This is a genomic window from Coprococcus aceti, from assembly GCF_025567285.1.
Lineage (GTDB): Bacteria > Bacillota > Clostridia > Lachnospirales > Lachnospiraceae > Coprococcus > Coprococcus aceti.
On record NZ_JAOQJT010000011.1, the window covers coordinates 1 to 57671 of the forward strand.

Annotated in this window: 55 protein-coding genes, 1 riboswitch and 1 other annotated feature (1 of these 57 running past the window's edge); of the genes, 5 read left to right on the forward strand and 50 right to left on the reverse strand. The window is 41.0% G+C overall.

Annotated features, from left to right (window positions below; genetic code table 11):
- Positions 1-446: 446 nt before the first annotated feature.
- The 18 genes from OCV54_RS12625 to OCV54_RS12710 form a co-directional block, all read right to left on the reverse strand.
- Complete coding sequence (locus OCV54_RS12625) at positions 447-1418, reverse strand: Gfo/Idh/MocA family protein (protein WP_055224366.1); 972 nt, start codon at positions 1416-1418, stop codon at positions 447-449.
- Entirely contained in the window at positions 1415-1780 is a 366-nt protein-coding gene (locus OCV54_RS12630) for a MurR/RpiR family transcriptional regulator (protein ID WP_308936790.1), read from the reverse strand. The genes OCV54_RS12625 and OCV54_RS12630 overlap by 4 nt, the downstream gene beginning before the upstream one ends.
- A 277-nt stretch (positions 1781-2057) precedes the next feature.
- On the reverse strand, positions 2058-3431 hold the full coding sequence (locus OCV54_RS12635; RefSeq protein ID WP_022216321.1) for an NAD(P)/FAD-dependent oxidoreductase: 1374 nt from the start codon (positions 3429-3431) through the stop codon (positions 2058-2060).
- 90 nt (positions 3432-3521) lie between these two features.
- Positions 3522-3620: riboswitch (purine riboswitch) on the reverse strand.
- A gap of 157 nt (positions 3621-3777) precedes the next feature.
- Positions 3778-4347 carry a helix-turn-helix domain-containing protein gene (locus OCV54_RS12640; protein ID WP_055224368.1) on the reverse strand — a complete coding sequence of 190 codons (570 nt, stop codon included), beginning with the start codon at positions 4345-4347 and terminating at the stop codon, positions 3778-3780.
- 542 nt (positions 4348-4889) lie between these two features.
- Positions 4890-5471, reverse strand: a complete 582-nt coding sequence (locus tag OCV54_RS12645) for a hypothetical protein (protein WP_055224372.1) — start codon at positions 5469-5471, stop codon at positions 4890-4892.
- Positions 5465-5800, reverse strand: a complete 336-nt coding sequence (locus OCV54_RS12650) for a hypothetical protein (protein ID WP_055224374.1) — start codon at positions 5798-5800, stop codon at positions 5465-5467. The genes OCV54_RS12645 and OCV54_RS12650 overlap by 7 nt, the downstream gene beginning before the upstream one ends.
- A gap of 1 nt (position 5801) precedes the next feature.
- Positions 5802-6533: a hypothetical protein gene (locus OCV54_RS12655; RefSeq protein WP_055224376.1), complete on the reverse strand. Its 732-nt coding sequence runs from the start codon at positions 6531-6533 to the stop codon at positions 5802-5804.
- Positions 6534-6720: 187 nt separating this feature from the next.
- Positions 6721-7251, reverse strand: coding sequence for a hypothetical protein (locus OCV54_RS12660; RefSeq protein ID WP_055224378.1), 531 nt, complete (start codon positions 7249-7251; stop codon positions 6721-6723).
- Positions 7252-7342: 91 nt separating this feature from the next.
- A complete protein-coding gene (locus OCV54_RS12665) occupies positions 7343-8377 on the reverse strand; it encodes a hypothetical protein (RefSeq protein WP_055224380.1) in 1035 nt (344 codons plus the stop codon).
- A gap of 41 nt (positions 8378-8418) precedes the next feature.
- Positions 8419-12435 (reverse strand): Eco57I restriction-modification methylase domain-containing protein, encoded by a 4017-nt coding sequence (locus OCV54_RS12670; RefSeq protein WP_055224382.1) that lies wholly within the window; start codon positions 12433-12435, stop codon positions 8419-8421.
- A gap of 11 nt (positions 12436-12446) precedes the next feature.
- The gene (locus OCV54_RS12675; RefSeq protein ID WP_055224384.1) at positions 12447-13379 is read right to left on the reverse strand and encodes a hypothetical protein; all 933 of its coding nucleotides are present in this window, start codon (positions 13377-13379) and stop codon (positions 12447-12449) included.
- A gap of 118 nt (positions 13380-13497) precedes the next feature.
- Entirely contained in the window at positions 13498-13875 is a 378-nt protein-coding gene (locus tag OCV54_RS12680; protein ID WP_262563476.1) for a TnpV protein, read from the reverse strand.
- Entirely contained in the window at positions 13835-15187 is a 1353-nt protein-coding gene (locus tag OCV54_RS12685; protein ID WP_055224389.1) for a plasmid recombination protein, read from the reverse strand. The genes OCV54_RS12680 and OCV54_RS12685 overlap by 41 nt, the downstream gene beginning before the upstream one ends.
- Positions 15188-15402: 215 nt before the next feature.
- Positions 15403-15636, reverse strand: coding sequence for a DUF5348 domain-containing protein (locus OCV54_RS12690; RefSeq protein WP_055224391.1), 234 nt, complete (start codon positions 15634-15636; stop codon positions 15403-15405).
- Positions 15636-16475: an ATP-binding protein gene (locus OCV54_RS12695; RefSeq protein WP_242859661.1), complete on the reverse strand. Its 840-nt coding sequence runs from the start codon at positions 16473-16475 to the stop codon at positions 15636-15638. Before OCV54_RS12695 ends, OCV54_RS12690 begins: the two co-directional genes overlap by 1 nt.
- Entirely contained in the window at positions 16384-16947 is a 564-nt protein-coding gene (locus tag OCV54_RS12700; RefSeq protein WP_055224395.1) for a helix-turn-helix domain-containing protein, read from the reverse strand. Before OCV54_RS12700 ends, OCV54_RS12695 begins: the two co-directional genes overlap by 92 nt.
- A 1-nt stretch (position 16948) precedes the next feature.
- Positions 16949-18037, reverse strand: coding sequence for a site-specific integrase (locus OCV54_RS12705; protein ID WP_055224397.1), 1089 nt, complete (start codon positions 18035-18037; stop codon positions 16949-16951).
- Entirely contained in the window at positions 18024-18242 is a 219-nt protein-coding gene (locus OCV54_RS12710) for a helix-turn-helix domain-containing protein (protein WP_055224399.1), read from the reverse strand. The genes OCV54_RS12705 and OCV54_RS12710 overlap by 14 nt, the downstream gene beginning before the upstream one ends.
- Positions 18243-18395: 153 nt before the next feature.
- On the opposite strand from OCV54_RS12710, the gene OCV54_RS12715 reads away from it, so the two are divergent.
- Positions 18396-18908 (forward strand): helix-turn-helix domain-containing protein, encoded by a 513-nt coding sequence (locus tag OCV54_RS12715; protein WP_055224401.1) that lies wholly within the window; start codon positions 18396-18398, stop codon positions 18906-18908.
- Between the two features lie 326 nt (positions 18909-19234).
- Here the strand turns inward: OCV54_RS12715 and OCV54_RS12720 are convergent, their stop codons facing one another.
- The 5 genes from OCV54_RS12720 to dcm are packed head-to-tail and all read right to left on the reverse strand — an operon-like array spanning position 19235 to position 24745.
- The gene (locus tag OCV54_RS12720) at positions 19235-19543 is read right to left on the reverse strand and encodes a hypothetical protein (protein ID WP_009461548.1); all 309 of its coding nucleotides are present in this window, start codon (positions 19541-19543) and stop codon (positions 19235-19237) included.
- Entirely contained in the window at positions 19518-21656 is a 2139-nt protein-coding gene (locus OCV54_RS12725) for a histidinol-phosphatase (RefSeq protein WP_055224404.1), read from the reverse strand. Before OCV54_RS12725 ends, OCV54_RS12720 begins: the two co-directional genes overlap by 26 nt.
- Before the next feature lie 32 nt (positions 21657-21688).
- A complete protein-coding gene (locus OCV54_RS12730; protein ID WP_009461552.1) occupies positions 21689-22606 on the reverse strand; it encodes a DUF6602 domain-containing protein in 918 nt (305 codons plus the stop codon).
- Positions 22607-22633: 27 nt separating this feature from the next.
- Positions 22634-23512: an Eco47II family restriction endonuclease gene (locus tag OCV54_RS12735; protein ID WP_009461554.1), complete on the reverse strand. Its 879-nt coding sequence runs from the start codon at positions 23510-23512 to the stop codon at positions 22634-22636.
- Entirely contained in the window at positions 23513-24745 is a 1233-nt protein-coding gene (gene dcm / locus OCV54_RS12740) for a DNA cytosine methyltransferase (RefSeq protein WP_055224406.1), read from the reverse strand.
- A gap of 181 nt (positions 24746-24926) precedes the next feature.
- Here dcm and OCV54_RS12745 point away from each other — a divergent pair, with 181 nt between their 5' ends.
- On the forward strand, positions 24927-25385 hold the full coding sequence (locus OCV54_RS12745; RefSeq protein ID WP_055224408.1) for a very short patch repair endonuclease: 459 nt from the start codon (positions 24927-24929) through the stop codon (positions 25383-25385).
- 49 nt (positions 25386-25434) lie between these two features.
- Here OCV54_RS12745 and OCV54_RS12750 read toward each other — a convergent pair whose 3' ends face one another.
- The 8 genes from OCV54_RS12750 to OCV54_RS12785 all read right to left on the reverse strand — a co-directional run bounded on the left by OCV54_RS12750 (position 25435) and on the right by OCV54_RS12785 (position 31409).
- A complete protein-coding gene (locus OCV54_RS12750; RefSeq protein WP_055224410.1) occupies positions 25435-25809 on the reverse strand; it encodes a TnpV protein in 375 nt (124 codons plus the stop codon).
- Positions 25810-25813: 4 nt separating this feature from the next.
- Entirely contained in the window at positions 25814-27229 is a 1416-nt protein-coding gene (locus OCV54_RS12755; RefSeq protein ID WP_278319905.1) for a plasmid recombination protein, read from the reverse strand.
- Positions 27230-27472: 243 nt separating this feature from the next.
- On the reverse strand, positions 27473-27700 hold the full coding sequence (locus tag OCV54_RS12760; protein WP_055224414.1) for a DUF5348 domain-containing protein: 228 nt from the start codon (positions 27698-27700) through the stop codon (positions 27473-27475).
- A 117-nt stretch (positions 27701-27817) separates the two neighbouring features.
- On the reverse strand, positions 27818-29155 hold the full coding sequence (locus tag OCV54_RS12765) for a virulence-associated E family protein (protein WP_055224416.1): 1338 nt from the start codon (positions 29153-29155) through the stop codon (positions 27818-27820).
- A complete protein-coding gene (locus tag OCV54_RS12770) occupies positions 29100-29774 on the reverse strand; it encodes a CHC2 zinc finger domain-containing protein (RefSeq protein WP_021740490.1) in 675 nt (224 codons plus the stop codon). Before OCV54_RS12770 ends, OCV54_RS12765 begins: the two co-directional genes overlap by 56 nt.
- A 187-nt stretch (positions 29775-29961) precedes the next feature.
- Positions 29962-30132 (reverse strand): hypothetical protein, encoded by a 171-nt coding sequence (locus OCV54_RS12775; RefSeq protein WP_172678750.1) that lies wholly within the window; start codon positions 30130-30132, stop codon positions 29962-29964.
- Positions 30133-30151: 19 nt separating this feature from the next.
- Complete coding sequence (locus OCV54_RS12780) at positions 30152-31204, reverse strand: site-specific integrase (protein ID WP_055224419.1); 1053 nt, start codon at positions 31202-31204, stop codon at positions 30152-30154.
- Between the two features lie 13 nt (positions 31205-31217).
- Positions 31218-31409, reverse strand: coding sequence for a helix-turn-helix domain-containing protein (locus OCV54_RS12785; RefSeq protein ID WP_009243123.1), 192 nt, complete (start codon positions 31407-31409; stop codon positions 31218-31220).
- A 202-nt stretch (positions 31410-31611) separates the two neighbouring features.
- Between OCV54_RS12785 and OCV54_RS12790 the strand changes: the two genes are divergently transcribed.
- On the forward strand, positions 31612-32145 hold the full coding sequence (locus OCV54_RS12790; RefSeq protein ID WP_055224421.1) for a helix-turn-helix domain-containing protein: 534 nt from the start codon (positions 31612-31614) through the stop codon (positions 32143-32145).
- Between the two features lie 266 nt (positions 32146-32411).
- On the opposite strand, the gene tuf is transcribed toward OCV54_RS12790, so the two are convergent.
- From tuf to OCV54_RS12850, 12 genes are all read right to left on the reverse strand, one after another.
- The gene (gene tuf, locus OCV54_RS12795) at positions 32412-33599 is read right to left on the reverse strand and encodes an elongation factor Tu (RefSeq protein ID WP_004850603.1); all 1188 of its coding nucleotides are present in this window, start codon (positions 33597-33599) and stop codon (positions 32412-32414) included.
- Between the two features lie 201 nt (positions 33600-33800).
- Positions 33801-35918: an elongation factor G gene (fusA, locus tag OCV54_RS12800; protein WP_071849530.1), complete on the reverse strand. Its 2118-nt coding sequence runs from the start codon at positions 35916-35918 to the stop codon at positions 33801-33803.
- A gap of 92 nt (positions 35919-36010) precedes the next feature.
- Entirely contained in the window at positions 36011-36481 is a 471-nt protein-coding gene (rpsG, locus tag OCV54_RS12805; protein WP_004850607.1) for a 30S ribosomal protein S7, read from the reverse strand.
- A 166-nt stretch (positions 36482-36647) separates the two neighbouring features.
- The gene (gene rpsL / locus OCV54_RS12810) at positions 36648-37067 is read right to left on the reverse strand and encodes a 30S ribosomal protein S12 (RefSeq protein ID WP_004850608.1); all 420 of its coding nucleotides are present in this window, start codon (positions 37065-37067) and stop codon (positions 36648-36650) included.
- A gap of 93 nt (positions 37068-37160) precedes the next feature.
- Complete coding sequence (locus OCV54_RS12815; RefSeq protein WP_022216323.1) at positions 37161-37703, reverse strand: hypothetical protein; 543 nt, start codon at positions 37701-37703, stop codon at positions 37161-37163.
- A gap of 179 nt (positions 37704-37882) precedes the next feature.
- Positions 37883-41605 carry a DNA-directed RNA polymerase subunit beta' gene (gene rpoC, locus OCV54_RS12820; RefSeq protein WP_015534192.1) on the reverse strand — a complete coding sequence of 1241 codons (3723 nt, stop codon included), beginning with the start codon at positions 41603-41605 and terminating at the stop codon, positions 37883-37885.
- A gap of 17 nt (positions 41606-41622) precedes the next feature.
- Positions 41623-45525, reverse strand: coding sequence for a DNA-directed RNA polymerase subunit beta (rpoB, locus tag OCV54_RS12825; RefSeq protein ID WP_055224423.1), 3903 nt, complete (start codon positions 45523-45525; stop codon positions 41623-41625).
- A 287-nt stretch (positions 45526-45812) separates the two neighbouring features.
- Complete coding sequence (gene rplL / locus OCV54_RS12830; RefSeq protein WP_015534196.1) at positions 45813-46181, reverse strand: 50S ribosomal protein L7/L12; 369 nt, start codon at positions 46179-46181, stop codon at positions 45813-45815.
- A gap of 166 nt (positions 46182-46347) precedes the next feature.
- On the reverse strand, positions 46348-46836 hold the full coding sequence (gene rplJ / locus OCV54_RS12835) for a 50S ribosomal protein L10 (RefSeq protein ID WP_015534197.1): 489 nt from the start codon (positions 46834-46836) through the stop codon (positions 46348-46350).
- A gap of 36 nt (positions 46837-46872) precedes the next feature.
- Positions 46873-47010: a sequence feature (ribosomal protein L10 leader region), on the reverse strand.
- Positions 47011-47088: 78 nt separating this feature from the next.
- The gene (locus tag OCV54_RS12840) at positions 47089-47628 is read right to left on the reverse strand and encodes an N-acetylmuramoyl-L-alanine amidase family protein (RefSeq protein ID WP_055224424.1); all 540 of its coding nucleotides are present in this window, start codon (positions 47626-47628) and stop codon (positions 47089-47091) included.
- An 82-nt stretch (positions 47629-47710) separates the two neighbouring features.
- On the reverse strand, positions 47711-48676 hold the full coding sequence (locus OCV54_RS12845; protein ID WP_022216759.1) for a glycoside hydrolase family 25 protein: 966 nt from the start codon (positions 48674-48676) through the stop codon (positions 47711-47713).
- A gap of 55 nt (positions 48677-48731) precedes the next feature.
- A complete protein-coding gene (locus OCV54_RS12850; RefSeq protein WP_015534200.1) occupies positions 48732-50480 on the reverse strand; it encodes an alpha/beta hydrolase fold domain-containing protein in 1749 nt (582 codons plus the stop codon).
- 163 nt (positions 50481-50643) lie between these two features.
- Between OCV54_RS12850 and panD the strand changes: the two genes are divergently transcribed.
- Positions 50644-51030, forward strand: coding sequence for an aspartate 1-decarboxylase (gene panD / locus OCV54_RS12855; RefSeq protein ID WP_055224426.1), 387 nt, complete (start codon positions 50644-50646; stop codon positions 51028-51030).
- Positions 51031-51108: 78 nt separating this feature from the next.
- On the opposite strand, the gene OCV54_RS12860 is transcribed toward panD, so the two are convergent.
- The 6 genes from OCV54_RS12860 to OCV54_RS12885 form a co-directional block, all read right to left on the reverse strand.
- Entirely contained in the window at positions 51109-51855 is a 747-nt protein-coding gene (locus OCV54_RS12860; protein WP_055224427.1) for an HAD family hydrolase, read from the reverse strand.
- Positions 51856-51883: 28 nt separating this feature from the next.
- Positions 51884-52420, reverse strand: coding sequence for a TIGR01440 family protein (locus tag OCV54_RS12865; RefSeq protein WP_117550523.1), 537 nt, complete (start codon positions 52418-52420; stop codon positions 51884-51886).
- A gap of 289 nt (positions 52421-52709) precedes the next feature.
- Positions 52710-53240, reverse strand: coding sequence for a GNAT family N-acetyltransferase (locus OCV54_RS12870; protein WP_055147780.1), 531 nt, complete (start codon positions 53238-53240; stop codon positions 52710-52712).
- A gap of 26 nt (positions 53241-53266) precedes the next feature.
- Positions 53267-54202: a DUF4097 family beta strand repeat-containing protein gene (locus OCV54_RS12875; protein ID WP_055224429.1), complete on the reverse strand. Its 936-nt coding sequence runs from the start codon at positions 54200-54202 to the stop codon at positions 53267-53269.
- A 132-nt stretch (positions 54203-54334) separates the two neighbouring features.
- Positions 54335-54472: a hypothetical protein gene (locus tag OCV54_RS12880; protein WP_015534204.1), complete on the reverse strand. Its 138-nt coding sequence runs from the start codon at positions 54470-54472 to the stop codon at positions 54335-54337.
- Positions 54473-54662: 190 nt separating this feature from the next.
- Positions 54663-55139 carry a methylglyoxal synthase gene (locus OCV54_RS12885; protein ID WP_015534205.1) on the reverse strand — a complete coding sequence of 159 codons (477 nt, stop codon included), beginning with the start codon at positions 55137-55139 and terminating at the stop codon, positions 54663-54665.
- A 287-nt stretch (positions 55140-55426) separates the two neighbouring features.
- On the opposite strand from OCV54_RS12885, the gene OCV54_RS12890 reads away from it, so the two are divergent.
- Positions 55427-56899 carry a DUF1846 domain-containing protein gene (locus OCV54_RS12890; RefSeq protein WP_015534206.1) on the forward strand — a complete coding sequence of 491 codons (1473 nt, stop codon included), beginning with the start codon at positions 55427-55429 and terminating at the stop codon, positions 56897-56899.
- 147 nt (positions 56900-57046) lie between these two features.
- Here the strand turns inward: OCV54_RS12890 and OCV54_RS12895 are convergent, their stop codons facing one another.
- Positions 57047-57671: the 3' portion of a YoaK family protein gene (locus tag OCV54_RS12895; protein WP_055224431.1), read on the reverse strand. It continues 47 nt past the right edge of the window; only the last 625 of its 672 coding nucleotides appear in the window; the start codon falls outside the window, past its right edge; the stop codon is at positions 57047-57049.

Consider the following 57671-nt stretch of genomic DNA (forward strand, 5'->3'; position numbering starts at 1 on the left):
GATCTTTGATATCATCTCTGATCCGACGTTCTTGAAATTCTTTTTTGGAATTTCAGGGTTGTCATGTTGTTAATTTTTCAAGGTTCTTTATGTTTTCGCCTCTCAGCGACAACTTCTATATGTTATCACATCTGAAGTTCTTTGTCAACAACTTTTTTATCTTTTTTCAAGACCTTTTCGGTTGCTGATGTCCGACCTCTTCGGCAACAACTTCTAAATATTACCACACCGAAGTGTGTATGTCAACAACTTTTTTCAGGTAATTTATAATCATGTCTCAGTGACATATCATGTTGTATACCTATAAAAGCTGTCGTCTGCTGCCTGCTCATGCGACAGCTTTTATAAGATACCACCACTGCAATCTTATGTCAAGGACTTTTTTTATTTATCTGACAATTGTGTGCAATTGTTCTAAACAGCCTCCCCTACATATGACAATCTACCTATTCTTCCTCTGGATATGTAAATCGCCATGATCTTCTGAACTCTGTCATCATATCCATGACATCCTTTGTATATTCCAGATACATATCTCCATCACCGGATATCGCACTCTCCATGTCCTGAAGCTCATACGCAAGGGCATCCGCATTTTCTCCGGCTGCAACAGTCTCAGTTTTGCCTGTATCTGTGTATGTGACTTTCGCCTCCCACGCTCTTGGATACTCCATCACCTCTATATATCCGTTTTCACATGATACCATTCCACGTTTCGGCTGCTTCGAGTGAAGGGACAGCATAACGGTTGCCATCTGTCCTTCCTTATTCATAAGCAAAAGTCCTGCCTGCTCATCCACTCCAGTAGGCGCAGGCTTAACCTCTGAAAGAAGCTTGTCTGGCTTTGAGTCCATGAACCACCTTATAAATGACAGGGCATACACACCTATATCCAGCATTGCCCCTCCCGCAAGGTTTCTGTTGAAGAATCGATTGTTCATATCATAGTCTTTGAAGCTTCCAAAGTTCATGGTTATGAGATTGACTTTGCCAAGTGCACCCGAGCCCAGTAGCTCCTTAAGTTTTCTGTAAATAGGCATATGATAAATAGTCATCGCCTCTCCTATGATCACATTGTGCTGCTCCGCCAGTTCCAGCATCTCTTCAAGCTCATCGCTGTTCAATGTTATAGATTTTTCCACAAGTATATGTTTTCCATTCTCTATCGCTCTTCTCATAAACTGTATGTGTGTATTGTGCGGAGTCGTTATATATATCACGTCCACTTCCGGATCCGTGAACATCTCATTGTAGTCTGAATAAACCTTACCTATGCCATACTTCTCAGCAAATGCCACCGCTTTGTCATACGTCCTGTTACCAACCGCATAAATGTTCCTGCCATTCTTTTTGAGTGCCACTGCCATCTCATTTGCAATAACTCCTGTTCCGAGAACTGCCCATTTGATATCTTTCATGTCTGTTTCCTCCATATATAATTATGTATTTGGATTGTATATACACTTTTATTCGACAGTATTCCTCTCAGAGAACCTTCCATACCATCCACAGATATATGTCCAGATATCTCTCCGTCATCCTTGGCATCCACGAGTTCTCTCGCCAGCGATATCTTGAGATGGTGAAATCCCTTCAGCTCTATTCGTTTGCAGAATCTCGACACCGAGGCCTCGCTGACACCGCACTCCTTTGCCAGCTCCCCGACTGTCATATCCACAACCTTCTTGGGATTCCTAACGATATAATCGCCTATTTTCTTTTCTGTATCAAAGAATGAATCCATAGATGCGCATATCTGATTTATAACTGATCCCTCTATATTTTCCTATTTTCTTTCTTCTTTCGAAAATAATCCATCATATAGTGTCTTCTATACAATGCCACTAATAGTTTTCTTAGTTAAATTTGTTTTCATATTTGTTGCAGACTTTAAATCTATTTTCATGCCATTTACAACTCTACCATTCTTCTCCCATCCAGTCAAACAAATGTATTTTCACTTGAAACTCATTTATCAAATAAAAACAGAGTATCTGGAACCCCTATCACGATACTCTGTTTTGAATGACTTTCTTCTATATAAATATCTATTCGTTTTATTCGCCATGTGCAATATTTCTTGCTACGTATACACCGCTTGCAGATGCGTGTGAAAGGGAGTGTGTTATTCCGCTGCCATCTCCTATGATATACAGCCCCTTGTATCTTGTCTCAAGCTTATCATCTACTTCAACCTCCATGTTGTAGAATTTGACCTCAACTCCATACAACAGTGTATCTTCATTTGCCGTTCCTGGGGCTATCTTATCAAGAGCGTAGATCATCTCGATTATTCCATCCAGAATTCTCTTTGGAAGGACAAGGCTCAGATCTCCCGGTGTGGCATTGAGCGTAGGTGTGATGAACGCTTCCTCTATCCTGCTCTGGGTGGAGCGCTGTCCCCTTATGAGGTCGCCAAATCTCTGCACTATTACTCCGCCGCCCAGCATGTTGCTGAGTCTCGCTATGCTCTCGCCGTATCCGTTGGAGTCCTTGAACGGCTCTGAGAAATGCTTTGCCACAAGGAGCGCAAAGTTTGTATTATCCGTCTGTTTTGCAGGATCCTCATAACTGTGGCCATTTACCGTTATGATTCCATTAGTATTCTCAGTAACCACGGCACCCCTTGGGTTCATGCAGAAAGTTCGCACCTTGTCTCCATACTTCTCCGTTCTGTATACTATCTTGCTCTCATAGAGCTCATCCGTCAAATGTGCAAATATAGCTGCAGGGAGCTCTACTCTGACTCCTATATCTACTCTGTTAGATTTTGTGGGCACATTAAGATCCTTGCACACTGTCTCCATCCATTTACTTCCGCTTCTTCCAACGGATATGATACATTTGTCACAAGCAAATGTACCCTTCTTGCAGCATACACTATATGTTCCATCGTCCATCTTTTCCACCGTTTGTATAGGAGTGTCAAAATAGAAATCCACCTTGTCCTGAAGATATGCATACAGATTCTCTAGAACTATATAGTTGATGTCCGTGCCAAGATGTCTGACCGAAGCATCAAGCAGATGAAGCCTGTTCTGCAGACACACTGTCTTGAATCTTGTGCCGGCAGTGGAATAAAGCTTCGTACCCTCTCCGCCGTACTCCATATTGATATCATCCACATACTTCATGAGGTCTATGGCCTCGTTCTTGCCGATGTACTCATACAGACTTCCGCCAAAGTCATTTGTAATATTGTACTTTCCATCGGAAAATGCACCTGCACCGCCAAATCCACTCATGATCGAACAGCTATCACATCCCACGCAGCTCTTGATCTTTGTGCCGTCTATCGGACATTTTCTTCTCTTAAGCTCATGTCCAGCCTCAAACACTGCAACCTTGAGATCCGGAGCCTGCTTTGTCAGCTCATATGCAGAAAATATTCCTCCTGGTCCTGCTCCAATAATTATCACGTCATACCTCATACGCGCACCCTCCAAAATCATTTTATATTTTTTGTAAAACCCTATCCATACTCTGTATCCACACACATATTTTTACACAAAAATATAGTTGACCACGGCAATCCATGTCGTAGTCAACTATTATCGGTAGCTGGTAGATACGCCCAACCATATTATGGGCTTATACATATATAATTGTAATTCTTTCGTCATAAAAAATGATTGCACTATTCATATTTACTATATCTCACGTAAAATATCTGTGCTCATGTGGATGCCACAAACTGATCGTCCACATTGCATCCTTAAAAATTATAGCATATTACATTTAGTTTGCGCAAGCTCAACCGTCGCAATGCTCATTATATCATAACGATGCTATGATTGCCGCGATGAATGTTCCAAGCAGGAATAATATGCTTATTACCAAAAGCACTTTCATAAGCGTTCTTTTCCGCTTCCTCATGTTTTCTAAAACTCCGGTTGAATAGAACACCGCAACCAGCAACGCACCTATAGCAACTCCCATAAGCGTCCCCATCAAATAATCATAGACTGGAAGATTGTTATCTCTGCTGATCACCATCATCGTCAGTCCTGCAATGAGCGAAACCAATCCCACTATGCTGATTATACGCAATCTCATCAGCAATGTATTCTTCTCATTTTCTGCATAATCCGCTACAAGCTGCAATCGCTCTTTCTCTTCCTTATTCACGTCCTCACCCTTTCTTTCTCCATCAATGATATCCCTGATATCAACATCATAGAAATCTGCCAGCTCCACCAAAATACTGAGATCCGGCATATTGCTGCCTGTCTCCCACCTTGACACACTGCGGCTTGTTACTCCAAACCACTCTGCAAGTTGTTCCTGGGTAAACTGTTTTTCCTTTCTCAGTTCTCTTAGGAATGAACCGAACTTTTTCTGATCCATATCTGTTGCCTCCTTTCTATTGAACATCAGCCCATTTTAAGTTGCCTTCGGCAAGGGCTGATGCTACATGTCAAGCTTTTGCTAAAAACTTGACACATTCATTGACAGAATAGTGTTTTTCGGGTGTTTTTTACAGGACATGATGCGGGAATTGGCTATTTTCAGCTAAATATGAGGTCAAAACCCATTTTCAAGCAGAAAAAAAGACCTCCGAGGGCGAACCCTCGAAGGTCTGAAAATCCTTTATTTATGCGGTTTATCAAAGATTACTCGATGATAGATGCAACTCTTCCTGAACCTACAGTTCTACCACCCTCACGGATTTGGTTATACCGTTTTCTTGGTCTTTAACAGTGTTTTATATGTAATATATGGCTTATTTTGCGTGATATGGTATGTCATTTTTGTGGTTGGCGGAGTTTTTGTTGCCAAAATGTTGCCAAGAAGATTCCACATGATATCTGGCAACCGATTCATAACCTCAAACCTGTTTTTAACAACTAAATTCTGAATATACACATAAACTAAGAAACCTATACTTCTTATATAGCTTTCGACAAACATTTTCTAAAGCCTAAAGTATCAGGATCTTCTTTTCTCATCAAATATACAGACAATTTTATAATAAAAAAGTAATAACCAATCTGATTTAAAGAGGCGATCCTTTTAATTTTTCCGTTTTCGATTCCCCCGCAAATCAGTTTCTTGTTATATGATGTCATCATATTAAAGCATACATATCTTTTACTCATAACATTATCTGGTATATACATAAAATCAAACACCATATTCTTTTTCAATTCGACCAAATTTCCAGTAAATGAATCAATCGGAAAAACCGGAACCATTAATATCTTATCCTTTTTATCTATATGACATGATGTAGATATTACCATAGCATCTGCAGTAAATATCATTTGTCTTCCATCCTCTTCAAAATATGTAAATGGCACTTTTGAAATGATATCTCCTTGCGATAACTCAGGTAATAATGTTGATGTAAGATAATTAATTTGATGTCCGTCTTTCTCGAATTGTGAAATAGCATCTTTTGCTCCATCTCTAAAGTCAGGAGAGACCGATGGTAAAACGCTATCTACAAAATCAATAAATTCTCTTAACATAAAGAAAAGAAATCTATTCCTGTAGGTTTCGAAATAGATTGAATATATTGATCCACACCTTCAAGTTCTTCTTTTGTAGCGTCTCTCATTCCTCCAAAAGATTCTTCTGCCATTCTTTCAAGTCGTGTGCGTTCTTTATCAATATATATATTGTTTTGACTATATCCAACTATGCTGCTATTTTCGCTATTTCCAGGAGCGTCCACAAACAACTCATAATTAGGGACTTCATAGTTTCCAGATACGACTATGCTACTATTTCCAGCGAACGAAAAGGCTAAACCTATTACTGCAGCTGTTGCGCTTAGATTTTTGACAACATTTCCCATACTAATACGCTCCTTCCTCTAAAAGTCCTTTCAATTTGCTTTCCATTACAATCGTCATTTCCGTAATAATAGAATCTAACTTACTACTATCCGTTTTATAATCATTGCAAGTATTATATCCATATCTATCATTTATATCAATCACCGCGCCTATAGATTCTGCCTCTTGATTATCTACTGATAAACTTCCAGCAGCATCAGTTTCTATTCCATTTTTGAACAATCTCGCATTCTGCAACATAATATTAACAAAAATATTATGTTTTTCAACAAATGTATATCTTATATTTAAATCATAAATAGAGGAATAATCATTATTTTTCAATAAATTTCGTGCTAAAATTTGTGTTCCATCTCTCATGTACTCATCTAATAGAACTTCCGTTATAACGCCAATATACTGATATTCATTATTGGTTAGAATATTCAAAAAAGAAAAAACAATTTTCATTTTCTGCTGAATATACTGCTCACACTTCTTCCAATCTTTTTCAAATCCATCATTATAATTTATTTGCAATGTAGCAGCTATCGGCGATATGTTTAATTGCGAATGTTCGTTTAATGACTTTATAATAATTCTTGGTATTTCTAATGGAGCATCATCTGGTATAGGTAAAACTGTCGCCTCATTAAAATGATCTTTCAAAATATCCTCATTTATAAAATAATTTTTCTTAAGATTATCTACTCTCTTATACTTTATCGAAATATAAGTATTTTTAATTAGCATATCCATCCTCCGTATGCATATCTCATTTTGCATATAATAATTCCATACTATTTTTCAAATTTATATTACCATATATATTTTTTCAGGTCTAGCCTATAGTCATTTTTTTATATTCTATTTATCTACCAATTACTCCATAATATACAAATATTATTACTGTTTTTTCACCATTTTAAATATAATTACATTATAATTTAATTTTCGAACCTATAAGCCCTATAACTTTCCTTGCTATATATTCTGGGGACTTACTACTAGTATCTATCCTAATTGCATCCATGTAATTATCTTTCAAAAATTTGTCACAAATGCATATATTATCAAGTGAAAATTGCTTCATTCTCTCCTTATCATTAAGTATTCTATCTTCTGTAACGGTATCATCTGCTGTCAAAATAACATGCACTATATTGCACTTTTCAGACACGTAATCGAGGAGTTCTTCCTTACACACCTTATTTGATATATTCATCGGAATAATCACAGTCTTATCATACGGTAATTCTTCTATTTCTCCCCTAAATTTATATATGAACCACTTGTTTCTGTTTATAGGAAATCCCGCCAATATAAGTTTAGGGCATCTCTCTATATATTTATTAAACTCTATATCAGGATCGATGCATTCAATTTTTCCACATGTAATTTTTTGAACCATGTTTGCTACAGTTGTTTTCCCTACACCATAAACTCCATTCATAAAAATAACATTACTCATACATTCCCTTCCTCGTATTATCTTTTTCCGTTTGATTCTGTATCGATCACATTTTATGATATATGTCCACTCAGAAAATTTAACCTACCAATCAATACATCAAGTCAAAGTTCTGTTCACAAACCTTTAAGCCATTTTGTTCTGCTAGCTTATATACAATCGTTTTTTCCTCATCAGAAGCACAATTATGCAGCATGATCAAATCAACTACATTATTAAAATCTAATCTATTGTCCAAAATTAACTCAAAACAATTTTTATTTCCAATTTTTACAAATTTGTCTTCAATCTCCTTATAAACACTATTTAAACGAACACTTTCTCTATGTAATAACTCCATACTCATATTTACAATATCATCTTCTGTACATATGCCTAACATTGAATAGTAATAATCTGATGCCAACGAACGTAAGCTAGTATTATCATTTAAATACATTCTTAATTTTATCCTAGTTTCATGTTCGTAACTGTAAGAACTTTTCTTTAAGAATGCTCCATAGTCGAATATATTTTTTGCAAGTTTTTCAATATTATCACTAGTAACGATCATTTTTGTTATAAAATCCGAAAAATCACTTACATATATCATAGGCATCACATCTGCATATAAATAATTCACATTTCTAAGCACACACTTACCATCATTGAGCACTGAAATATTCTTAAAAAAATTATTTTTGTATTTTATTATAATATTCCGTCCATATTTTTGATGGTATTCCTCAATCATTTTTTTATCATTATATGTATTCGCAATACAGAGACAATATGTATTTTGTTGAAGCATAGATGCCGCTGCTAAGAAATTACAATATCGAATCATCCCCATTTCGTAAGTATAATATTCTCCAAATTTTATTTTGTTGTTTTTCAATATCAGTTTATATGCTTCTCTTATAGAATTTTCCTGTAACATCCAATCCTCAAAATAATTTTCAGTATCATCCCCAGTATCAGATAATTTCCAATCTATAGGATTTGTAAAATACATTTTTTTGCTTGATAACAATGATTTATACTCTTCCATGCCAACATATCGATAATAAGGTCTATCTAAGAATTGATCATTATGTTTATAATATACTTGCATTATATTTCGCATCATATCCTTGGCATTTTTCAAGTTTTATTTTCCTCCTACATAAACACTCATACTGAAAATTTTTACAATTCCATCGGCCTCATCGTTGTTTCAATCATATTTATCTCATCCTCAGACAAATCAAAATATTTATACAAGTCTTCATCCGTCCAGTGTTTTGTAAAATCCATAACAGGTACAAATATAAAATTGCTCTGAGATACATTTACACCTGAATACGTAGTCCTTAACATATACCTTGTAAATTTGCACGTAAGGTAATCTCTTAAATTCTCTGCCTCTGATCTTGTATCAAAAAATCCAACATTCAGATATGAAAATGTATCAACCTCATTTTTGTTTAAAATCTCAGGAGTAGAAATAGATCGATATCCATTTTCTGGTTTTATTCCCACCTCACCACCTTGTGGTATCATTCTTGATATTTTTACCTTATATTTATCAATGAGATCTACATTCTTTTTTATCTTATCCCTTTCTATGTAACTTCTCCCCTGTGAATTAAATGTTGCACTATGAATAAGTACTAAATCATCCTTACCCGCATTCTCATGACCATGCTCATGAGTTGGTAATCCAAATGTATCTAACGCTGATACTGTCGTATTCATAAAATGTTCGCATTTATTCTTAACTTTTTCTATTATCGAGATTGCTCTATTATTTCTAACAAATACATCAAACTGTTTCAAAGAACGCTCTATCGAAATCCTGTTCTCGCCTAGAACATTGCATACCAAGCACTCCCCTTCTGTATCTCTATCCCACAAAAAATAACACAAGCCACCTGGTATAACTACCGTCGGAAAACAATCTTTTGAATTATAATAATCATACAATTTACAAAGTCTATTATCTCCAAACATATCTTCCCTGAAGGACGCCAAGCCAATTCCTCCGTTATACCATCTTGCAGGTATAATCATTGAAATGTACTCTGGTTCTATTTTTTTCGCCTGCTCAACAAACAAATTGAAAATTGGCTTTGCCTGTTTTGAAAACTTTGCAGTATCCACACCTCCTCCTGTCTCCAACTGATATGGAGGATTTCCTACAATGGCATCAAATTTCATCTGTTCATTTCCTTTCTTCCAATAACTTTCACTTGTCACTTTTCCTATAAACAACTGTGGCTTATTTGCCATTGTGTTAATCAAATCATCAAAATAATGCGCATTTATCTTCTGAGCATAATACCCCACCAATGTACGTCTCGTTATCGTCTTTGCCATCGGTGTCTTACATATAACATAGATATTGTCCCTGACTGTCTCAAACCAGATATCTCTTTGCTTTTCCAAAGTAAGCTCTTTCTTATCTACAGCCTGGCACTTTGCCCTGAATACACTGTATGTAACATACAAAGGATACAAACCGGTCTTTGAATTTATCTCCAATATCCTTGTATCCGGCTTAAAGAAGATATCGTGCGTTACTTTTCCCTGATCAACAAATCTCGGTTCGTCAAGAGTGCCATCATCCGGGTGATTCTCCTCATAAAAATCCCAGCCGCCGATACAATCACTCATGTGCATGTTTACGACTCTCCAAGGTGTAAGCACTGTCTCCTTGTCAGGATTCTTGAAATACTTGAAAAGACCAGCTATCTTTTTTACTCGTTCCGTTGGATTAAGCGTGTCTGCCTCTTTTGCAACATTTCTTATTCTGCGCCCGGCAGCTACGAATACATCCTCATCATAATACTTCTGAAACTCTCGGAACTTATCCTTTGTCACTCCTGCCGGCATGAACTCATCCCATGAGGAATCATCAACCATGTCTACGAACTTATCCAATGAAATCTCTTCCTCATAAGGTATATCTGCGCCGTAAATAAGCAGTGGCATTCTGATTGATATACCACGTAAGATAGAGATTGCATCATTGCGCAGCTTCTTTAACGCCTTGAGTTCCTCCAATCTTGCTTTTTCTTCATCAGTAAGATCCTTTTTAGGCTTCTTTTTTGATTTCTCAAGCTCTTCATACTCTTCTTTTGTGAGTCCCTGCTCGTTTAATGTGATATCATTTGACTTTGGTGCTGCCTTTGAAGTTCCGATGATACCTTTCAATTCATCAAACTTCTTAATATCCACTTCATCCAGCATAAATAAATCATCACTGTACAAATTACTGTCATCAAAACCATTTCTTACGACTTTATCAGCATAGGCACGCTTTAACTGCTGCAACAATTTATTTGCACTGTACTCTTTCATTTCAGATCCGGATATTGCTATTACCGGGCAATAATTCAGGAACTTGCCGAGCACCTTCTTATCATCCGAATTATGTTTGCCTGCTTTTGATGATATAGATACAGCCTCCGATACCATTTTCAGCGTCCTGTCAGGAGCGAAGTCAAATACATAACTCGTTTCTTTTATCTTTCCATTTATATTACATGGCGACTGTACTCTGAATATTGTCTGAAGATAATTTGCCGCAGATGTAGAATATGAGCCTGCAAGCATAAACACACCTGTCCATTCTCTTATTGTTACACCTGTTGTAAGCTTTCCACAGGACAATGTGATCGTGTAATTATCCTCACCGGCATTTTTTATTGCTGTCTTAACCTTGCTCAATGCTTCTTCGGATTTCTCATCCTCATCACCATTACCAGCAACATTTACAATCTCAAATATTCCATTGCCGAACAAGGTGCGATCCATCATCAGCTTTTTTAAAGCTCTAGCTTCCTTTACACCCGGAACGATCCACAGTGTATGTTTGAACACTTTTCTATATTCTTCCGTTGAGTATGGGTACATACTTTTCTGGTTTGGATTTGTCAGCATATTAAGGAAACTAAGAACATCATCCTCATGCACAAAATCACCTATCTTGGCATTTGTCGGCATATTTGCATGATCAACTTCATAATCTCCTGTCCATGTTCTGAAGAACTCATGGAAATTAAACGCTTTGTCCTCATAGGCTATGTATTTGTTGTGCGTTAGCTGTCCCAGATCATATGTGTATATACGGAGCTCCGGCAGCTCTTCATAAGGATTTGAATCACCGAAATGATTTTTATCCCACTCTGACTTACACTCCTGTTCCATCATATAATCCCATGTATATATAGAATCTTCTTCATATCCATCCAGTATATTAAACGGAGTACCTGATAAAGCCAGCAATTTTGTTCCTTTATCTTCCTTCAGCACCGCCTTAACTGTATCTTCTCCCAAAAGTGTTGTCGTTCCCTCATGGGCTTCATCTACTATTACGCAGTCCCATACAGTGGAAAATACAACATCATTCTTGTTAAACTTTCCTCCGACCTGCGAAGATCCTCTCAAATCCTGTACCGATGCAAAATACACAAAATTCTTGCCAGAGTCCAGCAAGTTACCAATTGTATAACCATTTGCCTTTGAACCATATATGTAATCTGGATTTCCCCTGAATACCTTGGTGAAATCCTCATACCATCCTTCATTTACCACTGGTCTGTGTGTAAGAATAATGGTTTTGTGAAACTTCATCTGCCTTACGACTTCCAGTGCGCAAATAGTTTTTCCGAAACGCATCTTTGCATTCCAAAGCATTCTATCTGCCTTTTTGAACTGCTTGACCGTTCTTCTTATGGCATCTTCCTGTTCTGGTCTGAATATAATAGGTGCCTGTGCCACGATATCTGAATTACTCAGGTTCGCTGCATTATGTTTTACAGCCGAGATTGCCTTCTCCGCTGTCTGCAAATCTATATCGAACCACTCTTTTCCTGTGGTTTCATCAATTGTAGAGTTTTTAATGCCAGAATTTTTTAATACAGCATGCACATCATGATCCCTAAATGCCTTGATCTGCGGTTTTCCACCATCATTTACCGTTCTTACTGCCAATTCTGTATGAAGAAGTTTCGGCGTAATCCCTGCTGTATTTGTGTATGCTCTTATCCTTTCCAGTGCCGCCTGATTTAATTCTCTGCTGTTCGGTGAAAGGTATTCTATATCCTTTGTAGTATGCAGTGTTGCATCTCCAATCTTTACTTTACCCTTGTGTTTCTCATCATCTATGGCAAATACATATATAACTTTATAATCAAACGCATTCTTAAACTCATTCTTCATATCTGTCCCCCTCATTTCATCAAAGATCTGTACTCTAATGTTTCCTCGGCTCTCCAGTCCCTGATCAGACTGAACATAGGAACCTTTTCTTCCTCCACATCTCCGTCAAAATAATCGAATATTGTAAACTGCCTGTGCAATGGCTTTGTCTCACTATATGGCGTGGTAAATGTTATTCCATCCATCTGCCATATGTTCCACGCAACAATATTTGCTATTTTTTTCAGTTGAACAAGCGTTGGCTGCTTTCCAAACTTACTCACCATATAGTCCACAAAAGTAAACAACAGATTTTCTCTCGCCAAAAGAACATTGTCACCCTGATAATCATAGCCATACGTACTTTGATATGCTCTTTCAACCCACTTCAGCCACTCTTCCTCGGTTGAGGTATTTTCTGACACAATTCGCAATTTTCTATCAAGTATACCTATCCTGTCTTTTATCTGTATCGGCTCTCCTGTCACTGTATTATATCGACTTACAAGATATGGAGCTTCTCCACAACTTATTTCCATCCTTCTCGCATCAACATATTCCTGCCAGGTCTTATTGTTAGGAAATGAAATTATACCTTCTGTAACTGTCCACGAGTTACCATTGCTGGTATTAAATACTTTTTCTCTGTTAAACCAGGCCTCATCTACAAGATTGTTTTGCTCATTACATATCCAGCAGGGTGTAAAAACCTCGGCTTTATCCCTTGTCCGTTTCATCTGTTCTGCCTGAGATTTTGCCACTCTCGGCTGTATTACATTTGTATAATTACCTGTTATGCATTCTGGCTTGATCTCCATACCAGCCCCATAATCTTCACCCAACGATATATAATTGTCTGTCGCCCATCTGATATTCTTTTTAGTTGTTTTATCTGCCAAGAGTATTTTTAAAAGGCTCATACTCATGTCTGCTATACTCTGTTCAACAATATCTACTGCTTCCAAACTTTTATCCTCTCAACACCTGTAATGTAATTATTATACCATACCCATCACAAAAAATAAATTAAAGAAGGACAGCGCCTCTGTACTTATGTACATTTCCCAAGCACTGTCCTTCAACCTATACCCTATAAATTATCTGCTCCCTCACAATCTCCTCAACCCGTATCCGTATATTGTTCATCCGTCTAACCCACTCCATCTGATCCATCGCCTTGAGTTCTTCCGTCACACCTTCAACTCTTGCCATCTGCTCCACCAATTGGTCAAATGCCTTCTCTGCCCGTTCCTGAACAGTCAACAGATGTTCCATAAGCGTACCTTTCAGTACCATCCCTGTATAAATCCCCTTGTGCCATTCTTTCAGATAACTCTGTCTCATCAGCCCGAACTTTCTAAGCTCACCCTCTGGCTCTGGATTTGCCACAATATTCGGTATCAGATAATCTCCATTATTTTCATATGTTATGTTCATAAATACCTCTCTTTCTCCGACCATCCCGGTCTGTCTGCTCATTCTTTGCTCTTGCCTCTGCATTCTTCCTGTCTATCCTTTCGTGCATAGTTTCCTGTTCCGGTTTTCTCGTCAGATTCAAGAACTCATGCAGCAGGTTCTTCTCCATCAGAAACTTCTTCATTTCTTTTAGACGATTTGCGAATTTCTCCACCCGTGTTTTTAGATAGTCCACTGTCTTTTCAAGCTCTGCGATCTTCGCTTCATATTTATCAAGCAGCTTGTTTCTTGTAAGTGCTTTCTCAAATGTCGCCACGATCCGGCTCCATTCGGACTTCTTGACCTTGACATACTCCTCACCGCCGAATATGGATTTAATGGGTGTAGCCGCAGCCTTAACATTCTTGACCTCTGCTGACACTTCCTTTGATATCTTGTCAATCCCATCGGTTCTGATGCCGTATTTATCTATTCTTTCCTGTTGCTCTTTCTCCTTTGTTTCAAGCAATTCTATCTGTCCGGTAAGCTCTACCGCACGTTCTTCCAACTGTTCCACATCGGTATTCAGCTTCCTAGCTTCTATTTTCAGTTGTCTGTTTTCATGGCTCTGCTCCATATTATTTTCCTTGATCTTATCTGCCTGCTCTTCCAGACTCTCAACCTTCCGCATAGCCACCTTGTACTCCGGCAAGGTCAGATTGTCACGACTGACTCCGAGAACGTCTATCTCTATTCCCTGCTCTCGGCAAAGCTCCGTCAGATATTCACGCTCCCTCTTCTGCCATGCAACAGTTTCATTCTCATTCCGGCTCTTTGCCTTATCAAATCCCATCTGCTGCAATGCCTTCGTCAGACTATTCCTTGTCTCCATGCCGGACTTATATCCGTGCGCCACCGGAATATAATCCATGTGCAAATGCGGCGTTGCCTCGTCCATGTGCAGCACACAGTTGAACAGATACAGATTCGGATTTCTCTCCTGAAATGTCTGTGCATATTTTTCAAGGACCTTCGCCGCTTTCTCTGCTTCCTCTGTCATGCGGTCGTTTTCATCTACAACTGCCGTATCATTTTTCGAGCCGATCTGCACCACATTCTCATAAAATACTTTCTCTTTATTTTTGGAATTTTTGATCTCTGTAATATAGTCATGCTTCTGTCGGTCTTTTCGTTTCTGTCTGGCATTGTAGTCATTTAGTGCCTGTCCAAAGCAGGTATCGTAAGCTGATTCTATGCTCTCTTTCACGTAAGTTCGGTTCCAGTCCGTCCGCTCCGGCACTACGTTATTGCTAATGAAATCTCTGTTGTTGTGGCTGATATGCCCTCTGCCTTTTACAAATGATATCGTCTTTCCCACTGCTTCTCACCTCCAATCTCTTACTCTCAAACTTGCCAAGGTCTTGTTACTTCTGACAGAAGTAACGCCTTATTAGTTTTGACACTACGCATCAAAACTAGGCGCTCTCCGAGGGCTCTCATGCGCCGAGGGCTTCTTGGGGATAACCGCCACGCTGGCAACGCATATGTAAGTACACATCTGCCACCAGTGCCACGATTATCCAATGTCACTCCTTATACCCTTGCTCTGACATATTCCAGATCAACGAAATAAGGAGTGCCAACGAGATACCAGTCATGACTGCCATCATCGTTCCAGCACATTTCCATGCGAGTCGGTACCCATTTGCCATGTACCATGACCTCAAGCCCCTCCCCGCAGTGAAATCCGCTATACACCCACAGATCAGACACAAGCAGTCCATATCTGTCATTTACGCTGTTATATCCAAGTCGTCCTGTTGCCATTACGCCACTCCCCCTTTCATCATCTTTACAAGTTCTACCTGATGCCTCTCCCTAAGCAGCTTCCGCACCGACTCAGATGGAAATCTGAGCTGGTACGTGTTTTCCTCTATCCGATTCGTGATACGATCATCATACAGGAGATCTTCTAGTGCGCTGTTGCTCGTATATATTGTTATCTTTTTATGTATATACCTGCTGTTGACAATCTGGTAGAACCGCTCCATAGACCAATCCTTCGGCACCTCTATTCCGAAATCGTCTATCACCAGAGCGTCCACCTCTGTAAGCTCATCCAGCAGCCTGTGTTCGGTCATCTGTGAATCGCTGTTCCATGAGGCTTTTATCTCGTTCAATATCTGTACCGATGTTGCAAATTTTACACCAACCGCATATCTTTCTATGACCTCATTTGCCAAAGAGACGGCAAATCTAGTCTTGCCGCTCCCTTTTACCGCCGAATACATGTATAACCCCATACCACGATCCTTCATTTTCTCGAAATCATCCAGCCAATAATTTGCGATCTGCATATTCATGTCGGCTATCTTCCGTGAATTGGCCATGTCATATATTGATGTATCAAAGCTGTCAAGTCTCAGTCCAGCAAATGCCTCCGGTATATCTGCAAAACTGAGCATTCTGTTCATTCGTTCTCTCTGCCATAAGCCACACTTACAATTTCTCGCATATTCATGTCCATCATCTGCGATATATAACTCTATACCCGTATCCCGACAAACCGGACACTTATAAACCATACAGTTCTGCTTCTGCATCTGTCCATTTTTCATCTGTCCGATTGTATTTTTTAGGGATTCGCTTATCTTTGTCTCGATCATTTCCACTATCATAGCCTCCTCTCTTCTCGCTCGCCCTCTGGCTGTATTGTTTATTTTTTAATTCATTATTATTCGATACTTTATTCTTAAATTGTGACATGTTTTCGGTATACCGTTTTTCTGCATCCTGCTTTTCGGTATGCCGATTATCCGTACACAGATTTTCAGTACACGGTGAGATTGGAACCTGATGAACTTCAAGAAAGGTGTCACCATATTTGCCATGCTCACCCCGTTCCTGTGTCCTTGTCAAATAGCCCGAATGCTCAAGCCGACTCAGACTTGCCTGTATCGCACTCTTCCCTTCTGGCAATATTTTGGCAAGCCCGACTATTGAAAAATCCCATTTATCCGGCAGAGAAAGGAGCGTTGCCAACATACCCCGATCCACCAGTTTCAAATCTGTATTCTTGAGAATATCTTTTCCGATCATTACAAAGCTGCCCGGTGTTTTGTTCTTTAATATCGGCAAATCAATCACCCCCTTTCTGGTTTAGCCTGTTCACAATATTTGCGATCTGTCTGTCCTGCTCAATGCTGAAATGCGAATATGTACGAATCGTCTCTTCTATACTGGCATGTCCAAGCAATCGTTGGATTGCATACATATCCGCTCCCTGTGACAAATAAAATGATGCTGCACTGTGTCTCAGATCATGCACTCTGATTATATTTGTCATACCGGCTTTCTCCATCTGCCGGTGCATCTTTGTTTCAACAGCTCTTATAATTACCGGAAATATTCTGGCATCCTCCGGATATTCATATAAACCATCCACATATCTCTTTAATTCATTGCACAGTGAATCCGGCAAATACACCCGCCGTATGGAATTCTTCGTTTTCGGTTCTGTGATAATATCCTTTTTATTTCTTCTGTCATACGTTTTAGAGATAAATATGGATTTCCCCACAAAATCAATATCAGATTTTGTAAGTGCCAGCGTCTCGCCGATTCTGAATCCACAGTAATATTGGAGTTGGAACAGAAGATGGTACATTGCATCTTTCTCAGGACTTATAGAATCCAGAAATTCCAAGAATTCTTCATGCGTCCAATACCGCAGCATCTGTTTTTCAGCATCCGATCTTCCGATCTTGGCAATTCCCCGGCACGGAGACTTTTCAAGACCATAGTACCGTTCTGCGTGGTTGAATATTCCGACTATCTGATTGTTGAGTGTTCTGTTATAACATTCCGAATATCCCTGCTTCAATATTTCATTCTGCCATGCAATTATATCTTCCGGCTGAACCGCATTTATACTCATACCTGCAATCGGAGCTTCAAGCAAATGTGTTCTGATCATATGCTCCTTTGTCAGATATGTTCTTTCCTTCAACACGCCTTTCTTATCCGGCATGTACTTCTCAGTTATGAATGTACTAAGCGTCATTCCAAGATCCGCTTTCATCGCTTTTTGCTGTTCCGCAATATAGGCTTCCGCCTCCTTTTTCGTACGGAATCCACGTTTAGATTTCTGCTTTGTGCTGCCGTCCCGCAGCTTAATTCGATAGACAGCTCTCCATTTCTTACCATCCGCATCTTTATACACAGGCATGCAAATCATCCCCCTCTCCATCAGACAGATTTAACCCAAAGTACATTTTCTCAAGCATTGGCGCCGGGATTCGTCCGGGTAATGTCTGATAGCTGGCATCACTCAGTCTTTTGTTTCCATCCTTAATCACCTTATATGCCGTACTCAATGATACATTGAGAATCTGTGCTACATCCTTTGCTGATAAGTAATATATTTTTGCCATATCTCTTCACCTCTTTTCTATTCGTTAGCTTTTTGCTATCTTTTTATGATTGCATTATAGGTTATCTTTTTGCTAACGTCAAGCATTTTTTGCTTTTCAAACGTTCAAATAACTGTTAATATTAGTAAATAAGGTCTTATGAGGTGGAGTATCATGACAATTGGTGAAAATATAAAAAGAATACGTGAACGGAATAATCTCACGCAAAAGCAGCTTGCATACCTGTCACATATCAGTGAGGGTATGATAAAACAATACGAGACAAATGTCCGTACACCCAAACAGGATAAGGTCAATCAGATTGCTGCAGCACTCGATGTAAACCCGGAAGTTCTTGATGTTCCTAAGAATGTTGTGGGTGAAGATATGCACGCTTTATTCCGTGTTTTCCGTAATAAAAATGGGAAGTTTGATACTGCCGGGAATCCACAGTTTAACCTTCCAGATATCGCTCTATGGTTTGATGAATGGAAAAAATATCAGGATACTATTGCAAGTGCAGATTTGCTATCAGATAAAACAGAACGTGATGCGCTGATTGCGCAGGCAGAAGACCGCTTTAACTATTGGATGGATATATATCCAAGGTCAGCTTCTCTCAATCACAGTTTTGATGATTTATATGAAGAACATCGAAGAAAGATCGAAAAACCATCTAGAAAATAAGTAGAAAATCAAGTTTATAAATTTTTTTGTTGCCAAAATGTTGCCACAGGAGCAAATCCTGTGGCATTTTTTATTTCAAAACATCAAAAAGGCTCCCAGAGAAAAACCTCTGGAAGCCTTGATTTTATTGCATTTATCTATAATCAGATATTGATTACTCGATGATAGAAGCAACTCTTCCTGAACCTACAGTTCTACCACCTTCACGATATCAGACCGATGTATTGCGGTGTGCAAATGGTGATTTTTCGTGTGATTTGTGGGGGAAAATCCAGATTTTCCGTTGTGTCCGTGTGGTTTTTGGGGATTTTGTTATCATGGTGTTATCATTGAATTTTTAGTTTTTCTGGCATATTTTTTCTCACATTCGTAATCTCTTTATTTAAATCTTTTATATATTCTTTACACACATCTATATATAATCCTGTTTTATATTCTGGATTTTCCAAAAACTGTAATTCAACGGGATATTTTGTAATCTCCGTAAGTAACTTTACAAATATGCTTTTCAAATTATTTTGGCTTTCATCATCATTAAGGCATACTTCTGCAACTTCTTCAAAGCCAAATACTAAATAATCTTTATTTTCTCTTTTCTCCAAATGTACATTAATCGCTTTGCTTTCCTGATTCATAAATATCCTTCCTATCATAAAATGCAGTTTTACCGCCCTCAAGAGTATGCATACTTTCTTGAGTCCAGTTTTTAGTGTCTGTTTCATCATCTATATTTCTAAGTTCATCATAAAAAGGATTACCAACATACGTTTTATATATTCCATTCTCATGAGTTCTTAGTATACTAATATACGGAAGCGTACCAACAGCAATATTAGCATTATGTGTTGCTATAATTACTGCTTTTCTCCGTTTTGCAAGATCAGTTAACTTCGGAAGTATATTAGAAGTTATATATGAATTTCCCATTCCCAGTTCTGGTTCATCCAAAATATATACATCACTTTCTGAATCCAATAACTTTTGCATCAGTAGAATTCCTCGTTCTCCATTAGATGGTCTGTAAATTTCTCCATTTTCTAATGCCGTTTCTTTAGATACCCCTATAAAAGCTCCTATATCTTTAATTCCATCATCATAGAATTCTTGAAACTTTGATACTTCTTCCGATATATTCTCTGCTAGGACAGCTTTCTTTATCCCATCTATTACAAGTTTACAATTTCTTAATACAGTTATTCCCTGTTTAAATTCATCTGTACGTGATTCTTTGGTTAACATTCTGTATCGTGTTTGAATATATATATCACCTTTTTCCTCAAGGTTTCCCAAATATTCTTTTTCAACCTTATCCTCTACAGAAAACGTACTACATATTTCCTCGACATTTTCAAACAACTTAAAACGTCCCATAGCGAAATCATAAAACCCTACACTGCTAGGTTTTGATATCGTATCAGAACATTTGTCCGCTATTGCTTTTATCTTATCAATGCTCCAATTTGTAAGCTTAATACTTTTATCACTGTTCCACTTTTGCATTTTTGCATCATTGATATTTTCACATAATTTTCCCAATAACAGCATTAAAGTTGTACGTTCTTGCTCATCCAAATATTTTTCTATATCAATTTTTTCAAATGTAGACTCTGTAAATTCTTTCAAATATTTATAGTCAGATTCAAGTTTTCGGTCACGCACTCCCTCCTCTATATGTACACACTCTGTTATTTTCATTCTCCCTTTATTTTTATTGTTATCTTTTGTTTCCATCCAACTTATATATTTTTCAAAAGACGTTGGTAATTCTTCTTTCCAGTTATAAACATCAATAAACTGTTGCCTCATACTATCCAATTGAAGCTTATCAGGCGTGGCTATTATATCATTAACTTTTAACATTTTCGAAAAATCTGAATCTTTCTCATTGCCTTTGTAACTTTCCATTGCAATTCCATTTTCAATATAATATTTTTTCAAAGATTCAAGGATTTCTGTTTTTCCCGTTCCCTTCTGCCCGAAAATAATATTAATATCTTCATAAAAAGGTAATTTAAAGTTTACTTTTTTATATGGTGATACAGGAATCTCTTTTTTTCGTTTTTGATTGAGCAAGGTATCTATGATTTGTACATCTTTTTTTGCTAACAAGCAAAATTGTTCAAATGTTTGTACTGGCAGTCTTATATCTGCAAACTTGCTGGTTTCATACTTATTCCAATCCTGCACATCACTTCCTATAATAACACTATAATCAAAATTGGAAAAAACGCCAAGGCTTCGATAATCAGACGTTTCCTTAAATAGTCGGCTAGAATCGGGTAATAATTCCCCTAATTCCTGAATATCCTCATCTGACAGTTTAGGTTCTTTATGAAAATGTGGTATATAAATGCAATCACATTTTCCTAACGTTTCATATACTTTTTTCACACCAATTTGAAATGTATTTACATCTTCATCGTTAACCAATTCCTGTACTTGAGTATTAAACAGTTCAACATTTTTAGGATTAGCGATTACAATCAAGTGTCCTCTTTTACAATTTCCCTTTTGATCTGCCTTTCCTATAATATCAAGTTCTACCCCTGGCCAAATATCACAATATCCTTCTGTGACATCTTTAAATTCTTTGTATTGCATATAATCAAATTGATTATGATTTGTTATTGCAATAATTTTAACCTCTGCTTCAATAACCTTCTGAAAAAATTTATCCTTGGTAACATTTCTTGTATAAGCATCGCCTGTTTTTACCTTCTTCGTATGACAATGTAAATCGATTCTCATAATTGCCTCCCCATCTCAGTTGTAAAGGTGGGTTAATCTATAACCATACCCCATTCATTCCAAAATCCACCATTTTTTAATCTATATATATTTTCTTGTGTTTCTTCAGACAATATACTCCATTCCCATGGTCTAGAATGTCCGCTACCGCTACCAGAAATATTTAATTTTCTCATGTAAGTTACAATATCTCTTACACTTGGATATCGCCACGCAATATTTTGAAGCAGATCAAAAACACATGAACCTACAGGAGTAAAAAATTCTTCTTTATTATCCGATGCTATGTACCCACTCATAACATAATTTCCCTTTAGACCTTTTCCGTTATCATAATTTGGCACTATCATCTTTTGAGATTTCCATACCCCTAAATCAGCAACACATATAATATCTGGAATCTCTCTAGGATGTGTAACATATTTTTCATCATATTCCCAAATGGCCTTTTCAATATTTTCTTTCGGATTCGAATTTTCCTTTTTCCATTCGTGTGAATGCGCTAATAATCCGTAGTAAATTTTGCTTTGTAAGTCTTTTCTCGGCGTTCCATTCTCATTAATAGCTAATTTTTCTATCTTCTTTGAATGCTCTATAAATTCGCCAATATGTTTACGTCTTAATGTAGTTTTACATTCAAATGCAGCCACTACTCCTCCAGATAAATATTCCTTGCAATTCAACAAACTTTTAGGATAATCTGGTGATAAAACAATCACATCCACTTGCGGACTTGTTTCCCCTGAATCACTTAATATTCTTCCCTTTGTAACTATTTGAAAATAAGGTGGAATCCAAGATTCCAAAAGTTCTTTCCAGTTTTCTTCTCCTTGATCCCCTGCAGTTCCTGGATCTTCATTCACTCTTCTACAAATTCTTGTGTATTCATCCGAAATATTACTATTTGCCTTTTTAAAAAAATCAAATAAATCATGTGTCGAAGTGCTCATGTTCATTCCCCACCATTCTTTATATGCCTATTTTAACCGTTTCACATATTCATAAATCCGTTTCAGCATTCCGTCTTTATCTTCTCCTAATTCTCCACGGATTTTATCACCAAATCCCATATATGTATTGAATCCAAGCATATATACAGCCATTGCCATAGACAGCTCGTCGTTTTCATCACCATATAATGATGCCACTTTTCTCAATTCATCAATAACCGTATCATGTGGTACTTCAACACCGCCTTCTTCATTTACAACAGAATTGATTACCTCCGGCAATGCCATACACATCTTATAAAATGCATCTTCTTCACCAGTGAGAATTGCATAAAACTGATCCATACTCACACGACGAATCAATCTATGCTGTACATTTTTCCCATCAACTTTTGTTGACCATTTTATATTCTGTGATTTCTTTGCAATTGCTTCAACTAACAGACACGCACAATCATCGTCTTCCAGAATCTGTCCTTGCATTTTTATATATGTTTTTGCAGAAGATGCAGAGTTCATTGTATTATGTTTGTTCTTCATTTCTACATATATTGTATGTACAATATCTCCATCTGGCATTTGTATTCCATCTGGATTTCTGTAAATAACATCCCAGCCTGCTTGTGGGACTTCGCAACCTTTGAAATAAGAAAAAATATTCTGATGAAAATATCCTATATCATTATTATTAGACTTATCTCTCTGCCGGAAAATTTCATTATTTACAATTTCTTCCCAGCTTGTACGATACACCGATTTATCAAAAATCAACTTGATTGGATCAATCAGGTTACTATTGAACCGCTTCAAATCATACGATTCCAGTTTTTCTCCATATTTCATAATCGTTGCACGCACATGCTTCTTAAAATCTTCTTCTGATATAAAATCTAAATTCCACGCCATTTAATTTACCCCCTCTAATGATTTATGTATCTCTAGCCCAATTTCATATGCTAAATTGACAGGAACAGCATTTCCAACCTGTTTATACTGAGATTGAACACTTCCACAAAATTGCCATTCATCTGGAAATGTTTGACATCTTGCATTCTCACGTACCGTAAACGGTCTTGCTTCCAATGGATGACATCTTTCTGTTTGCTTCTGAGACGGTGAAGTCAATACCGTCAATGACGGTTCATCCAGGCTCATTCTCCTAAGAATCCCTGTTCTTCCGCCTTCCATATCCCAGCAACTTTTCATATATGCTTTTGCAATCTCCGGATCAATATCTCTCCAATATCCTCCAGGTGGAACCAATTCAAATATTTTCCTTTTATTTTCTCCATATGGTACCCCTGGTCCTTCTGGACAATCCAACAAAACATCTCTCAAAACAGGCTTATAATCATGTTCTTTTGGAAATGAGAATGAAACTTTTCCCACTAAATCATTTCTAATTCCAACAGTGATTAGTCTCTCTCTTTTCTGCGGCACACCAAAATCCCACGCATTTAAAATCTTTTTCTGAATGGTATATCCCGCCTGTTCAAAAATATTTGTTATTGTTGCATATGTTCTTCCCTTATCATGAGTCAGCAATCCTCGAACATTTTCAAATAAAAACATCTTTGGCTGTAGTTTTTGTAAAAAAGTTGCATAGTGATAAAAAAGTGTTCCTCTTGCATCTTCAAGTCCTAATCTTTTTCCAGCATAAGAAAAAGCCTGACACGGTGCTCCTCCCGATAATAAATCCAGTTCTCCTTTTTTTATACCAAAATAATCTTCCAAATCCAAACAAGATATATTAGCTATATCATCATGAATAACTCTCCAGTTCGGCCTATTGGTTTTCAAAGATTCTGCAGCATCTTTATCAAACTCTATTAGTCCCAATGGTTCAAATCCAGCTTTTTCTATCCCCAAAGCCAAACCTCCAGCTCCTGCAAACAGTTCTATGGTTGTAAATGCATCACTATCGATTTGTGGTGATTCTTCTTTTTTTATCTCTACAACATCTTCTATCTTGCAATTTAATGTAAAACATATTTTTTCTATTGATTCAAATGAAACTGGCTCATTCTTTCCTAATCGAGCTAATACATTAAAACTTATTCCTGACGCTTCCTTCAATTCTGTGCGGTTCATTTTTTTATCTATCAGTAATTTCCATAATTTGTCATAACAAATCGCCATTAAAATTCCTCCAAAATCAAAAATAGTACAACTCATATTTTATCATATCCCACAATTAGCAACAAGCAATTTTCTCACCATATCGTTAGATTTTCTCTCGTATGTTTCTTATCCCGTTTGCTATTTCTCCTGTTTTTTGATAATATATTGTCATCAGTTCAGTTAGAAAGAAGGTACCTATATGTCGCGCGATTCCGCTACTGTTTCAAACAATATGCGTAAGATCCACAGTAAAGATACTTCCATAGAACTCTTACTCCAAAAAGCTCTATGGTACAAAGGTTATCGCTATCGCAAAAATTATAAAGCTCTCCCTGGTTCTCCTGACATTGTTCTTACCAAATATAAAATTGCTATTTTTTGCGATAGTGAATTTTTTCACGGAAAGGATTGGGAAATTCTCAAGCTTCGTCTTGAAAAGGGTAAGAATCCAGACTTTTGGATCAAAAAAATTGAGCGAAATCGTAATCGTGATTATGAAAACGATAAAAAACTTCTATTTCTAGGCTATACTGTCCTTCACTTCTGGGGGCAAGACATTTCCAAACATACAGATGAATGTTTACAGGCCATTGAAGAAGCCATTTGGGATACAAAATTTTCTGATACAACCACTGACTATGATATATCTGAAGAATAACCCCTCCTATACAGGAGGCTGTCCACAACGCCTGCAGACAGCCTCTTTCCTACATAAAGATTATATTTTTATATACTATTTCTTCGGCAGTTGCTTTGATATTATTCATCCTCCTCACCCATTCCATCTGATCCCGCATCTTCAATTCTTCCGTCACTCCCCACCGTTCAGCCATCTGCTCCACCAGCATCTCAACTTTTTCTCTTGCTTCTTTGTCTACCTGATTCAGATACTCCGTCAGTTTCCCAGTCAGTACCAGATATTGATACTTGGCACTCCTGTGTTCCTTCAGAAACTGCTTTCGCATTATTCCATATTTTCCATATACCGGTTCTTCCTCATTGAGTTCCAAATCTGGCAGATAATAATCTCCATGCAATGTGTAGCTCAGTCCATTCTTTTCATCATAAATTTGTTTCTTCATATTCCTACAACTCCATTCCTCTGTACTTTGCTTTATTCTTCTTAATTTGTGCATTGTGTTCTTCATTTCGTTCTCTTGCCCATTGTATGCGGTCACCTATTTTTTTCGGCATCTGCTCTTTTTGCTTTTTCACTTCAAGTTCCGCCTGCATTCGGATATCGTCCTGCACCAATCTTTCTACCATATCTTTTCCTAACATGCGTAAAAGTCGATTGTATCTGTCCGCAAGTCCTTGCAGTATTTCTTTTTCACCGGATAATTTCTGATAATCTTTCTGAACTTCTGCCAGTTCCTTTTTTGTTTTTTCATGCTCTTGCTTTTTCTTCTGAAACTTACTTTTCCAACTATCTCTTTCTCTTGTGAGTTCTTTCACCTGTGCAGCCATCGCACCGATTTTGTTTTTCATTTCAATGAATAATGGTTTTATTTTCTTATCCCGGTAAGTTACCGCACGTTCCAATGCTGTAGCTTCCGGCAGAAATGTTTTGATCATTCCATATTCTTTTATTTCCTTACTGACATTATCCATCACTGGTTGCAGGAATTCTCTTCTGTCTTCAAGTTTTTTCAATTCCGTTTCTGCTTTCTCCGCACGTTTTTCCGCTATCTCTTTATCTTTCTGGAACTGAATTTTTTCTTCTTCCAGTAGCTTAATATCTGCCCTCGCTTCTGCAATCTGAGAAGTCAATCCTTCATTCTCCACTGTCAGATTTTCTTTTTTCTGCTCCAGTTCCTGCACTTCCTTTTTGCGTTCTTTTTTCTTGAAATTGTAAACATCCAGATGTTCTTCATGTGTGCCTTTCTGTTCCCATTCAATTCCATGCTGTTTTGCGATTTCAGCCAGCACTTCCTTTTCATGATTTATCCACTGATTCAGTTCTGTATCATGCTTATTTCCACCTTGAAATCCAAGACTTTTCAATGCCTGCTTCAGTGAAACTCTGGCATCCATTCCTTTTCCCTTCCAGTTGGTCACATAAGGAACAAAGTCAATATGCAGATGCGGAGTAGCTTCGTCCTGATGCAGATAGCAGCTAAATACCCGAAGTGTCGGATTCCGTTTCTGGAAGTCTTTCACATATTCGTCCAGTACCTTTACAGCCAGATTTCCTTCTAACGTTCCCACTGCCATATCCTCACGATTACCAATCTGGAATATTACTTCATGGAACAGCTTCTCCTGTTTGCCCTGTCGGATTTTTTCATAATAATTTGCAATCTGCCGGTCCTTTCTTTTCCCGACATTGTATCTCTCCGTAGCATCGTCAAACAGTTCCTTATAAACTTCTTTCAGATTCTCATTCTTATAACAAATGTTCAATTGCACTCTGTCCGGATCTACATTTTCTGCTACAAAATCCCGTCTGTTATGAGCCAGTGAACCGGCTCCGATCATGCCACTGATTGTCCGTTTCATCATAAATTTTCTCACCTCTTTTCTACTCGAGTGCCAGACATGGCACATAATTTTTATTTACGCCAGTTATGGCGATATTTAAGAAATTTTCGCCGGATACGGCGGTTTTGTTACTTTTGTCAAAAGTAACGCAAAAGCACTTTCGACAGCCGTACCGTCCATCAAAAGTCCCCTTGCGCCCTGCCGGGGGCATAACGTCCTTATGGACGTCTGTTCTGCACCGACCGAAGTGGATCATAGATCTGTTTATTCTGGTATCCTCGCCTGCACATATTCCAAATCTCCACAATAAGGCGTTCCCACCAGATACCATTCTCTTGCCAGATTCATCTCCATTCTGGTCTGTACCCATTCATCATCTACCAGCACTTCTAGTCCTTCTCCGCAGTAAAATCCTGTATCAATCCATAAATCTGATGATAATAATCCATATCTTCCATTGCTGCTGTTATATCCTAATCTTCCCTGTTTCATCATTTTCTGCTCCTTTCCAGTCTGTAAACGGAATTTGTAAACGGAGTTCAAAAGATTTTAAAAGTTAACGTTTTAAGTTTTTTCTTCAAGTTCCGTTTACATCGTTTACAATAATCTTTACTCAAACGGTATTTCCAACTGTTCCGGTACTTCTATAAATCCGTCTTTATCTTTCTTCACCGAATCTTTCATCCGTTTCCATGACCGCTGTATTCCATATTCCTTTCCGAATCGATGTGTACCATGTGGTTTCCAGCCTACAATCGCATTGTTCATAATATTGGCAATTTCTTTACCTTCCCACTGTTTCATTTCTCCGGTTCGATGTAGCGCTTCATCGAACAGAATTCTTGTACATACATAATCGTCATCGTAATCATCAAGAAATGCCTGTATGATTCCGGCATTGGTATCTTCCGGCATAAATTCTTTCTGCAGACGCTTTGCCTCTTCCTCAATTTCCTTTGTAAATCCTAAGAACACATTTCCCTGTCGATACAATACCATTGCCTCTGCCCAGGCCTGTTCGATATAGGCTTTGCTCTCTGCCTCATTGTCCAGAATATGAACTTCTGCTTTCGACATATCTGTCATCACCGGAGCAAATCGTCTGTTTCCGGTTCTGTCCAGTGGGAGGAAATTCAGATCATTTGAAGTACCGCAAAATACACACTGTCGTGGTCTGTCTTCCGGGTGAACTTCATAAGGTACTTTGTAAGTTTCTTTCTGTCTGCTCAGAAACGATTTAATCTGTTCAATATTCTTTGCTGTGATAGTTGCCTTCATTTCTCCCATTTCGATAATCCAGTGATTCTGCAGTTTTCTGTAAATATTTTCATCGTCCAGATGATCCAGATTGTCACTGAACCATTCTTCTTTTATCGCCAGATACTTGAAAAATGTGGACTTTCCGGCTCCCTGGCTTCCAACCAGACACAGCATAATATCATACTTTATTCCCGGTTCATAAATTCTTGAAATCGCTGCCAGCATGTGCATTTTCATTACTCCGATTGTGTATTTGCTCTTTTCTGCTCCCAGGAAATGCGAAAGCATATTTTCTATTCTTGGAATTCCGTCCCAGACCAGACTCTCCAGATAATCCCTAATTGGATGATATTTATTTTCATTGGAAACAATATCTATTCCTGCTTTGATCACACGCTCACTTGTTAGTTCATAATTTTCTTCCAGATACATCTTCAGATTATTTTCATCAGTATCTGTAACCGTAGGACTGTTATTCCTCCGCTCCCAGGGAACCTCTTTTACAATGTCCATTCTTCCAGAAAGTTCATTTCGTTTAATCGCTTTTTTCAATACCGGATCATTTTGAAGTACGGTTACACAATTTCTAATTGTCTGCTTTGTTCTTCCTTTATCCGTATGCTCCAACATATTATTGACATCTTCTGTTGTAAGCATTTCCTCGTTCACAATATCTTCTAATTCCATCAAGGACTTCTCGCTGATATTCGTTAATTCTTTTTTCAATTTTTTCAACCTCCCTTCTCTTCATCTTGAAAAACTCTACAATCTCTTCTCCTGTTCCAAACATCAGCACGTCCAGATAGTCATTTATCTTTCTTTCATTTGCCAATGCCTCCGTAAATAATTCGTGCCACTCTTCATCTGGTTCTGGTTTGTAAAACTCTTTCCAGAACTGAATCCATTTCAGATATCTGATCAGCACGTCTGTTGCATGTTTCAACCACTGCTCCAGTTTTTCTCTGATCATCACAACTTTAGGTTTCTTTGATATCAAAGTATTCCTGCTTTGGTGCGTCCTTTTGTATTTGTTTCTGTCTTCGATTTTTATATCCAATCCAAAATCTTCTATCATCTTTTTCGCAGCTTCATACTGTGATATTCCAAATAACCTTGCTGTAAAATCTATCGCATCACCGCCCACTCCACATGCAAAGCAATGATATATTTTATCTGCCTTCATACTTGGGTGTCGGTCTTTATGAAACGGACAACATGCCATTCCATTTCCCTTTACTTTAATCCCGTAATGCTCCGCAGCCTGTCTCGCTGTCACACATCCTTTTACCTGTTCAAATAATGTCACTTCTACCTCCTGCCCCTCCGGGCAAGTCTCTGATGAACAGATATTCGGGAATTGTTGTATCTTTCAATTCGTGATATACTTAATCTGCCAAGATGGTATATCAGTGAATCTGATTATCAGAGAACTTGCTCAGATATTTTGTCTGGGCTTTTTCTTTTTGTCTGTCAGTAGTCATAGCTTTTGCTCCTTACACAAATCTCCTTGTAGGAATAATGATGATTTCAAATTTGCTTCCGTCCTCTAATTCAAGAAGAATCACATAATCTGAATCCCGCTCCGGTAAAATGGAACTTATTTTCAGCTTCTTACTGTAGTTAATTGCATCAAATATTTTTCCGACTACTTTCTTTGTTTTCATTTGCTTCTTTTCCTCCGTATTAACGTTTATTGTCCAGCATCTCAGCAACTTTTTTCTGCTGTGACGGGTACAGATGCCCATAAGTGTTCAATGTCATCTGAATGTCTTTGTGCCCCAGCCTTTCCTTGATAATCAGCGGTTCTACGCCCTGGTAGATCAGATATGCCACATGGCTGTGACGGATATCGTGCACTCTGATTGGTTTTACACCGGTCAGTGCTTCATATTTCTTAAGACGTTTCTGCAGTGTTCTCGCCACAATCGGGAACAACCGTTGATCTTCCGGAAATCCATAATGCTTCTTTGCATACTCCTGTACCTCTTCCTTAAGAAAATTAGGAATATCAATGGTACGGACTGAATTTTCTGTTTTAGGAGTATCAATCACATCTCTTTTCCTGATCCGGTTATAAGTCTTATTGATATGCAGGAGATTTCCACTCATCTCAAAATCTGAAAGACTCAATGCCAGAAGTTCTCCTTCCCTGATTCCTGTCCAAAACAGAATTTCAAATATCAGATAATCTTCACTCCCCGGCTCAATCCCGGCAATAAATCTGTCGTATTCTGCCTTCGTCCAGAATTTCAGCTTGTTGGCATCTGATTTCCCCATCTTTTTTACTTTCTTACATGGATTTTCCTTCAGATTGTAAATTTTCTGTGCATGATTAAACAGTGCATTTAACTGATTCTGGATCATACGCTCATAAGTCTTGCTGTATCCTTTTTCCTGAATGGTATTCTGCCACTGGATAATCTCTGCCGGTGTGATCTCATTCATTTTTCTTATTCCAAAATACGGAACAATGTGCTTGTTCATCATGTGCTGCTTATTGCGGATTGAATTTTCTTTCAGTTCATTCTTTTTATCTTCAAAATAGACTTGAATAAAACTGTTCATCTCCATTTTCATATCTGCCGCAGTCTTTCTTATGAATTCCTTTTCATAATTCAATGCTTCTTTCTTGGTCTTGAACCCTCTTTTCAGCTTCTGCGTTTTCTTTCCTGTCCAGTCAATATAGCGGAAACTCACATACCAGGTTCCCTGTGTTTTGTCTTTGTAAGCTGACATCTTAAAACCTCCTTCATACTGCTCTCTGAGAGCATCCATAAAATTTTGTTTCCCAGTAGGGACGTGGAATTTTTCCACGAACTGCCACATATCCTTCCTTTGCCAGTTCATCATTAAGCTGCTTCAGAATGGAATATGCTTTACTGCGTTTCACACCTAATTCTTCCATGACATCATCAACAGTCATCATATAATTAGTTCTCATAGTGTCCTCCTTTCCAGTCACTTTTGTGACTCTTTTGATGTTTTCTACTATAATTCACTTTTGTGACTTTGTCAATATCCTTTTGCGAATTTTATTTTTATATTCCACTCTACATTTTCATACTCTACGAAAATCAACCTCTTTCGTATCATTCACTTTTGTGCTAGAATAGAAGCACAAATATTATTAAGGAGGCAGCATTATGGTTGGTAAAAAAATCCGGGCATTCCGGGAATTTAGAGGATACAGTCAGATACAGTTAGCCGAGCTGTCCGGCATTAACGTAGGAACAATCAGAAAATATGAACTGGGAATCCGGAATCCGAAACCGGATCAGTTAGAAAAGATAGCAACTGCACTGGGATTAAATGTAAGTGTTTTTCTGAATTTTAATATTGAAACAGTCGGAGATGTACTCTCTCTGCTGTTTTCTATTGATGATTCAGTGAACCTCTCACTTGCTGAAACACCTGATCAGAAGGTTGCGCTGACATTCGATAATCCTACAATGCAGGACTTTTTCAGGAAATGGTGTCAATTTAAAAATGTCTATGAAAAGGAAAAAGCTGAAATATTAGCTATTGAAGATAAAAATAAAAAACAAGAAGAACTGGATAAGCTCAACGCTACCCAGGAAGAATGGAAACTACGTGCCATGGGAACTACGATAGGTTGTCATACCATCGTTAAGAAGGGCACTGAAGGTAATGACATTAAGACGTATGATCTGACTTAATCCACAATCACATCTCTGATTTGTGAATAAATTCACTTTATCTGTTATCATATTTGCGAAAATTATATATTTTGTTATCATTCTGTTATCACAAACGGTTGTCAGGACACTCTCCCGGCAACCGTTTTTCTATGCCGTTCGTTATTCTTTTCCGCCCTTTTATATATTTCTAGGCAACAGAAAAACCCGTAGAACCGAAGTTCTACGGGTATCTTACGTTTGGACACAACGTTATCTTGCGATAACAAATCTATATTCAGATTGTATTACTCGATGATTGTAGCAACACGTCCTGATCCTACAGTACGTCCACCCTCACGGATAGCGAATGTAAGACCCTGGCTCATAGCGATTGGGTGGATGAGCTCGATTGTCATCTCTACGTTATCACCAGGCATGCACATCTCTGTACCAGCTGGAAGGTTACATACACCTGTAACGTCTGTTGTTCTGAAGTAGAACTGTGGACGATAGTTGTTGAAGAATGGTGTATGACGACCACCCTCGTCCTTTGTCAGAACGTAAACCTGTGCTGTGAACTTTGTATGACATGTAATTGAACCTGGCTTACAAAGAACCTGTCCTCTTACGATATCCTCTCTCTTGATACCACGAAGAAGGGCACCGATGTTATCACCAGCCTGACCTTCGTCAAGGAGCTTTCTGAACATCTCGATACCTGTTACTGTTGTCTTCTGGATCTCTGGCTTGATACCAACGATCTCAACTTCATCATTGAGGTGAATTACACCAGCCTCTACTCTACCAGTAGCAACTGTACCACGACCTGTGATTGTGAATACGTCCTCTACAGGCATGATGAATGGCTTATCTGTATCTCTCTGTGGATCTGGAATATATGAATCAATTGTATCCATAAGCTCCATGATCTTGTCTCCCCAAGGTCCCATTGGATCCTCAAGAGCCTTAAGAGCTGAACCCTTAACGATAGGACAATCATTGAATCCGTACTCCTCAAGCTGCTCTGTAACTTCCATCTCAACGAGCTCGATAAGCTCCTCATCGTCTACCATATCACACTTGTTAAGGAATACAACGATGTAAGGAACACCAACCTGACGTGAAAGAAGGATATGCTCCTTTGTCTGAGCCATAACACCATCAGTAGCAGCAACAACAAGGATAGCACCATCCATCTGAGCTGCACCAGTGATCATGTTCTTAACGTAGTCAGCATGTCCTGGACAGTCAACGTGTGCGTAATGTCTCTTCTCTGTCTCGTACTCAACGTGAGCTGTAGAGATAGTGATACCTCTTTCTCTCTCCTCTGGAGCCTTATCAATGTTCTCGAAATCTGTAGCTGTGTTACCAGCAACTCTCTCTGAAAGAACCTTTGTGATAGCAGCTGTAAGAGTAGTCTTACCGTGATCTACGTGTCCGATTGTACCGATGTTACAATGTGGCTTACTTCTATTAAACTTTTCCTTTGCCATGATATAAAATCCTCCTTAAAATTTTACCCCACGCGGGTTACTCGGCTAAAAATCATTATATAGAAAATACTAGAGATTTTCAACCATTTTTTATCTCTTTATACCAGCAGGCTAACGATATGTAATCTTTAACCTGCCAGCATATATAATTTTTTATTTATATGACCTGAAAGACCAGGAAAATGTCTTTCGTCAAATATCTTACTTAGAATGCTCTGCGATAACCTTCTCCTGAATGCTCTTTGGACACTGAGCGTACTTCTCAAAGAACATTGAGTAGTTACCACGACCCTGTGTTGATGAACGAAGCTCTGTTGAGTATCCGAACATCTCTGCAAGTGGAACGAATGCTCTGACGATCTTACCACCGCCGATATCATCCATACCCTCGATCTGGCCTCTCTTAGCATTTAAGCTTCCGATTACATCACCGAGGTACTCCTCAGGCATTGTAACCTCAACCTTCATGATAGGCTCAAGAAGAACTGGGTCAGCCTTAGCCATAGCCTCCTTGAATGCCATAGAACCAGCGATGTGGAATGCCATCTCTGATGAATCGACCTCATGGTATGATCCATCGTATACGTTAGCATAAACACCAAGTACTGGGTAGCCGCCAAGGATACCAGCCTTAGCTGCCTCTTCGATACCCTCTCCAACTGCTGGGATGTACTCCTTAGGAATAGCACCACCGACAACTGTTGACTCGAACTTGAATGTCTCCTCACCGTTAGGATCCATAGGCTCGAACTTAACCTTACAATGACCGTACTGTCCACGACCACCTGACTGCTTAGCATACTTGCTGTCGATATCAACTGGCTTTGTGAATGTCTCCTTGTAAGCAACCTGAGGTGCACCAACGTTTGCCTCAACCTTGAACTCACGGAGAAGACGATCAACGATAACCTCAAGGTGAAGCTCACCCATTCCGGCAATGATTGTCTGTCCTGTCTCTTTGTCTGTATGAGCCTTGAATGTAGGATCCTCCTCAGCAAGCTTTGCGAGTGCCTCACCCATCTTACCCTGATCATTCTTGGTCTTAGGCTCGATAGCAAGCTCGATAACTGGCTCTGGGAATTCCATTGACTCAAGGATAACTGGATGCTGCTCATCACAGATTGTGTCACCTGTAGTTGTAAGCTTGAAACCTACAGCAGCTGCGATATCTCCTGAGTAAACCTTATCAATCTCTTTACGAGCGTTGGCATGCATCTGTACGATACGTCCTACACGCTCCTTCTTATCCTTTGTTGCATTCAGTACATATGAACCTGAGTTCAGTGTACCTGAGTAAACTCTGAAGAATGCAAGCTTTCCAACGAATGGATCTGTCATGATTTTGAATGCAAGAGCTGAGAATGGCTCATCATCTGATGAATGACGAACAACCTCGTTACCGTCTGGATCAACACCTGTGATATCAGGGATATCTGTTGGTGCCGGCATGTACTCGATAACACCGTCAAGCATCTTCTGAACACCCTTGTTCTTGTAAGCTGAACCAAGGAATACAGGAACTGCCTCACATGCGATAGTTGCTCTACGAAGAACCTTCTTCATCTCATCGATTGATGGCTCCTCGCCCTCAAGGTACATCATCATTAAGTCGTCATCTAACTCGCAGATCTTCTCGACAAGGTTCTCATGCCACTTGTCTGCAAGCTCCTTAAGGTCATCAGGGATAGTTGTGATCTCGATGTCCTCGCCCTTATCATCTTTGTAGTAGTATGCTTCCATCTCGAACAGATCGATCAGACCGATGAAGTCTGACTCTTTTCCGATAGGGATCTGTACTGGAATTGCATTCTTGCCCAGACGATCAATGATTGTCTGAACTGAGTAGAAAAAGTCTGCACCCATTTTATCCATCTTGTTGATGAATGCCATACGAGGTACATTGTATGTGTCAGCCTGACGCCATACGTTCTCTGACTGAGGCTCTACACCAGCCTTAGCATCAAATACACCTACAGCTCCGTCAAGTACACGAAGTGAACGCTCAACCTCAACAGTGAAGTCAACGTGTCCCGGAGTATCGATGATGTTGATTCTGTGCTCTAACGCGCCAGCCTTTGGTTTGTGATGATCCTCAAGTGTCCAGTGACATGTTGTAGCAGCTGAAGTAATTGTTATACCTCTCTCCTGCTCCTGCTCCATCCAGTCCATGGTAGCTGTACCGTCATGAGTATCACCAATCTTATAGTTAACACCAGTATAGTATAAGATACGCTCTGTAAGAGTTGTCTTACCTGCATCGATATGAGCCATAATACCAATGTTTCTTGTTCTGTCCAATGGATATTCTCTTCCAGCCAACGGATTGTCCTCCTTTTGCTAATTTTCGTAACACATCTATTGTGTCCCATATACACATAAGCATGCATGCAAATGCATTCTCACACAGATAATTAGAATCTGTAGTGAGCGAATGCCTTGTTTGCCTCTGCCATCTTGTGCATGTCTTCTTTTCTCTTTACAGATGCACCTGTGTTGTTAGCTGCATCCATGATCTCCTTCGCAAGTCTCTCTTCCATAGTCTTCTCACTTCTTGCACGTGAGAAAGCTGTTAACCAACGAAGTCCGAGAGCCTGTCTTCTGTCAGGTCTTACATCGATAGGTACCTGATATGTTGCACCACCGATACGTCTAGCCTTAACCTCGAGGAGTGGCATGATGTTGTTCATAGCCTCTTCGAATACCTCTAATGCAGGCTTACCAGTCTCTTCTGCGATACGATCAAATGCACCGTAGACGATCTTCTGTGCTACACCCTTCTTACCATCTAACATAATGTTGTTGATAAGCTTTGTAACGACCTTATTGTTGTAAATTGGATCCGCTAATACGTCTCTCTTTGCGATATGTCCTTTACGTGGCACGGTTCTTCCCTCCTTAATTATTTATTAAATCTTCGGTACTCACATTCTCTCTATAATTATGGAATGTGTTCGTGCTGTTATCTGTCTTAATTGTTTCTATCTGAATTATTATCTATATAAAAACATGACCTTACCAGCACAAATTAGAATTGTGTTCTAGCATGTTTTATTTTGCATCCTTAGGACGCTTTGCACCATACTTTGAACGAGCCTGACGTCTCTTTGCTACACCTGCTGTATCAAGAGTACCTCTGATGATATGGTATCTTGTACCAGGTAAGTCCTTTACTCTTCCACCACGGATAAGTACAACGCTATGCTCCTGAAGGTTATGACCCTCACCAGGGATATAACTTGTTACTTCGATTCCGTTTGAAAGACGTACTCTGGCGATCTTTCTAAGAGCTGAGTTAGGCTTCTTAGGAGTAGCTGTCTTAACTGCTGTACAAACTCCTCTCTTCTGTGGTGAGCTTGTCTCTACTGGCTTCTTCTTGAGTGAGTTGAAACTTCTCTGAAGAGCTGGTGCAGTTGACTTCTTCTCTACTGTCTGTCTTCCTTTTCTAACTAACTGGTTAAATGTTGGCATGTTTTCACCTCCTGTATATAAATTAAAAATGATAAAGCATGTTTTTACGCATGCTTTATCATTATATAGTCGAGTATTTTCTCTGTCAAGCATTTATTTGACAAATATTTTCTTAACGAACTCAAAGACTCTCTCTGTTTCCATTGCCAGTCTGGCTTGATCAAATTCTGTATAACCTTCATTTACAAGAAACGCCTGTCCCATTATATATTTGTGCATTTCCTCATTTATCTGATCTGCAACAATCTCATCACAGTGAAGTGTCTCAACTAACATCTTCTCTGTCCTGGTATCCTTAAACAGTCCATGTCCCGAGTCATTGTCTGCAACGAACTGTCTGAACAACACCCTCTCACTGTCTGCAAACTCACAGACAATAGTGGTCTGGCTGACATAATCCGCATTCTCTTTCTTACACAGACTTGTCTTCAGGGAACCGTAAACCTCATTTATACGCTCTGTTGTAATCTCTATAACAGCTCCCATATCAACAAAATTCTCATATATTGGTTGTGTTGAACAGGAAATCTCTTTTGCCAGTTTTCTTGCTGTTATTGCGGCAATTCCTTCTCTTCTGGCAAGGTTATACGCCGCTTCTAATATACCTTCTTTATTGATTTTCTTTACAGCAGCCATATTATTCCATTTCTTTCTTACTAAATATTTCCAAAAAGAAATCCGGCATATTCTATTTCTCACAGGTATATCTGAATACCTTTATGAGAAATTGACATATCCCGGATTCCCCTTATATCCTTCATGTCGAGCAGCTTCGCAGCCACTACTTTTTTATATACATCCAATCAAATGAGTGATTACTCTTCGTCAGCATCTCCGGCTGTATCGAGGGTCTCAAATACGATCTCCTCTGAATTTACATTCTCTAACTCTTCGTAATCATCTGTATCCTCATCTTCATCAAAGAAGTTAAGCTCTTCCATATCAGTGTCAAGCTTTACTGAACGATATCTCTTCATTCCTGTACCAGCAGGTATAAGCTTTCCGATGATAACGTTTTCCTTAAGTCCGATAAGTGGATCAACCTTACTCTTAATCGCAGCATCTGTAAGAACCTTTGTTGTCTCCTGGAATGATGCAGCCGACATAAATGAATCAGTTGCAAGTGATGCCTTTGTTATACCAAGCATTATCTGTGTTCCAGTTGCAGGCTCCTTGCCCTCTGCGATAAGCTTCTCATTTGTATCTTCAAACTCAAGCAGATCTGCCTGTGTTCCTGGAAGATAATCTGAATCTCCCGGCTCATCAATTATGATCTTCTTAAGCATCTGTCTTACGATGATCTCAATGTGCTTATCATTGATATCAACACCCTGAAGTCTGTAAACCTTCTGAACCTCACGGAGCATGTAATCCTGAACTGCACGAACACCCTTTATCTTAAGGATATCATGTGGATTAACTGATCCCTCTGTAAGCTCATCACCAGCCTCAAGTACCTGATCATCAAGAACTCTGATACGTGAACCATAAGGAATAAGATATGCCTTTGACTCACCTGTCTCATCGTTTGTTATGACAACCTCTCTCTTCTTCTTGTTGTCACGGAGCTGTACCTTTCCGCCAAACTCTGCAATGATTGCAAGTCCCTTTGGCTTTCTGGCCTCGAAAAGCTCCTCAACTCTTGGAAGACCCTGTGTGATATCGCCACCGGCAACACCACCTGTATGGAATGTTCTCATTGTAAGCTGTGTACCAGGCTCACCGATTGACTGTGCAGCGATAATTCCAACTGACTCACCAACCTGTACAGGCATTCCTGTTGCCATGTTCGCACCGTAGCACTTTGCACACACACCGAGGTGTGACTTACATGTGAGGACTGTTCTGATCTTAAGCTTTGCATCTGATCTTACAACTTCGTTTCCATCGTCATCCTTAACGGTGAATGGAACGCCGTTGGCATCGACACCCTTCTTAACAATGAGCTCAGCTCTCTTAGGAGTTACCATATGATTTATCTTGACAAGCATGTTGCCCTCTGCATCATATACAGACTCTGCAAGGTAACGTCCTGTGATTCTCTCCTGAAACTCCTCGATCATTTCCTTGCCCTCTCTGAAGGCCTCAATGACCATACCCGGAATTGAATCTCTTCCTATACTACAATCAGGCTCTCTGATTATAAGATCCTGTGATACATCTACAAGTCGTCTTGTCAGGTATCCTGAATCGGCTGTACGAAGAGCTGTATCTGACAGACCCTTACGAGCACCATGCGCCGAAATGAAATACTCCAGAACGTCAAGTCCCTCTCGGAAGTTAGACTTGATTGGGAGCTCAATGGTCTTACCTGTTGTATCTGCCATCAGTCCTCGCATACCTGCAAGCTGCTTGATCTGCTGATTAGAACCACGGGCTCCAGAATCAGCCATCATGAATATATTGTTATATTTATCAAGACCTGCGAACAGGAGATCCTGCAGATGCTTATCTGCCTTCTCCCAGATCTTAACTACTGCCTGATATCTCTCCTCGTCTGATACAAGACCACGTCTGAACTTCTTGGTGATTTGGTCAACGAGCTTCTGTGCATCCTCAAGGATATCCTTCTTCTCATCAGGCACCTTCATATCTGAAATAGATACTGATATAGCACTTCTTGTTGAATACTTATATCCTATTGCCTTGACATCATCAAGAACCTCTGCAGTCTTTGTTGCACCGTGTGTATTGATACACTTGTCAAGGATTGGCTTGAGCTGCTTCTTTCCTACATGGAAATCTATCTCAAGCTTCAGAGCGTTCTCACGAACAGTTCTGTCTACATATCCGAGATCCTGTGGAATGATCTCATTGAAGAGGAGCTTTCCAAGTGTTGTATCGATAACACCTGTAACTTCCTCGCCCTCGAACTCACCGGTTCTTCTTACATGGATCTTGGTGTGAAGTGTAATTCCACCATTCTCATATGCAAGTATTGCCTCATTCTTGGACTTAAAATATCTTCCCTCTCCGATCTCGCCTTCCTTTTCCATTGTCAGATAGTAGATACCAAGTACCATATCCTGTGAAGGAACGGCAACAGGCGCACCATCTGATGGCTTCAGCAGGTTGTTAGGTGAAAGCAGAAGGAATCTACACTCAGCCTGTGCCTCTACTGTAAGTGGAAGATGGACAGCCATCTGGTCTCCATCGAAATCGGCATTGAAGGCTGTACATACGAGTGGGTGAAGCTTTATAGCCTTACCGCCTACAAGCACTGGCTCAAATGCCTGGATTCCAAGTCTGTGAAGTGTAGGGGCACGGTTAAGCATAACCGGATGCTCCTTGATGACATCCTCAAGAATGTCCCAAACCTGTGGCTCAAGCTTCTCTACCATCTTCTTTGCCTGCTTGATATTGTTTGCCTTACCTGTAGCTGTAAGCTCCTTCATAACAAATGGCTTGAACAGCTCGATAGCCATCTCCTTAGGGAGACCGCACTGGTAAATCTTAAGCTCTGGTCCAACTACGATAACTGAACGTCCCGAGTAGTCAACTCGCTTACCAAGAAGGTTCTGACGGAAACGTCCCTGCTTACCTTTCAGCATCTCTGAAAGTGACTTCAGTGCTCTGTTACCAGGGCCTGTTACCGCACGTCCACGTCTACCGTTATCTATAAGTGCATCAACTGCCTCCTGAAGCATTCTCTTCTCATTTCTCACGATGATCTCAGGAGCACCGAGATCAAGGAGTCTGCGGAGACGATTATTTCTGTTGATGATTCTTCTGTACAGATCGTTGAGGTCTGATGTTGCAAATCTTCCACCTTCAAGCTGTACCATAGGTCTGATATCTGGTGGGATAACAGGTATTACATTCATGATCATCCACTCAGGTCTGTTCTCTGATGTTCTGAATGCCTCCATTACCTCAAGTCTCTTGATGATCCTTGTACGCTTCTGGCCGCTGCATGTCTCAAGCTCTTTCTTAAGCTCTGCGCTCTCGGCATCAAGGTCTATTGCCTTGAGAAGCTTCTGTATAGCCTCTGCGCCCATCTCTGCAACGAATGAACCGTAACCATACTCCTTCTCTGCCTCTCTGAACTCCTGCTCGTTGAGGATCTGCTTGTAAGCAAGCGGAGTATCCTTTGGATCTGTTACTATATATGATGAGAAGTACAGTACCTTCTCAAGCACTCTTGGTGATATATCAAGGATCAGTCCCATACGGCTAGGGATTCCCTTGAAGTACCATATATGTGATACAGGAGCAGCGAGCTCTATATGTCCCATACGCTCTCTACGAACGTTGGACTTTGTTACCTCAACTCCACACTTATCACACACGATTCCCTTGAATCTGATCTTCTTGTACTTACCACAATTACACTCCCAGTCCTTCTGTGGTCCAAATATTCTCTCACAGAACAGACCGTCCTTCTCAGGCTTAAGTGTTCTATAGTTGATAGTCTCAGGGCGCTTTACCTCACCATGTGACCATTCTCTTATCTTTTCAGGAGATGCAAGTCCGATTTTTATTGCGTCAAAGTTCAATGACTTTTCCTGTTCTGCATTGTCTACATTGTATTCTGGCATCTTACAAAGCTCCTTTCTTATTCTTCCTCATTATTATCCATATAATCTGAATCGCCGAGGTCTTCCATATCACTTATATCGTCGTTCTCATCAACCTCTGAGAATCCGCTTGCCTGAAGCTCATCTGCGTCATCGCCTCTGAACACCTCAGGTGCATCGCTCTCATCCATATCATCGTCTCTGTCTGATGATCTGTCGCTGAGAAGTCTCTTGATACTTGTGTTGTAATCATAAGCTTCCATGGTCTCGCTGAGATCAACTTCAACCATCTTCTTGTTGCCTTCCTCGTCCTCTTCCTCTCTTACGACTCTTACATCAAGTCCGAGAGCCTGGAACTCCTTGAGAAGTACCTTGAATGACTCAGGCACACCAGGTGCTGGTATATTGTCGCCCTTGATAATAGCCTCATATGTCTTAACACGTCCTACAACATCATCAGACTTAACTGTCAGAATCTCCTGCAGTGTGTATGAAGCACCATAAGCCTCAAGAGCCCAAACCTCCATCTCTCCGAAACGCTGTCCACCAAACTGAGCTTTACCACCCAGTGGCTGCTGTGTTACCAGTGAGTACGGACCGGTTGAACGAGCATGGATCTTATCATCAACCAGATGGTGCAGCTTGAGGTAATGCATGTAACCGATAGTTACAGGGGCATCAAAGTTCTCACCTGTTCTACCATCACGGAGCTGAACCTTACCTGTTCTGTTGATAGGCACGCCCTTCCACTCTGCTCTGTGGTCTCTGTTCGTGTAGAGGTAATCCATAACCTCAGGCTTTACTGTATCCTTGTACTTAGCCTCGAAGTCTTCCCATGTACCATTTGCATAGTCATTGGCCATCTCCAGTGTATCCATGATGTCAAACTCTGTAGCACCATTGAATACAGGAGTGGATACCTTGAATCCAAGAACCTGTGAAGCAAGTCCGAGATGGATCTCGAGGACCTGTCCGATGTTCATTCGTGAAGGAACGCCCAGTGGGTTAAGCACAATATCAAGAGGACGTCCGTTTGGAAGGAATGGCATATCCTCAACAGGGAGCACTCGTGAAACTACACCCTTGTTACCATGACGACCAGCCATCTTATCTCCGACCTGGATCTTTCTCTTCTGTGCTATATATACTCTGACCTTCTTGTCTACGCCTGCCGGAAGATCGTCTCCATCAGCACGTGTAAATACCTTTGCATCTATAACAATACCGAATGCTCCGTGTGGAACCTTCAGTGATGTATCTCGTACCTCTCTTGCCTTCTCACCGAAGATGGCACGAAGAAGTCTCTCCTCTGCTGTCAGCTCAGTCTCTCCCTTTGGAGTAACCTTTCCAACGAGGATATCACCGGCACGAACCTCTGCGCCGATTCTGATGATACCATTCTCATCAAGATCCTTGAGGACATCATTTGACAGACCTGCAAGATCTCTTGTGATCTCCTCCTTACCAAGCTTGGTATCACGAGCCTCACACTCGTATTTCTCTATATGAATTGATGTGTATACATCATCCTGTACAAGTCTCTCGCTGAGAAGAACCGCATCCTCGTAGTTGTAACCTTCCCATGTCATGAAACCGATCAGTGGGTTCTTACCAAGTGCGATCTCTCCGCCAGATGTTGAAGGGCCATCTGCGATAACCTCTCCAGCCTTTACGTGGTCACCCTTGAACACGATAGGTCTCTGGTTCATACAGTTACCCTGGTTGCTTCGTGCAAACTTGATGATGTGATATACATCCTTTGTTCCATCCTCATCTGCTCTTACACATACCTCTGTGCTGTTTGAATATTCTACAACACCGTCTCTCTTGGCAACAACGCAAACACCTGAATCTACAGCAGCCTTTGCCTCCATACCTGTTCCAACCACTGCTGACTCTGTCATCATAAGAGGAACCGCCTGACGCTGCATGTTTGATCCCATGAGGGCACGGTTAGCATCATCGTTCTGAAGGAATGGGATCATCGATGTAGCAACTGAGAATACCATCTTAGGTGATACATCCATGAGATCAACCTTTGACTTAGGGAACTCGGTTGTATCAGCTCTGAATCTTCCTGATACATTGTTCTTGACAAAGTGTCCATTCTCATCTATAGGCTCATTAGCCTGTACTACTCTGTATCTGTCCTCCTCGTCTGCTGTAAGGTAAACAACCTCATCTGTAACAACAGGGTTAGAAGGATCTGTCTTATCAAGCTTTCTATATGGAGCCTCAACGAAACCATACTCGTTGATACGCGCATATGTAGCCAGTGAGTTGATAAGTCCGATGTTAGGACCCTCAGGGGTCTCGATAGGACACATTCTACCGTAGTGTGTATAGTGTACATCTCGGACCTCGAATCCGGCTCTGTCTCGTGAAAGTCCACCAGGGCCAAGGGCTGAAAGTCTTCTCTTATGAGTCAGTTCTGACAGAGGGTTATTCTGATCCATAAACTGTGACAACTGTGAACTTCCGAAGAACTCCTTAACAGCAGCCGTTACAGGCTTGATATTGATAAGGGACTGAGGTGTGATAGACTCAGCATCCTGTGTTGTCATTCTCTCTCTTACAACTCTCTCAAGTCTTGAAAGACCGATTCTATACTGGTTCTGAAGAAGCTCTCCAACCGCTCTGATACGTCTGTTGCCCAGATGGTCGATGTCATCGTCATTACCAATGCCATACTCGAGGTGAATGTTGTAATTTATGGAAGCAAATATGTCTTCCTTTGTAATATGCTTTGGTACGAGGTCTGACATGTCTCTCTCTATGGCAGCCTTGAGCTTCTCTGTATCATCGCCATACTCCTCGAGGAGTCCCTCGAGAACCGGATAATATACTCTCTCCACAATGCCAAGCTCAGCAGGATCAAAATCCACATAGTTGGCAATGTTGACCATCATATTAGAAAGAACCTTAACGTTTCTCTCCTCTGTCTGGATCATAACATAAGGAACTGCTGCATCCTGAATTGTGTCTGCAAGCTCCTCTGATACTGTTGTTCCAGCTTCAGCGATAACCTCTCCTGTGCTAGGATCGATAGCATCCTCAGCAAGGACATGTCCTGCTATACGAGCCTTGAGAGCAAGCTTCTTGTTGAACTTGTAACGTCCAACCTTTGCAAGATCGTATCTTCTCGCATCAAAGAACATAGCATTAATAAGGCTCTCTGCATTCTCAACTACTGAAGGCTCGTCTGGTCTGATCTTCTTGTAAAGCTCTACCACGCCCTCTGCATATGACTTTGCAGGATCCTTGTTAAGACTCTCCATGATCTTTGGCTCCTCGCCAAATAAATCTATGATCTCCTGATCTGTTCCAAGACCAAGTGCACGGATAAGAACAGTCACAGGTACCTTTCTGGTTCTATCCACACGAACATAGAATACATCGTTGGAATCTGTCTCATACTCCAGCCATGCACCTCTGTTAGGAATTACTGTACATGCATACAGCTTCTTACCAACCTTATCATGTGTTATATCATAGTAAATACCAGGTGAACGCACTAACTGGCTTACTATAACTCGCTCTGCACCATTGATAACGAATGTTCCTGTCTCTGTCATAAGAGGAAGATCACCCATGAATATCTCATGATCTGACATCTCCTTAGCATCTCCGACTCTGAGTCTGACCTTGACTCTGAGAGGCGCCGCATATGTTGCATCTCTCTCCTTGCATTCCTCGATACTGTACTTCAAGTCATCTTTACAGAACTGAAAATCTACGAACTCAAGACTATACTGTCCAGAGTAATCAGTGATAGGAGAAATATCCCTGAATGCTTCCTTCAGACCGTCAGTTAAGAACCAGTTGTATGAATTCTTCTGAACCTCTATGAAGTTAGGCATCTCCAGGACGTCCTTCTGCTTAGCGTAGCTCATTCTGTAGCCTTTTCCAGACTTGACAGGACTAATTCTGTTCTTTTCCATCGACACATTCACCCCTTGGAATTTATTTTTATGCTTTTTAAGACAAACCTTAGTTTAAATAAGTGTTTTAAAGCCATTTATCACCATATTATGATGTGTATGCACACGAAGCCATAATAGTGACAGTTTACTATCCTAACAGCAAATGCAATATTTGTCAACTATATTTTGGAAATTTTTTAGATTTTTTTATTAATTGAGAAAAGATGTATAGAAAAACCGGCCCGGCGGGATGAGATCCATCTCCGCCAGGCCGAATAAAGTCTGATAATAAAATAAGGATCAAATTACTTTAATGTAACCTTAGCGCCCTCAGCCTCGAGCTTTGTCTTAGCTTCCTCAGCCTCTTCCTTAGTAGCGTCCTCCTTGATTACCTTTGGAGCACCATCTACAGCGTCCTTAGCTTCCTTAAGACCTAAGCCTGTAAGCTCACGAACAACCTTGATAACCTTAACCTTGTTAGGACCAACCTCTGTAAGCTCTACGTTGAATGAATCCTTCTCCTCGGCTGCTGCTGCACCGTCTGCACCTGCTGCTGCAACTACAACACCTGCTGCTGCTGATACGCCGAACTCCTCTTCACAAGCCTTAACTAAGTCGTTTAACTCTAATACTGATAAACCTTTGATTACTTCAATAATTTCCTGAGTTGTCATTATGTTTTTCCTCCATATAATATAATTTGTTATTTTGTAATGCATCCACACATCATTCTCGTATCATGCGGATACCCTTTGTCCATGATATAGACAGTTGAATATCTGACAGCATATGATCCCGGCAGTGCCGATATATACATCAGATGTTCTATCAGGCTTAATATTAAGCCTCCTTCTGCTCTGCGATCTGCTTGATAACACGAGCGAAGTTTGCGATAGGTGACTGGATACTTCCAAGGAACTTGGAAATAAGCGCGTCTCTTGAAGGGATCTTTGCAATAACCTGGATTCCTTCTGCATCGTAGAATGTACCTTCTACAACGCCGCCCTTAAGCTCAAGAGCTGGGGCATTCTTTGCGAAGTCTGCAAGAACTCTTGCAGCCGCTGTAGCGTCATCCTTGCAGATTGCAAGACCAGTTGGTCCCTCTAAACAACCCTTAAGGCCTTCGAACTCTGTTCCCTCGATAGCGAAGTTAACCATTGTGTTCTTGTATACCTTGTATACAACACCAGCTTCTCTTAAATTCTTACGGAGCTGTGTATCCTGCTCAACTGTAAGACCACGATAGTCTACAACTACTGCAGTAGCAGCGCCTTCAAGATTTGCCTTGATCTCTTCTACTATTGGCTTCTTTAACTCTACCTTTGCCATAATGCGCCTCCTTATTTTACTAATGACTGCACATTCCAAGATATAAAAAAACTCTCAAAGCCCTAAGACCTGAGAGTAGATTGTTAATTCAATAACGATATCTTTCCTCGGTAGGTGATATAACATCTTACGCCCTAGGGCACCTACTGTCTTCGGCAGTTCATCGTTGCTTAATGTAACACACTGCAAATGCAATGTCAACAATTTTTTTATTTTTTACCCGGCCTGACTCAAATCCGTTTATTGCCAGGCTCACGCTCGCGCGCCGATCGTCTCATCCACAGCATTTGCTATTGCGTCTGCTATGGCTTCAAAATTGTAATCATACAGGTAATTGTCGTAATCGTTGTTGATAAAGCCTGTTTCTATGAGCACTGCGGGCATTTCAGTCCGGCGCAGCACGGCCAGCCCCGGCCTCTCCTCAACATTTATATTTCGAAAGCCCAGCTTTTCAAGCTCGCTGTTGATCTCCTGTGCAAGATTGTATTTCACTCCGCTTTTATCGTAGACAAGGGTCTGCACTCCGCTGTACTTGTTGGCCTCCGGTGCAGAGTTGCGGTGAAGCGATATAAAATAATCTGCTCCGCTCTCATTTCCCTTCTGTGCTTTGCGGACCGGAGAATCGTATACATCCTCCGTTCTGGTGTATACCACATCATATCCCCTGCGGGTGAGTTCATCCCCAAGTGCCAGCGCCAAGTTCAGGTTATCGTTTTTCTCAAGCCTGCCCTCATACGATGCACCGTTGTCATATCCGCCGTGCCCAGCATCTATCATAATTTTTGTTGCCATATAAAACATCCAGCCCCGGTTGTTTATTCCATTTATAATATGTAACAACCGGGGCTGTGATAACACGTTTATTCAAGGTTTATTATTTGAACCAGAGATCCAGATCCACGTCTCCGGATATACCGTCAACGGTTCCGGACTCGGTGTACTGCCATCCTGTATATTTGTATGGGAAATTAGGAACATTTGCATAGTGTGCAAGCCACAGCTCGTAATCCCCGAGTCTGTCCATGTCAAGGCACTGTGCGAACATATTCCTGCTGGCATATATCATCGGCGTGTAGCCTGCCGCCTTTATCGTCTCACAGAAGCCGACTATGCCATCCGTTCTCTCATCATTCGATGCGTTGTCGCCTCTCGCCTCACTGTCGCCGATAAGCTCCGAGTCGATAACTATAGGATACTTGACGTTCATCTTGCCTATCTGTTTGAGGACAAAATTCGCTTCCTCTACACCCTCGTCATATGTTATCGCCTGGGTGAAGAAGTAAAGCCCTGTCGGTATTTTGTATTTGATGACGGCCGCCTTGCTGTCCTCAAAGCTTGAATCCAGCATCAGTCCGCCCTGCGTGTAGCCTCTGTAACCCACTCTGAGCATAACAAAATCTATGTCTTTGTTCTTCGCCAGAGTCTCCCAGTCTATGTCTGACTGGAATGTTGACAGATCCACACCCACCAGTGTGTCCTTTATATTGTCATCGCTGTAATGCATATATCCATCGTCGCCCGTGTAGAACTTCTCAACATCGAGATTGTTTCTCTCCACCTTGTCGCTGATCTTGTACAGCAGCGCATCAGGGCCGAGTTCTCCGACATTGATGTACGCTGTCGGTATATAGTTCCAGTAATTGTCATATATAAGACTGGTTATCTCCGTATCCTCGAGCGTATATCCCGATTCATAGGAAAGCCCCGGAGATGCCTTGGAGTTGGTAAATCCTCCCGCTCTTCCTATAAATATTCCTATAACAATTCCAGCAATAAGACATACCGATCCAACCAGTATGCACCAGTTTCTGGTAAATTTCTTTATCTGTTGTGTGTCCATATCTCTACCTGTCTCTTCCTTCTTAGCTTAGTCCGCCTTAGCCCGCATACACTGATTACATATTATCAAGGAAATGTTCCGTGCCAAGCCGCAAATGTATAACCTTGTCATACTTCTTCTTTATGGCATGTCTGAACCTTCTCGCCTCACTGTGTGAGAACATTCTCTCAAGATCCGCTTCTCTGAGTATCGGTTCATCACAGAGTATCTTGTACTTGATGTTCCAGTCATACATAAGACTTGTGCAGTTATCTATGCTCACCCGCAGCATCGTTCCTTTGTTTTTACCCATGAACACGCTTCTGTTCCATCTGTGTTTTGCAACCGAATTCTTGGCATCAAATACAACCTCAGCCCCCGGATACTTCTTCCATATCGCATCCAGGAACAACTTCAGCTTGTCCTTGTCAAAATATCTCATCATATCGTATACAACAAACAGGATCGCCACATCCTGAGGCTTCTGCACTTCATCAAGCCATTCGTAATCAAATATTGAACTTCCTATGTTGACCTCTCTGTCCCGGATCTCCATGTATTTTCTTCTTATATCTATGCGCTCCGGGAGATCAACATTGTACCACTTTATACGGCCGTTATCCACACGGGAAAACATGGTATCCAGTTCGCATCCGACATTGACGATAATTCCGTCCGCATATCTGTTTATGAAGTTTCGAACCCTCTCGTCCACAGCGACCAGCCTCTCCATCATGACTGTCCTGTCGTAAAATGTGTATCTGGCATTCCTCTTCTTATGCTCGATGCCTAATTTGTCCGTGAGCTTTATGGCCTCATTGTCCTCATATAACTTTGGATAACGCTCCGCCATCATCGCCCTGCACCAGATGTCATTCTCTATGTCAGCAGGTACAAAATCCGAATCTCCCTTGATGCAGCCGGCGATCTTCTTCATGATGGTCTTGCACTCCGGTATGAGGGGATGCTCGAGATAATCGTGTGTCACCGCATAATACTGATAGTAATGCACCTTCATATTCGTCCTGCTCGCGTTATCATACAGCCTTCTGGCATAGCAGTTGAGCATGTCGTCATTTGTCGTGAATATATCCATCTCATCGCATATATCCGTTATGTCGTAATACACGGGACTTGTCATATCCGTCCTTCCTGCCGCATCCTTCACCCAGTAAGCAGAGAGGAAATGCTTTATCCCCGGCGTGTAGTAATATCTGTACATAAAACGGCTCTTGTCACTCATTTTCTGTTCAAGCTCCGTGTCCTCAAATTCCGTGTCAAGAACCGGGGAGCACAGTATGAGCTTGTCCGGTCTTCTCCTGCCCTTCTTCCACAACTGTATGGCAAGCGATAACGCCAGACAGCCTCCGGATGAATGTCCGAGAAGCACCAGACGCTGGACATCCTCCGAGTCACACAGCTTGTCATACGCACCCGTAAGCATATCCAGTGCCTCTGTCACCGAATGCTCCGGCGCAAGCGGGTATATCGGAACCACCGCCCCATAGCCGGTTCTCTCCACCGTGTCGAACACAAACTTCCATTCATTGTGTGTTATCCTCGACACAAATCCTCCGCCGTGTATATACATGAAGAACTCCGTCGCCCTGCCGTCTTTAGGCATCACATAAAAGCACAGTCCGCCCTTCTCAAACACCGATCTGACCTTAAACTTATCTTCATTATAAGAAGGCGGATTATAATCCTCTTTTTTGTGAAGCTTAACCGCTGTTTTATATATGTCAGAGGCTTTCATATGCCTGTCATCAAGCATGACGTGCCCCATCTTTTCTATTGCAATAGTTAAGTAATTCTGACTCTCCATTGTCCACCTTTCCAAATGTCCGGTCTACAACTCTCTTTCAGTTATTTTTGCACATGTCAATAATATAATCAAGAAATGATTTTATTTACTGTTGCAATATTGTCAATTTATGATATTATAATTGCGGTAAACAGGATGCATACAGCATAGAAAGGCAAATCTTATGAATATTACGATGTTAAAGAGTAAGATACACCGCGCAGTTGTAACTCAGGCTGAGCTCAATTACGTCGGCAGTATAACTGTAGATTCTGAGCTTTTAAAGGCCGCCGGAATCCTTGAGTATGAATTAGTACAGATTGTTGACATAGAAAATGGTAATCGTTTCGAGACATACACCATAGCAGGAGAGCCGGGATCAGGAGTTATGTGCCTCAACGGTGCTGCTGCCCGTCAGGTCCAGGTCGGAGATCACATCATTCTCATGTGCTACGCATCAATGACACATGAGGAGGCAAAGGAGCACACGCCTAAGGTCGTATTTGTAAATGATGACAACTCCATCTCACGTATTACCGATTATGAGAAGCACGGAGAGCTTTTCAGCTAGATCATATATAGAATAAAAAGAACTATTCGTTTTAACTAAAGACGAATAGTTCTTTTTTATATTCGGATATGACCGGTCTTATCTGTCGGCATCCTCAAGGATAAGTCTGCACATCTCCGGCACATTTACCTCATCCATAATTATGTCTGCTTTTATGTCTCTGTCGGCATCATCCACCGGGGATATATTGGAGTGTACATAACAGGTGTGGAGTCCGACCTGCTTCGCCGCCAGCACATCACATACCGCGTCATTTCCCACCATTATGGATCTGTTCGGATTGATATGATTTCTGTCCAGGAGCTGCTGATAGAACGCTGCATCCGGCTTCATTGCACCGAAATCCGAAGAGAGCGATATATCTGTAAAATATCCCTCTATGCCAAGTGACTGAACCTCAGGGAAGGTGAAAACTCTCTGTGCATTTGACAGGATGTATAATTTCTTTCCGGCCTGCTTGAGCTGTTCGAGCATATCCGTCACGCCGTCATACAGTCTTATATATCCTGTAGACGCCTTGCGGAACTCCTGAGCCGCAGCCACTGTCAGCTCTGCACAATCGAACGGTGTCTGATCTTTTTTCAACGTGAGCTGCTCAAATACCTCAAGTATCTGTATCTCAGGGAATTTGAACCTCTTCTTTGCCATGGCCTGTTCTGCGCGTCTGATCTGTCTCTTGTACCTTGATCTGAGTCCTGCCGGATTGTATTTCACTCCGTGCTGCGCATAGAACTCACACATATGTTTCCACACAGCGATGTCCTCCTCATCAGTGTGAATGTCTATCAATGTTCCATATAAGTCAAATATAATATTGTCGTACACGTCATACCTCCGGGTAATTCTTTATTTTTTAGCGATAGCAGGCTCTCGCACCGCCAATGTATTTTGCACGGGTTCTCGCCATAACCACATGTGCACTTCCAACCATGCTGTGCTCAGATCTGACCGGAACGGCCACCGGCGCAAGATGCATGCCTATGAGAGTATCTCCTATATCAATGCCTGCCTGTGCCTGTATAGCCTCGATAGCCACTGGCTCCTTCATATCTGCGTATGCCGCTGTGGCAAATGAACCGCCCGCCTTGAGCTGTGGCACAACATTGACTATCGGTATCCTGTTCGCCTTTGCATATTCCTTCTCAACTATTATTGCCCTGTTCAGATGTTCACAGCACTGCGCCGCCATGTAGACACCTGTGTCTTTGAGTTCATCGAGTATTGCTCCCGCTATACATTTGCCGATCTCCTCACTGGAGAATGAGCCTATCCTCATATTTGCAACTTCGCTGGATGAGCAGCCGACCACCAGTGCATCGCCGGGTTCAAGTCCCGCAACTGCAAGAAGATCCTTCACAGCGCCGCGGACCTCATCTTCGATCTCCTTCAAATGGTCAAAGGCTTCTGTTGAAACGCCCTGTCCCGCAGGTCTGAGTCCTTCCTCAATGCTCGTAGGTTCAGCTTTCTCCGGCTCAGAAATATCCTGAACCTCCTCATATTCATCCTTATCTATGGACACCGGCACACCGGTCTTGCCGAGCACAGTCACGCCGCCGTACCATGTGCTGTCCACCTTGAGCACATCGCCCACTTCATATTCCATTGAGTATTCATCTTTCTTTTTTATTATCTTCACCATCTTTGCCATGTCACAGATCTCCTTTCCTGTACATTTGCATTTACATGCGCTTTATTATCTTATATAGAAGAGAGCCATACATAACTCTCATAACCTCTTCGTATTCGTCCCGTGTCACGTACTCTCCGTAGGTCATCATCTCATATGTAACACCGGCTTCTCTGACCTGGTAATCCAGGCAGGACAGGCCATTGCGCTCGTAGAACGCCTTTCTCCGGCACCTCTGGTCGTAATTCGGCGCATTCTCATCAAGGGGCTCGATATTCAGAAACAGCTTCTGATCCGGATACTCTGCTCTCACCTTTTTTAATATTGCAGAGCCGTATCCACCATCTCTTGCCGATTCATCTATCGCAAGGAACATGAGCGTTTTCACCCTGTCATCACCTATCACATATGTCAGTCCGACAAATCTGCCCGAGTCCACAACCGCACGAAACCTCGCCTTTCCCTGTCTGCATCTTCTGGTGAGCATCCACATAGGAGGTCTTTCTTCCCTTGGGAACGCAGTCACGAACAGGTGCTTTACCTGTTTTCTATAATCATCAATATCAACAAATTTTAATTCCATATTATAACCTTCTAAGCTCAGTTGTTCTATCTGTCAACATATTTTATCTGGACATCGCCCGATGCGGTATCGACAATGCACTTGTTTTCATTTGCCATATGGGGCTCAGGTATGTCCACCTCTCCGCTCTTGCTGTTCACAAGGAAACGTTTCTCCGACAAGAATGATATATCCACGTTACCACTCTCCGTCGCAAACCAGAGCATATGTCCATCGCACGCATCTACATTTATATCTCCTGAAGATGTCATGAACTGTCCAACCTTTGCCGCCTTTATATTATACCCCTCAAGCAAACCCTTGCCCGCGGATATTATGACATTGTCGCCGTGGACGTTCATTATCGAAAAGTCGCCGCTGCTGCCATTCACCTTCACACTGTCCGCATCCACAGAAGCCATGGTGACCTCACCGGAATCTGTGACGACATTTACATTTTCTGCGGTTATATTGGACAGATACGCTCCGCCATTCACCTCAGTTACTTCAAATGTCCCACAGGATATCTGCACACTGGACACCAGAGTTCCCGTCTTCGAGGTCATGGATATATCTCCATACTCTCCCTCCGGTATACTCACCACGACATAAGGATCGTCTCCAAAGCCCATGTCTGAGCCAAATGTCCTGTTGTCGGCACAGGTCATGACAAGCGCATCATCCTGCACCATCACGGAATGTATGACGTCGGGCGAATCGAAATATGTGACGTGACATTTGTCATCGTCGGATTCCACCAGTTTCACATCCATGTCGTCTGCCACCTGTATGTTAATGTCCCGGAACTTCTCAGTTATGATCATCTCTTTTTCTGTGTAAGAGTTTTTCGCTTTTGCCTTTTTTTCTTCTTTCATCGTCATACGCGCCTGTCTTCCAAGCCCGGCGGATATGATCACCGCAGTCAGCATGACTCCGACCACCAGAACAACTATGGCCCGCATGATCCATTTTGCAACTTTCAAATGCATTTACCTCAATACAAATATGTTTTACATCCAACCCATTATATATACAAAACGGATGTATTGCAAATCCTGCAATACATCCGCGTGTTGTAACTCTATAATTCTATATATCCAGTGCCATGTGGTTCATTATTTCTTAACCACAGTATTTTTTGCAGCACTCCATGTTGAATAATATGTCACCTTGCCGGTATCCTGTGCCCAAGCGGTCACTTCCGGCATATTCACCGAGGTCAGCATCATAGCCGCCGACAGTGCAAATGCCATAAATCATTTCATCCTTCTCATAAGCCGCTCCTTTTATTCACATAATTTTTTTGACAACATTCTGGAAAAATTATACCGCCGATGGAACCAGGCCCCTCCACTATCTCTGCCTAAAATAGAAAAAATCCACAGGTCGGCTGACATTTGCCAGATATCCTGTGGATCCTTAGACTTCATTATCACTATACAATTATTTCCCCAGCGTGTTCGCCCTGTTGTCGATATTCTTCTGGAAGTTGATGACCTTATGGTCGTATGGCTCATCCATCAGCTTGGACTGGATCATAAAGTCCGCTGTGGCTTTGTTGTTCGCCATCGGTATGTCGTACACCTGAGCGATACGGAGCAGAGCCTTCACATCCGGATCGTGTGGAGCTGCGGTCAGGGGATCCGAGAAGAAAACCACGAAATCTATCCTTCCCTCAACAATCTTCGCACCTATCTGCTGGTCTCCTCCAAGCGGACCGCTGTTGTAGCCCTTCACCTGAAGATTTGTCCTGTCTGTTATCATGCGGGCTGTGGTTCCCGTTCCGCACAGCTCATGCCGGCTCAATATGTTCCTGTTGTCCTCGCACCATTTGATGAGTTCTTCCTTCTTCGCATCATGGGCGATAAGAGCTATTCTCTTCTGCTTTGGTATGGTCATTGTGATGTAATCTGCACTCATGTCTGTACCTCCTGTTCCTGCTATTTGCGAGCATTACTCCCATACCCTTACTCTACCCAATCCATCCATCATTTTCAATATAAAACACTATAATACAGAAAAAATTTACTGCATTATTACATTTGCAATTTTGCCGAACTTTCCTCTGTTTTTTCTCCCATCTGTGTGGTATTCTCTTATAGGACGCTTTATAAATTTAAGTATTCTTACTTATTACATTATTTCATAAAGAGATACACAGACAAAACCATATGTCTGTTCAATTATAGTTTAAGGAGATTCACAAGATGAGAAAAATTGGCTTTGACAATGACAAATATCTGTCCATGCAGTCTGAGCATATCAGAGAGAGGATCGGACAGTTCGGAGACAAGCTGTATCTGGAATTTGGTGGAAAGTTATTCGACGACTATCACGCATCCAGAGTCCTTCCAGGATTCGCTCCGGACAGTAAGCTTCAGATGCTTCTCCAGCTTGCAGACCAGGCTGAGATGATCATATCTATAAATGCTGCCGACATAGAGCGCAACAAGATCAGACACGATCTCGGCATCACTTACGATCAGGATGTCATCAGACTTATAGGCGTATACAAAGAAAAGGGACTGTATGTGAGCAGTGTGGTAATCACCAGATACGCTGGACAGTCTTCTGCGGATGTTTTCCAGAAGAAGCTTGAAGCAATAGGGATCAAGGTTTACCACCACTATTCAATCGACGGATATCCAAACAACGTAGAAAAGATCGTCAGTGATGAGGGATACGGCAAGAACGAGTATGTTGAGACTACCAGACCTCTCGTCATCGTCACAGCACCTGGCCCTGGAAGCGGCAAGATGGCTACATGCCTCTCCCAGCTCTACCATGAGAATAAGCGCGGTGTGAAGGCTGGCTATGCAAAGTTTGAGACATTCCCTATCTGGAATATTCCTCTCAAGCACCCTGTAAACCTGGCATACGAGGCTGCAACTGCCGACCTCAACGATGTGAATATGATCGATCCGTTCCATCTGGAAGCATACGGTGAGACCACAGTCAACTACAACCGTGATATAGAGATCTACCCTGTCCTTGCGGCTATGTTCGAGGGAATCTACGGACACTGCCCATACAAGTCACCTACAGACATGGGTGTCAACATGGCAGGAAACTGCATCGTTGACGACGAGGCTTGTCAGGAGGCTTCAAAGCAGGAGATCATCAGAAGATATTATCAGTCCGTGAACAGATTTGTCAGAGACGAGGCTACAAAGGATGAGGTCTACAAGCAAGAACTCATCATGAAGCAGGCAAAGATCACCGTGGATGACCGCGCCGTTGTCCCTGTTGCTAACAAGCTTGCCGAGGAGACCGGTTCTGCTGCCGCTGCACTTGAGCTGCCAGACGGAACCATCGTCACAGGTTCTACCTCAGACCTTCTCGGACCTTCATCAGCAGTCCTCCTGAATGCCATCAAGATACTTGGCGGCATCGACAAGAAGACACACCTGATTTCAAGAACATTTATCGAGCCTATACAGAAGCTCAAGACTCAGTACCTTGGCAGCAAGAATCCAAGACTCCACACAGACGAGGTTCTCATCGCCCTGTCCATGTGTGCAGTATCAGATCCAAATGCCAAGCTTGCTCTGCAGCAGCTTCCAAAGCTTGCCGGATGCCAGCTTCACACATCTGCCATACTGTCGGCGGTTGATATGAACACATTCAAGAAGCTTGGAATCGAGTTCACGAACGAAGCGGTGTATGAGGGTAGGATGTAAGCGCATAATATTTTCGCATTTTTATGAAAAAACGGCAGAAAGATACAAAATAATTTAAAATTGTATCTTTCTGCCGCTTTTTTGCTGTTTAGCGATAATTTTGTGATATTTTGAACATCCAGCTACTCTTCAGATAAAAACAGTGCGTTATCTCTTCTCCTTATACATCATGAGATGTGCCACCATAAGAAGTGCACTGGATATCCAGATCGACTTGAACCCCAGATGCAGCGTGCACACGCCGCCAGCTCCGGCGCCAAGTGCGAATATGATGATGATTCCATAATAGTGCATGGCCTTTCTGAGTGCCCCAGGCTCTTTGTCCCTGAGGTATACCGACAGACTCTCCGTTCCGCTTCGGAGATTTCCTATACACATCGTGCTGGCATAGCCGTAGCCATTTACCTTTCTGAAAGTCTGAACCTGCATGGAGCAGGCAAATGACACAAGCATCGTGGCGAGCAGATTGAACCTCACCGGTATGAATCCAACCGCAAACAATATCACGATCTCCACCAGCACAACTATCTGTCTCCAATGTATGCGGGATGCATTCTTGTATCTATGGCTTATCCTCTCCGCCACCAGCACGCCAAGTGCAAATGCGATCAACGGAAAAAGGTATCTCAATGCAATCTTAAAATCTCCCATCATAAGATGCTGGCTCATGAGAACCACATTTCCTGTCTGGGCGTTGGAGAACACCTCATCTCTGGCATTGTATGTATATGCATCCTGAAATCCCCCCGAAAGCGCAAGTATCGCACTGAGC

Excerpts from the sequence above, each read along its gene's own strand:
- OCV54_RS12625 (WP_055224366.1), bottom strand. The coding sequence starts at position 1,418 with ATGAAAGATATCAAATGGGCAGTTCTCGGAACAGGAGTTATTGCAAAT.
- OCV54_RS12635 (WP_022216321.1), bottom strand. The coding sequence starts at position 3,431 with ATGAGGTATGACGTGATAATTATTGGAGCAGGACCAGGAGGAATATTT.
- OCV54_RS12640 (WP_055224368.1), bottom strand. The coding sequence starts at position 4,347 with ATGGATCAGAAAAAGTTCGGTTCATTCCTAAGAGAACTGAGAAAGGAA.
- OCV54_RS12645 (WP_055224372.1), bottom strand. The coding sequence starts at position 5,471 with ATGTTAAGAGAATTTATTGATTTTGTAGATAGCGTTTTACCATCGGTC.
- OCV54_RS12650 (WP_055224374.1), bottom strand. The coding sequence starts at position 5,800 with ATGGGAAATGTTGTCAAAAATCTAAGCGCAACAGCTGCAGTAATAGGT.
- OCV54_RS12655 (WP_055224376.1), bottom strand. The coding sequence starts at position 6,533 with ATGCTAATTAAAAATACTTATATTTCGATAAAGTATAAGAGAGTAGAT.
- OCV54_RS12660 (WP_055224378.1), bottom strand. The coding sequence starts at position 7,251 with ATGAGTAATGTTATTTTTATGAATGGAGTTTATGGTGTAGGGAAAACA.
- OCV54_RS12670 (WP_055224382.1), bottom strand. The coding sequence starts at position 12,435 with ATGAAGAATGAGTTTAAGAATGCGTTTGATTATAAAGTTATATATGTA.
- OCV54_RS12680 (WP_262563476.1), bottom strand. The coding sequence starts at position 13,875 with ATGGTCGGAGAAAGAGAGGTATTTATGAACATAACATATGAAAATAAT.
- OCV54_RS12690 (WP_055224391.1), bottom strand. The coding sequence starts at position 15,636 with ATGGCAACAGGACGACTTGGATATAACAGCGTAAATGACAGATATGGA.
- OCV54_RS12695 (WP_242859661.1), bottom strand. The coding sequence starts at position 16,475 with ATGATCGAGACAAAGATAAGCGAATCCCTAAAAAATACAATCGGACAG.
- OCV54_RS12705 (WP_055224397.1), bottom strand. The coding sequence starts at position 18,037 with ATGCCTGTGTATAAAGATGCGGATGGTAAGAAATGGAGAGCTGTCTAT.
- OCV54_RS12710 (WP_055224399.1), bottom strand. The coding sequence starts at position 18,242 with ATGGCAAAAATATATTACTTATCAGCAAAGGATGTAGCACAGATTCTC.
- OCV54_RS12715 (WP_055224401.1), top strand. The coding sequence starts at position 18,396 with ATGACAATTGGTGAAAATATAAAAAGAATACGTGAACGGAATAATCTC.
- OCV54_RS12720 (WP_009461548.1), bottom strand. The coding sequence starts at position 19,543 with ATGAATCAGGAAAGCAAAGCGATTAATGTACATTTGGAGAAAAGAGAA.
- OCV54_RS12725 (WP_055224404.1), bottom strand. The coding sequence starts at position 21,656 with ATGAGAATCGATTTACATTGTCATACGAAGAAGGTAAAAACAGGCGAT.
- OCV54_RS12730 (WP_009461552.1), bottom strand. The coding sequence starts at position 22,606 with ATGAGCACTTCGACACATGATTTATTTGATTTTTTTAAAAAGGCAAAT.
- OCV54_RS12735 (WP_009461554.1), bottom strand. The coding sequence starts at position 23,512 with ATGGCGTGGAATTTAGATTTTATATCAGAAGAAGATTTTAAGAAGCAT.
- dcm (WP_055224406.1), bottom strand. The coding sequence starts at position 24,745 with ATGGCGATTTGTTATGACAAATTATGGAAATTACTGATAGATAAAAAA.
- OCV54_RS12745 (WP_055224408.1), top strand. The coding sequence starts at position 24,927 with ATGTCGCGCGATTCCGCTACTGTTTCAAACAATATGCGTAAGATCCAC.
- OCV54_RS12750 (WP_055224410.1), bottom strand. The coding sequence starts at position 25,809 with ATGAAGAAACAAATTTATGATGAAAAGAATGGACTGAGCTACACATTG.
- OCV54_RS12755 (WP_278319905.1), bottom strand. The coding sequence starts at position 27,229 with ATGATGAAACGGACAATCAGTGGCATGATCGGAGCCGGTTCACTGGCT.
- OCV54_RS12760 (WP_055224414.1), bottom strand. The coding sequence starts at position 27,700 with ATGAAACAGGGAAGATTAGGATATAACAGCAGCAATGGAAGATATGGA.
- OCV54_RS12765 (WP_055224416.1), bottom strand. The coding sequence starts at position 29,155 with ATGGAATTAGAAGATATTGTGAACGAGGAAATGCTTACAACAGAAGAT.
- OCV54_RS12775 (WP_172678750.1), bottom strand. The coding sequence starts at position 30,132 with ATGAAAACAAAGAAAGTAGTCGGAAAAATATTTGATGCAATTAACTAC.
- OCV54_RS12780 (WP_055224419.1), bottom strand. The coding sequence starts at position 31,204 with ATGTCAGCTTACAAAGACAAAACACAGGGAACCTGGTATGTGAGTTTC.
- OCV54_RS12785 (WP_009243123.1), bottom strand. The coding sequence starts at position 31,409 with ATGAGAACTAATTATATGATGACTGTTGATGATGTCATGGAAGAATTA.
- OCV54_RS12790 (WP_055224421.1), top strand. The coding sequence starts at position 31,612 with ATGGTTGGTAAAAAAATCCGGGCATTCCGGGAATTTAGAGGATACAGT.
- tuf (WP_004850603.1), bottom strand. The coding sequence starts at position 33,599 with ATGGCAAAGGAAAAGTTTAATAGAAGTAAGCCACATTGTAACATCGGT.
- rpsL (WP_004850608.1), bottom strand. The coding sequence starts at position 37,067 with ATGCCAACATTTAACCAGTTAGTTAGAAAAGGAAGACAGACAGTAGAG.
- OCV54_RS12815 (WP_022216323.1), bottom strand. The coding sequence starts at position 37,703 with ATGGCTGCTGTAAAGAAAATCAATAAAGAAGGTATATTAGAAGCGGCG.
- rpoC (WP_015534192.1), bottom strand. The coding sequence starts at position 41,605 with ATGCCAGAATACAATGTAGACAATGCAGAACAGGAAAAGTCATTGAAC.
- rpoB (WP_055224423.1), bottom strand. The coding sequence starts at position 45,525 with ATGGAAAAGAACAGAATTAGTCCTGTCAAGTCTGGAAAAGGCTACAGA.
- rplL (WP_015534196.1), bottom strand. The coding sequence starts at position 46,181 with ATGACAACTCAGGAAATTATTGAAGTAATCAAAGGTTTATCAGTATTA.
- rplJ (WP_015534197.1), bottom strand. The coding sequence starts at position 46,836 with ATGGCAAAGGTAGAGTTAAAGAAGCCAATAGTAGAAGAGATCAAGGCA.
- OCV54_RS12840 (WP_055224424.1), bottom strand. The coding sequence starts at position 47,628 with ATGGCAACAAAAATTATGATAGATGCTGGGCACGGCGGATATGACAAC.
- OCV54_RS12845 (WP_022216759.1), bottom strand. The coding sequence starts at position 48,676 with ATGGACACACAACAGATAAAGAAATTTACCAGAAACTGGTGCATACTG.
- OCV54_RS12850 (WP_015534200.1), bottom strand. The coding sequence starts at position 50,480 with ATGGAGAGTCAGAATTACTTAACTATTGCAATAGAAAAGATGGGGCAC.
- panD (WP_055224426.1), top strand. The coding sequence starts at position 50,644 with ATGAATATTACGATGTTAAAGAGTAAGATACACCGCGCAGTTGTAACT.
- OCV54_RS12870 (WP_055147780.1), bottom strand. The coding sequence starts at position 53,240 with ATGGAATTAAAATTTGTTGATATTGATGATTATAGAAAACAGGTAAAG.
- OCV54_RS12880 (WP_015534204.1), bottom strand. The coding sequence starts at position 54,472 with ATGGCATTTGCACTGTCGGCGGCTATGATGCTGACCTCGGTGAATATG.
- OCV54_RS12885 (WP_015534205.1), bottom strand. The coding sequence starts at position 55,139 with ATGAGTGCAGATTACATCACAATGACCATACCAAAGCAGAAGAGAATA.
- OCV54_RS12890 (WP_015534206.1), top strand. The coding sequence starts at position 55,427 with ATGAGAAAAATTGGCTTTGACAATGACAAATATCTGTCCATGCAGTCT.